The sequence below is a fragment of the Parabacteroides distasonis ATCC 8503 genome, assembly GCF_000012845.1.
In the GTDB taxonomy this organism is placed as follows: Bacteria; Bacteroidota; Bacteroidia; order Bacteroidales; family Tannerellaceae; genus Parabacteroides; species Parabacteroides distasonis.
This window is the reverse complement of record NC_009615.1, coordinates 1-57671: the sequence shown is the minus strand read 5'-3', so window position 1 is coordinate 57671 and position 57671 is coordinate 1. Positions and strand designations below refer to the sequence as shown.

The 57671-nt window shown below is 40.9% G+C and carries 55 protein-coding genes (1 of these 55 running past the window's edge); 15 read left to right on the top strand and 40 right to left on the bottom strand.

Annotated features, from left to right (window positions below; all coding sequences use genetic code 11):
- The 3 genes from BDI_RS00275 to BDI_RS00260 all read left to right on the top strand — a co-directional run.
- Positions 1 to 371: the 3' portion of a sialate O-acetylesterase gene (locus tag BDI_RS00275; protein WP_005855197.1), read on the top strand. It extends 1051 nt beyond the left edge of the window; only the last 371 of its 1422 coding nucleotides appear in the window; its start codon lies off the left edge, out of view; it ends in the stop codon at positions 369 to 371.
- Positions 372 to 722: 351 nt separating this feature from the next.
- Entirely contained in the window at positions 723 to 1568 is an 846-nt protein-coding gene (locus BDI_RS00270) for a helix-turn-helix domain-containing protein (RefSeq protein WP_005865576.1), read from the top strand.
- Between the two features lie 444 nt (positions 1569 to 2012).
- The gene (locus BDI_RS00260) at positions 2013 to 3323 is read left to right on the top strand and encodes an NAD(P)/FAD-dependent oxidoreductase (RefSeq protein WP_008780983.1); all 1311 of its coding nucleotides are present in this window, start codon (positions 2013 to 2015) and stop codon (positions 3321 to 3323) included.
- Here the strand turns inward: BDI_RS00260 and BDI_RS00255 are convergent.
- From BDI_RS00255 to BDI_RS00245, 3 genes are all read right to left on the bottom strand, one after another.
- Complete coding sequence (locus BDI_RS00255; RefSeq protein WP_011965872.1) at positions 3318 to 5423, bottom strand: outer membrane beta-barrel family protein; 2106 nt, start codon at positions 5421 to 5423, stop codon at positions 3318 to 3320. The two genes, BDI_RS00260 and BDI_RS00255, sit on opposite strands and share 6 nt — an antisense overlap.
- An 81-nt stretch (positions 5424 to 5504) precedes the next feature.
- Positions 5505 to 5720 (bottom strand): PG1828 family lipoprotein, encoded by a 216-nt coding sequence (locus tag BDI_RS00250; RefSeq protein ID WP_005855187.1) that lies wholly within the window; start codon positions 5718 to 5720, stop codon positions 5505 to 5507.
- 165 nt (positions 5721 to 5885) lie between these two features.
- Complete coding sequence (locus BDI_RS00245; RefSeq protein ID WP_009276793.1) at positions 5886 to 7550, bottom strand: AMP-binding protein; 1665 nt, start codon at positions 7548 to 7550, stop codon at positions 5886 to 5888.
- Positions 7551 to 7632: 82 nt separating this feature from the next.
- Between BDI_RS00245 and BDI_RS00240 the strand changes: the two genes are divergently transcribed.
- The 5 genes from BDI_RS00240 to BDI_RS00220 all read left to right on the top strand — a co-directional run bounded on the left by BDI_RS00240 (position 7633) and on the right by BDI_RS00220 (position 14081).
- Positions 7633 to 9348 carry a family 20 glycosylhydrolase gene (locus BDI_RS00240; RefSeq protein WP_008780981.1) on the top strand — a complete coding sequence of 572 codons (1716 nt, stop codon included), beginning with the start codon at positions 7633 to 7635 and terminating at the stop codon, positions 9346 to 9348.
- An 85-nt stretch (positions 9349 to 9433) separates the two neighbouring features.
- Positions 9434 to 10501, top strand: a complete 1068-nt coding sequence (locus BDI_RS00235; RefSeq protein WP_005855182.1) for a 6-bladed beta-propeller — start codon at positions 9434 to 9436, stop codon at positions 10499 to 10501.
- A 331-nt stretch (positions 10502 to 10832) separates the two neighbouring features.
- Positions 10833 to 12167, top strand: coding sequence for a tRNA (N(6)-L-threonylcarbamoyladenosine(37)-C(2))-methylthiotransferase MtaB (gene mtaB / locus BDI_RS00230; RefSeq protein WP_011965870.1), 1335 nt, complete (start codon positions 10833 to 10835; stop codon positions 12165 to 12167).
- A 1-nt stretch (position 12168) separates the two neighbouring features.
- A complete protein-coding gene (locus BDI_RS00225; protein ID WP_008780979.1) occupies positions 12169 to 13059 on the top strand; it encodes a lysophospholipid acyltransferase family protein in 891 nt (296 codons plus the stop codon).
- Positions 13056 to 14081 carry a glycosyltransferase family 2 protein gene (locus BDI_RS00220; protein WP_011965869.1) on the top strand — a complete coding sequence of 342 codons (1026 nt, stop codon included), beginning with the start codon at positions 13056 to 13058 and terminating at the stop codon, positions 14079 to 14081. The genes BDI_RS00225 and BDI_RS00220 overlap by 4 nt, the downstream gene beginning before the upstream one ends.
- 520 nt (positions 14082 to 14601) lie before the next feature.
- On the opposite strand, the gene BDI_RS00215 is transcribed toward BDI_RS00220, so the two are convergent.
- From BDI_RS00215 to BDI_RS00110, 22 genes are all read right to left on the bottom strand, one after another.
- The gene (locus tag BDI_RS00215) at positions 14602 to 14913 is read right to left on the bottom strand and encodes a WbuC family cupin fold metalloprotein (protein ID WP_011965868.1); all 312 of its coding nucleotides are present in this window, start codon (positions 14911 to 14913) and stop codon (positions 14602 to 14604) included.
- Positions 14910 to 15137, bottom strand: coding sequence for a hypothetical protein (locus BDI_RS00210; RefSeq protein WP_005855172.1), 228 nt, complete (start codon positions 15135 to 15137; stop codon positions 14910 to 14912). Before BDI_RS00210 ends, BDI_RS00215 begins: the two co-directional genes overlap by 4 nt.
- Positions 15138 to 15145: 8 nt before the next feature.
- Positions 15146 to 16306, bottom strand: coding sequence for a non-hydrolyzing UDP-N-acetylglucosamine 2-epimerase (gene wecB / locus BDI_RS00205; RefSeq protein ID WP_005855170.1), 1161 nt, complete (start codon positions 16304 to 16306; stop codon positions 15146 to 15148).
- Between the two features lie 11 nt (positions 16307 to 16317).
- Complete coding sequence (locus BDI_RS00200; RefSeq protein WP_005855168.1) at positions 16318 to 17016, bottom strand: WecB/TagA/CpsF family glycosyltransferase; 699 nt, start codon at positions 17014 to 17016, stop codon at positions 16318 to 16320.
- A 14-nt stretch (positions 17017 to 17030) separates the two neighbouring features.
- Positions 17031 to 18224, bottom strand: a complete 1194-nt coding sequence (locus BDI_RS00195; RefSeq protein ID WP_011965867.1) for a hypothetical protein — start codon at positions 18222 to 18224, stop codon at positions 17031 to 17033.
- Positions 18225 to 18233: 9 nt separating this feature from the next.
- A complete protein-coding gene (locus BDI_RS00190; RefSeq protein WP_005855164.1) occupies positions 18234 to 18722 on the bottom strand; it encodes a serine O-acetyltransferase in 489 nt (162 codons plus the stop codon).
- A gap of 177 nt (positions 18723 to 18899) precedes the next feature.
- Positions 18900 to 19997, bottom strand: coding sequence for a glycosyltransferase family 4 protein (locus BDI_RS00185; protein ID WP_011965866.1), 1098 nt, complete (start codon positions 19995 to 19997; stop codon positions 18900 to 18902).
- Positions 19973 to 20809 (bottom strand): polysaccharide deacetylase family protein, encoded by an 837-nt coding sequence (locus BDI_RS00180; protein ID WP_005855159.1) that lies wholly within the window; start codon positions 20807 to 20809, stop codon positions 19973 to 19975. Before BDI_RS00180 ends, BDI_RS00185 begins: the two co-directional genes overlap by 25 nt.
- An 11-nt stretch (positions 20810 to 20820) precedes the next feature.
- Entirely contained in the window at positions 20821 to 21789 is a 969-nt protein-coding gene (locus BDI_RS00175; protein ID WP_005855157.1) for a GNAT family N-acetyltransferase, read from the bottom strand.
- Between the two features lie 5 nt (positions 21790 to 21794).
- Positions 21795 to 22427 carry a hypothetical protein gene (locus tag BDI_RS00170; RefSeq protein ID WP_005855155.1) on the bottom strand — a complete coding sequence of 211 codons (633 nt, stop codon included), beginning with the start codon at positions 22425 to 22427 and terminating at the stop codon, positions 21795 to 21797.
- A 10-nt stretch (positions 22428 to 22437) separates the two neighbouring features.
- Positions 22438 to 23382: a hypothetical protein gene (locus tag BDI_RS00165; RefSeq protein ID WP_227742525.1), complete on the bottom strand. Its 945-nt coding sequence runs from the start codon at positions 23380 to 23382 to the stop codon at positions 22438 to 22440.
- A gap of 329 nt (positions 23383 to 23711) precedes the next feature.
- On the bottom strand, positions 23712 to 24872 hold the full coding sequence (locus tag BDI_RS00160; RefSeq protein ID WP_005855151.1) for a glycosyltransferase: 1161 nt from the start codon (positions 24870 to 24872) through the stop codon (positions 23712 to 23714).
- Positions 24869 to 25963, bottom strand: a complete 1095-nt coding sequence (locus BDI_RS00155; RefSeq protein WP_005855148.1) for a glycosyltransferase family 4 protein — start codon at positions 25961 to 25963, stop codon at positions 24869 to 24871. The genes BDI_RS00160 and BDI_RS00155 overlap by 4 nt, the downstream gene beginning before the upstream one ends.
- Positions 25960 to 26679: an acyltransferase gene (locus BDI_RS21365; protein WP_005855146.1), complete on the bottom strand. Its 720-nt coding sequence runs from the start codon at positions 26677 to 26679 to the stop codon at positions 25960 to 25962. Before BDI_RS21365 ends, BDI_RS00155 begins: the two co-directional genes overlap by 4 nt.
- Position 26680: 1 nt before the next feature.
- A complete protein-coding gene (locus BDI_RS00145) occupies positions 26681 to 28111 on the bottom strand; it encodes a lipopolysaccharide biosynthesis protein (protein WP_011965864.1) in 1431 nt (476 codons plus the stop codon).
- Positions 28104 to 28703: an acyltransferase gene (locus BDI_RS00140; protein WP_005855142.1), complete on the bottom strand. Its 600-nt coding sequence runs from the start codon at positions 28701 to 28703 to the stop codon at positions 28104 to 28106. The genes BDI_RS00145 and BDI_RS00140 overlap by 8 nt, the downstream gene beginning before the upstream one ends.
- A 165-nt stretch (positions 28704 to 28868) precedes the next feature.
- The gene (locus tag BDI_RS00135; RefSeq protein ID WP_005855140.1) at positions 28869 to 29987 is read right to left on the bottom strand and encodes a hypothetical protein; all 1119 of its coding nucleotides are present in this window, start codon (positions 29985 to 29987) and stop codon (positions 28869 to 28871) included.
- A gap of 31 nt (positions 29988 to 30018) precedes the next feature.
- Positions 30019 to 30933, bottom strand: a complete 915-nt coding sequence (locus tag BDI_RS00130) for a glucosamine inositolphosphorylceramide transferase family protein (RefSeq protein ID WP_005855138.1) — start codon at positions 30931 to 30933, stop codon at positions 30019 to 30021.
- A gap of 18 nt (positions 30934 to 30951) precedes the next feature.
- A complete protein-coding gene (locus BDI_RS00125; protein ID WP_011965863.1) occupies positions 30952 to 32220 on the bottom strand; it encodes a nucleotide sugar dehydrogenase in 1269 nt (422 codons plus the stop codon).
- Between the two features lie 2 nt (positions 32221 to 32222).
- Positions 32223 to 33197 (bottom strand): SDR family oxidoreductase, encoded by a 975-nt coding sequence (locus BDI_RS00120; protein WP_005855134.1) that lies wholly within the window; start codon positions 33195 to 33197, stop codon positions 32223 to 32225.
- 16 nt (positions 33198 to 33213) lie between these two features.
- Complete coding sequence (wecC, locus tag BDI_RS00115; protein ID WP_011965862.1) at positions 33214 to 34419, bottom strand: UDP-N-acetyl-D-mannosamine dehydrogenase; 1206 nt, start codon at positions 34417 to 34419, stop codon at positions 33214 to 33216.
- 27 nt (positions 34420 to 34446) lie between these two features.
- On the bottom strand, positions 34447 to 35001 hold the full coding sequence (locus BDI_RS00110; protein WP_011965861.1) for a hypothetical protein: 555 nt from the start codon (positions 34999 to 35001) through the stop codon (positions 34447 to 34449).
- Between the two features lie 154 nt (positions 35002 to 35155).
- Between BDI_RS00110 and BDI_RS00105 the strand changes: the two genes are divergently transcribed.
- From BDI_RS00105 to BDI_RS00095, 4 genes are all read left to right on the top strand, one after another.
- The gene (locus BDI_RS00105) at positions 35156 to 35383 is read left to right on the top strand and encodes a DUF4248 domain-containing protein (RefSeq protein WP_005855128.1); all 228 of its coding nucleotides are present in this window, start codon (positions 35156 to 35158) and stop codon (positions 35381 to 35383) included.
- Between the two features lie 212 nt (positions 35384 to 35595).
- On the top strand, positions 35596 to 36069 hold the full coding sequence (locus BDI_RS00100) for an HU family DNA-binding protein (RefSeq protein WP_005855124.1): 474 nt from the start codon (positions 35596 to 35598) through the stop codon (positions 36067 to 36069).
- Between the two features lie 43 nt (positions 36070 to 36112).
- Complete coding sequence (locus BDI_RS20825; protein WP_151896172.1) at positions 36113 to 36223, top strand: smalltalk protein; 111 nt, start codon at positions 36113 to 36115, stop codon at positions 36221 to 36223.
- A gap of 12 nt (positions 36224 to 36235) precedes the next feature.
- A complete protein-coding gene (locus tag BDI_RS00095) occupies positions 36236 to 36751 on the top strand; it encodes an N-acetylmuramoyl-L-alanine amidase (protein ID WP_011965859.1) in 516 nt (171 codons plus the stop codon).
- Here the strand turns inward: BDI_RS00095 and BDI_RS00090 are convergent, their stop codons facing one another.
- From BDI_RS00090 to BDI_RS00055, 8 genes are all read right to left on the bottom strand, one after another.
- A complete protein-coding gene (locus BDI_RS00090) occupies positions 36752 to 37477 on the bottom strand; it encodes a tyrosine-protein phosphatase (protein WP_011965858.1) in 726 nt (241 codons plus the stop codon).
- Between the two features lie 5 nt (positions 37478 to 37482).
- On the bottom strand, positions 37483 to 39867 hold the full coding sequence (locus BDI_RS00085; protein WP_011965857.1) for a GumC family protein: 2385 nt from the start codon (positions 39865 to 39867) through the stop codon (positions 37483 to 37485).
- Positions 39868 to 39900: 33 nt separating this feature from the next.
- Positions 39901 to 40719 carry a polysaccharide biosynthesis/export family protein gene (locus BDI_RS00080; RefSeq protein WP_005855116.1) on the bottom strand — a complete coding sequence of 273 codons (819 nt, stop codon included), beginning with the start codon at positions 40717 to 40719 and terminating at the stop codon, positions 39901 to 39903.
- Between the two features lie 24 nt (positions 40720 to 40743).
- Positions 40744 to 41871: an MraY family glycosyltransferase gene (locus BDI_RS00075; RefSeq protein ID WP_005855113.1), complete on the bottom strand. Its 1128-nt coding sequence runs from the start codon at positions 41869 to 41871 to the stop codon at positions 40744 to 40746.
- Positions 41868 to 42407: a UpxY family transcription antiterminator gene (locus BDI_RS00070; protein WP_005855111.1), complete on the bottom strand. Its 540-nt coding sequence runs from the start codon at positions 42405 to 42407 to the stop codon at positions 41868 to 41870. Before BDI_RS00070 ends, BDI_RS00075 begins: the two co-directional genes overlap by 4 nt.
- A gap of 495 nt (positions 42408 to 42902) precedes the next feature.
- Positions 42903 to 44126, bottom strand: coding sequence for a tyrosine-type recombinase/integrase (locus BDI_RS00065; RefSeq protein WP_005855107.1), 1224 nt, complete (start codon positions 44124 to 44126; stop codon positions 42903 to 42905).
- Between the two features lie 203 nt (positions 44127 to 44329).
- Positions 44330 to 44839 carry a helix-turn-helix domain-containing protein gene (locus BDI_RS00060; RefSeq protein WP_005855105.1) on the bottom strand — a complete coding sequence of 170 codons (510 nt, stop codon included), beginning with the start codon at positions 44837 to 44839 and terminating at the stop codon, positions 44330 to 44332.
- Between the two features lie 76 nt (positions 44840 to 44915).
- On the bottom strand, positions 44916 to 45272 hold the full coding sequence (locus tag BDI_RS00055) for a two-component regulator propeller domain-containing protein (protein ID WP_226766808.1): 357 nt from the start codon (positions 45270 to 45272) through the stop codon (positions 44916 to 44918).
- A 328-nt stretch (positions 45273 to 45600) separates the two neighbouring features.
- On the opposite strand from BDI_RS00055, the gene BDI_RS00050 reads away from it, so the two are divergent.
- Entirely contained in the window at positions 45601 to 46011 is a 411-nt protein-coding gene (locus BDI_RS00050; protein WP_011965854.1) for a glycoside hydrolase family 20 zincin-like fold domain-containing protein, read from the top strand.
- A gap of 104 nt (positions 46012 to 46115) precedes the next feature.
- The gene (locus tag BDI_RS00045; RefSeq protein ID WP_022192094.1) at positions 46116 to 46352 is read left to right on the top strand and encodes a hypothetical protein; all 237 of its coding nucleotides are present in this window, start codon (positions 46116 to 46118) and stop codon (positions 46350 to 46352) included.
- 35 nt (positions 46353 to 46387) lie between these two features.
- Here the strand turns inward: BDI_RS00045 and BDI_RS00040 are convergent, their stop codons facing one another.
- The 4 genes from BDI_RS00040 to folB form a co-directional block, all read right to left on the bottom strand.
- Positions 46388 to 47032: a MarC family protein gene (locus BDI_RS00040; RefSeq protein ID WP_005855096.1), complete on the bottom strand. Its 645-nt coding sequence runs from the start codon at positions 47030 to 47032 to the stop codon at positions 46388 to 46390.
- 94 nt (positions 47033 to 47126) lie between these two features.
- Complete coding sequence (locus tag BDI_RS00035; protein WP_005855094.1) at positions 47127 to 48374, bottom strand: PNGase F N-terminal domain-containing protein; 1248 nt, start codon at positions 48372 to 48374, stop codon at positions 47127 to 47129.
- Between the two features lie 5 nt (positions 48375 to 48379).
- A complete protein-coding gene (locus tag BDI_RS00030; protein WP_011965852.1) occupies positions 48380 to 49816 on the bottom strand; it encodes a monomeric [FeFe] hydrogenase in 1437 nt (478 codons plus the stop codon).
- A gap of 77 nt (positions 49817 to 49893) precedes the next feature.
- Complete coding sequence (gene folB / locus BDI_RS00025; RefSeq protein ID WP_005855090.1) at positions 49894 to 50262, bottom strand: dihydroneopterin aldolase; 369 nt, start codon at positions 50260 to 50262, stop codon at positions 49894 to 49896.
- Positions 50263 to 50353: 91 nt separating this feature from the next.
- On the opposite strand from folB, the gene BDI_RS00020 reads away from it, so the two are divergent.
- On the top strand, positions 50354 to 50725 hold the full coding sequence (locus BDI_RS00020; protein WP_005855088.1) for a bactofilin family protein: 372 nt from the start codon (positions 50354 to 50356) through the stop codon (positions 50723 to 50725).
- Positions 50726 to 50764: 39 nt separating this feature from the next.
- Here the strand turns inward: BDI_RS00020 and BDI_RS00015 are convergent, their stop codons facing one another.
- The 3 genes from BDI_RS00015 to dnaA all read right to left on the bottom strand — a co-directional run bounded on the left by BDI_RS00015 (position 50765) and on the right by dnaA (position 57671).
- Positions 50765 to 53452 (bottom strand): 4-alpha-glucanotransferase, encoded by a 2688-nt coding sequence (locus tag BDI_RS00015; protein WP_011965851.1) that lies wholly within the window; start codon positions 53450 to 53452, stop codon positions 50765 to 50767.
- A 23-nt stretch (positions 53453 to 53475) separates the two neighbouring features.
- The gene (locus tag BDI_RS00010) at positions 53476 to 56016 is read right to left on the bottom strand and encodes an adenosylcobalamin-dependent ribonucleoside-diphosphate reductase (protein ID WP_005855085.1); all 2541 of its coding nucleotides are present in this window, start codon (positions 56014 to 56016) and stop codon (positions 53476 to 53478) included.
- A gap of 257 nt (positions 56017 to 56273) precedes the next feature.
- Positions 56274 to 57671: a chromosomal replication initiator protein DnaA gene (gene dnaA, locus BDI_RS00005; RefSeq protein WP_008774487.1), complete on the bottom strand. Its 1398-nt coding sequence runs from the start codon at positions 57669 to 57671 to the stop codon at positions 56274 to 56276.

Sequence of the window (57671 nt, the reverse complement as noted above, 5' to 3'; positions counted from 1 at the left end):
AAAAACAAAAGATCGGTGAGCGTCTTTGTTATATGGCTCTAAACAAAACCTATGGTTATACAACCATCGCTTGTGAGGGCCCCCAATACGATCATATGGAAGTAGATAAAGATAAAATCATTCTTTTTTTCAAGAATGCGGAAGATGGCTTCAATCGAGATAACGGGATCATAGGCTTCGAGATAGCCGGAAAAGACATGCGTTTCCACAAGGCTAACGCAACTATAGACGCTAACAAAAAAACCGTTATTATCTCAGCTCCAGACGTAAAAGCCCCAATAGCCGTTCGTTATGGCTTCCGGAATTTCCAAATTGGCAACTTGCAAAACGTACAAGGATTACCGGTGCTTCCATTCCGCACGGATAAATAAAACGACTAAGAAAATAAAATACAATACGTTATAATATTCAAGCTTGTTCACACGTAATGTCTTATTTTCATCTGTAAGACGTATTTAGTTTTTATTTCATTCTATTGTGATAATAGAAATTACCCTCCTAAAGTATTAGTGAACTTAATTCTTCCCATAAAAAAATGGGAGATCTTATTTTACAAGGAATCAGAGACCTCCTCTGATTCCTATTTATTTTTCATTCATATCATAATGTATACAAAAAATGATAGTTTGTATACAGACCATACTAATACATTGCGCTTTTTTTGCATCTAGATTTACTGAAGGGGGAAATATTTGTATAACAAACTAAATAACAATAATTTTATGAACAAGCTTATTAACAGAATTTCTCCGGAAACATCTGAAAACCGAATCTTACACGCTGGCTTTAGTATCATATTGATGTCAGAGGAAATAACACAAACCCTATCTGGTTTATCCAGCGATATGATTATTTTTATCTTAAGCGGATCCATAACTATATATTCCACTAAAGAAGAAAAGAAAACAATCGGTGAACAGTATATGATCTTTCTAAGATCATTTGAAAATTACACATATGATATCACACTAGGTTCAAAAATCATCATTTTCTTTTTTGACAGTTTAACGATGAATGAGTTACCGTATTACCAACATCCGTACGGAATATTACCTCAACCTATCTCTAAGTGGATAGAACTGAAAATAGTGGAACCTTTATACGGTTTTCTAGAACTTGTCGGACAATATCTTGAAAATAATTTCCTGAACTACCCTTTGTATGAATTAAAGAGAACGGAATTATTCTACTTACTGAAAAAGCTTTATAGAAAAGAGGAATTAGACTACTTTTTCTATTTATCAAGTACGCATTCAGCAGAGTTTGAGAGACTCATCGCCGAGAATTATATAAAAGCTAAAACAGTAACAGATCTAGCTCAAATGATAGGTTACGGAGTAAATTCCTTTCGGATGAAGTTTAAAAAAGTTTTCGGTATTCCAGCCTACGAATGGCTGATGCAAGAGAAATCCAAACGACTATTGGTCGCCATAGCTAACAGCGAGGATGATTTTAAGAATATAATAGATGAATTCGATTTCTCCTCGCATTCGCATTTCTACAAATTTTGCAAGGCACGCTTTGGATATAGTCCCACGGAGCTAAGGAAAAAACTTAAATCGTTGTAAAAAACACCCCCTATCAGAATATACATTTAAATTGTCAAGTTGTATAACTCCTAATAAGTTATGCTCATTTATCTTTGCCTCATTGATTTTAGACACCTATCCGTATGGATGATCTAATAAAAGATAGTGTATAATGACCACCATATTTTTTTATGTTTTACTATTCCAAATTAAAGACTGGGATAAAATTTGTGAAGAAGAGGGTAAAATGACATCGCCGATAATTTGCTATATTTTGCTAGGGGTTATCTTATTCATAATCTTGATGCGTATACTTTCCATATTGCAGTTTTTGCGATTGAAGCGGAAGGTAAAGAAACGTATTTCCCCGAAACACGATAAACCTTCCTGTAAATAAAGCCTCAACCCGCTTACATACATTAATAATTAAAGGAAGAACCAATTCGCTTCTTTCTATGTTTATATAGGAAAAGCGTTTAGATCATGGGCTTCAACATTCCTTACACAGACAAAAAGCGGGTCGTAATTATCGGGGGCGGATTTGGAGGGTTAAAACTAGCTGAGAAATTAAAAAAGAGCAAGTTTCAAGTAGTCTTAATCGACAAGAACAACTATCACCAGTTTCCTCCCCTGCTTTATCAAGTAGCGTCCTCCGGCTTAGAATATAATGAAATATCCTTTCCATATCGAAAGATATTCCAGAAGAGAAAGAACTTTTACTTCCGGTTGGCAGAGGTCTATGGCGTCAATCCGAAAGGGCATACCATTCAAACCTCCATCGGCGAATTGGAATATGATTATCTTGTAATCGCCGCTGGAACTATCACCAACTTCTTTGGAAACAAAACGATCGAGGAACAGTCTCTACCCATGAAAACGGTAGAAGAGGCGTTAGCTTTACGAGACACCTTATTAATTAATTTAGAGAAAGCGACTACTTGTACGGACCCGGACGAGAAGCAAGCTTTGCTAAATATAGTTGTTGTAGGTGGAGGGGCTACAGGTGTAGAAGTATCCGGCGCCTTATCCGAGATGAAACGGTTTGTTTTGCCGAAAGACTATCCGGATCTAGGAAACTTTCATATGAATATCTATCTGATAGAAGGGTCCTCTAAATTACTAGGGGCCATGTCTCCGGAAGCCTCCTCCAACGCTAAACGCTTCCTTGAGGATATGGGCGTTAACATCATTCTTCAGAAGCGTGTCGTGGACTATAAGGATGGGAACGTTTTCTTAGATGACGGACAAACCATACCCACTAGAACCTTACTTTGGGTAAGTGGTGTGAAAGCGGTGCATTTCGATCATATCGAAGGAGAACTCTTGACCCGGGGGGAACGGATTATCGTCAATGAATGTAATCAAGTAAAAGGCTTATCCAATATATTCGCCATAGGAGATGTCTGCTGGATGGCAGAACCGGATTACCCGAACGGACATCCGCAAGTCGCTCAGGTAGCGATTCAGCAAGGTGAGTTATTAGCCGAAAATCTACAACGGATCGAGGCTCTAAAAAAACCGAGACCTTTCCATTATAAGAATTTAGGAACTTTAGCTACTGTCGGCAGGAATAAAGCGGTTGCCGATTTAAATAAGGTGAAATTACATGGATTTACGGCATGGTTGGTTTGGATGCTCGTACATTTACGTTCCATCTTAGGAATCAAGAATAAGCTAATTGTACTGATCGACTGGATCTGGAATTATTTCACGTACGACCGTTCCATGCGTTTCATCTTGTTCATCCAAAAGCACAAACAAGATGGAACACAGGGCACGGAACCTACTTTATAAACTATAAGTCAACGTAAGCCAAGCTACCCGGGCATCACGATTGCGCTTTTGCGTCATTTCTAAGTTCGGGGCATCAATAATCGTTGTTTCTTCCAAACTATCGAATATATTGTTGATACTTAAGTTCGCGCATAATTTACGATTGAGGAAATATTGAGAGAGACCGGCATTTACGCTATAACGGCCTTTGATCTTACCTTGAGGCGTAAGCTGGTCGGAAACGTAGAAGCCGTCTACCTGAAAATCCGTAGTCGGCGTAATACTTACGTTTACATTCCCCTTCACATCCCAGCAAACCAAGGATTTCTTCTCGCCATAGCCTACCGTACGCCCATCGATCTCGTCCCGATAGATATCCCCGGAGAAACCGACCGTCAAGATACGTACCGGATTCCAGCTACCGGACAAGTCGGCTCCGACTGCTTGGCTATGTCCGATATTCTCTTTCTTCCAAACCGTCTCATCATTTACTTGGCCAGCGATCTCCATGATACGATTCGTACGATTCCGATAATAAATAGCCGGAGTCAAACGAAAACGGGGAGCCGAAAACTGATATCCTAGCTCTACGTTATGTATAAACTCATCCTTCAAGTCCGGATTCCCCTGTATGATATGGGTAGGATCACTGTTATTCAAGAAAGAGCACAAATAGCTGCCATTCGGACGAATCGCCCGTTGCTGATAACTCAAGCTTAAGCGATTGCTCTTATTCACCTCATAAGTAAAACGGGAACGAGGATACAAATGAAAACGGGAACTCTTGTTCTCTTTGCCTTTTATCCCCTGCCAATAAGGGTCGTTGATCCAAGAAGGGCTAAACTCATTCATCTTAAAATGACTAAATTCCGCCTGTATCCCTATCTCCGCGTTAAAAGCGCCCCAATTCTTAACCACGTCCGCATAGATCAAATTCAGATAACGGTTGAAATCGTAATTATACGATTTCGCCGGACTTAACTCAAAACTACCGTCCACCTTATCAAAAGCAGCCGTCAGATAATCCTCGTTTCGCGCACGACCTATATAACCAAGCTTGAAATCCCAACCATCGATCTCCTGCCCATATCCAAATCCCCAGAAATAATTATGTTTCGTATGGTCGATAGATTGGTTATCCTCCGAGACGATATTCCCGTTTTGAGGATTCTCATTCTTGAAATCATTATCCTCATCATACGAGAAATTATTATAGTTGAATACGGTATAAAAACCTTGATTCTCCGAAATCTCATGGTTCCAATACGCTTCGGCGGCATAAGCTTCCTGGCGCTGGTCGTTATACCGATTACGGATCACGTACTTCATTTGCTTCCCTTTCGGGTTGAATACCCGGTTGTTAATGCGTCCATACCGGCTATAATCCATCAAATGATACAGGCCATGCACGGTGATCCGGTCTTTCGCGGAAAGATCATAGTCTACTTTCATATCCGCCACATGTACGTCCGGACGAGCCGTGGCATTATTATTCATCTCCGTCCGGTTTTTAGCGGTCGCGGTCGATTTGCTGAAAGATCGTTCCCGGTATTCCCTCCTATAATTGTATTTCGCGTTGATATGGAATTTTCCGGGATGCAAATTCAATACCGCTCCCGCGTTATATCGCTCATTCCATCCCGCCCCAAGCGTAACATATAGAGGGGAATCTCCCGTTCCATACATACGAGGCACCAGATTGAGTATGCCCGCATCACCATCCGGCACCGCATTAATCGGAGGAAACGCACCTAATGAGATCTGGTTAAAGAACAGGGCGGGAAGTTGGATCAGCACGTCACCGCTATATTCTTCCAGCAAACCGTAAGGAACTCCATCGACAAGCATCCCGACATTACCGGAGCCCCTGTATGTAACGGCTCCTTCCATATCGGTTATGACAGAAGGCAATTGGCGAAAAGCATCCGCCGCCGTATTGGTAACGCTACTCAAGTTATTATCTACCCGCAAGATTTTCATCCCGCCCCTCTCGCTCAACCCGGCGAAACGGGTACCCTGAATCTCTATATTCCGGATCGTAAGCGTCGTATCGGCAGGAGTCTGCGAGAATACCGGCATAGCCAATAGAGCGGCCAATGGAAGAAGTAAAATTTGTCTCATATCATTATCTATGGTTTATAAACAAAAAAAGTCTGTATGTTCAACGCATACAGACTGTCCTCAAAACTCGTTTACTGATTATTATTCAGCAGGAGCAGCTTCTACGGCAACAGAGTCAGTAACCTCGACAGCTACAGAATCAGTAGCAGCAGCATCCTCTTCTACTACAGGAGCTTCCTCAACTACAGTAGCCTCTTCTGTTTCAGCAACAGATTCGGTAGATTCAGCAGATTTGTTGCCACAAGATGCGAATGATACAGCTGCGATAACAGCAGCAAATGCAACTAACTTTTTCATTTTGTTCTTAATTTAAACGGTCTATAATATCTTGTTGTTGTAAAACGATGCAAATGTATGTATTAATCATATATGTTGTACAACATAAGACGTTTTTTTTTGAATTATTTTCTACCGCTTTTACAATATGCTGAATATTAGCTGCGTTTGCTTTCTATTTATTTATCAATAATTACTGTATAGGTAACGCTTAATGCTTTTCTTCGGTGTTTTCTCGAATTCTGTCGGATACAATTGTATCTCCGAGATCGTTTCGTAAGGAGCCAGGAGCTTGTTCAACTCTATCCTATTTTGTTCCATGATAACTGGAAGATCCGTATGCGAGATACCCGTACTATCCACCGTATCGTAATCCGGATACACCATCCCGATCAATTTCCCGTTTTTCTCCACGACCAAACTCTCCATCACGAATGGCAAATTGTTCAATTTGGATTCAATCTCTTCCGGATAAATATTTTGTCCGCTAGCGCCCAAGATCATCGTCTTGCTACGTCCACGTATAAAAATACGGTTGTCATGATCGATCGTACCCAAATCACCCGTCCTTAGCCAGCCATCTTCCGTGAAGACATTTTGGGTTGCCTCATCATTCTTATAATAGCCTTTCATTACGTTCTCGCCCGATACTTGAATCTCGCCTACCTTATTATAAGGGTCTTCCGAATCGATACGGACTTTCATGATCCCTTTCAAGATCTGTCCGCAAGAACCGGGCACATACTCATTATTATGGTCATAACTGATCAACGGGCCACATTCCGTCATACCATAACCGATCGTGAACGGGAATTTGATCTTATACAAGAAATCCGTTACTTCTTGATTCATGGCGGCGCCCCCCACGATCACTTCACGGAAACGTCCTCCCAAGGCATCCACCAAATGTTTGCGGATCTGCGCATAGATACGTGAATCCAACAGTGGGATATTCAAGGCCAACTTCAAGGTTCGCTTATTCAACTGAGGAAGGATCATCTTCTTATAGATCTTCTCCAAAATCAGGGGAACCATCAAGATCAAGTTCGGCTTCACCTCTTCGAATGCCTTTAATAAGATTTTAGGAGACGGCACCTTACCTAATAAATAGACATGCACACCGAATGCCATGGGTACCAATAAATTGAAAGCGCAACTATAGGCATGGGCCAGAGGCAGGAAACATAACTCACGTTCACCCCGGAACAATAGATCCAGTGTCCGGGCATACGTCACGTTTCCGGCTAAATTATTCCCCGTCAACATAACCCCTTTGCTAAATCCGGTCGTACCCGATGTATAGTTGATCTCTACCACCTTGTCATTATCCAGCTCAGCGTATTTGATATCCTCTTGGGTGAAGCCATCCGGATATTTCTCGGTCATCTTCTCATCCAGCGATTTCATCAACTTCTGGATATTCTCTCCATCCCGTTGATGCAAGCAACGATAATCGGAAAGAGAGAATACACCGCGAACCTCTTCTATCTTATCTTCCTCCAAAGAATCCCAAATCCGGTCGCTAACAAACAAAAAGACAGATTCCGAGTGGTTAATAATATGATGTACATCATTCGGATTAAAGTCCTGAAGAATAGGCACGATAATCGCCCCATAAGTAACAACCGCCATATAAGCGATGCACCAACGGGAGCTGTCTTTACCGATCAACGCGATCTTGTCTCCACGACGGACTTGGCACTCATGGAATAAAAGATGAATACGTGCGATCTCCGTCGCCACATCACCGAAAGTAAAGGTCTTACCTTTCCCGTAATCCGTTAATGCCGGCAAGGCCCAGTTTTCCTTGAAACTCTCCTCGTAAATCTTAATGAAATTCTCTTTGATCATAGCACACTTTTGTGAAATTCGCGTAAAAGTAAAAACAAATCCTTACTTTTGCCATGATATAACCTATAAATTTAAAATAAGAATGAAAAGAATCACTCTCGCATGGGCATTGACCCTCTGTAGTTTTATTACATTTATCGCCTGTTCATCCCCAGATGTTGGAGAAAGAAGCGTAAGCATTATCCCCGCTCCGGCCCAAATGACAGTAGGCGAAGGTACATTCACGATCCATCCCGGCATCGAGATCGGTTATGCGGACGAATCCTTAAAGGGTATGGGCGAGTTGCTATCCAACGAGATAGAAAAGCTATCCGGCATCAAGCTGGCTTCCGCCTCAGACAAAGAATCGAATTGCATCATCTTCCTCGAGTTGACAGATCCGAAAGAGTTCGCCGACCTGCCAAAAGCTTATGGATTGAGTCCGAAAGATAGTGTCCCCGTAGATGAGTCTTACTCCCTCTCCATCCAAAAGAGAAACATCTACATCAAGGCCACTACCCTAGAAGGTATCTATCGAGGTATCACTACCTTGAAACAAATCGTGGGTGGTAATCTACAACCCGGAGGCGAGAAGATTTATCTACCGCTACTGGAAGTGAAGGACTCACCTCGTTTCGCTTGGCGTGGGCTTTCTTTCGATGTATCTCGTTGCTTCTTCGATCCCGAGGAAGTGAAACAAGTGATCGATATGATCGCCTTATATAAGATGAACGTACTGCATATGCATCTTTCCGATAACCAAGGCTGGCGTATCGAGATCAAGAAATATCCCGAGCTAGCGGAAATAGGAGGTCAACTTCCCAACAACGGGAGAAAAGGAGGCTATTATACGCAAGAGGAATTCAAGGATCTCGTTAATTACGCAAAAGAACGCTTCATCACGATCATCCCGGAAGTAGATATCCCGGGGCATACAGCTGCCATATTCGCCGCTTATCCGGACTTTAAGAACGCTGTCAAATTCAAGACCAATGTTAACATCCCGGGACAGGCCTTCAATGCCCTCGACGTAGATGATCCGAAAGCGATGCAATTTACGGAGGATGTTATCGCGGAGCTAGCCGCTTTAGCACCCGGAAACTACATTCATATCGGAGGTGACGAGGCGATCGGCTTACCCCATGATAAGTTCGTCCGTTTTATAAATAAGACACGGGAAATCGTATTGAAGAATGGAAAGAAAATGGTCGGCTGGCAAGAAACCGCCCGTGCGGATATCTCGGAAGGCGATGTCATCCAGCACTGGATTTATCTGAAGCAAAAAAACGAGGACTCTTCTAAGAAAAAAGATAATATACCTGCCGAATATAAAGAGATCATGGCCTTATTCGCCGAATTCATGAAAGAGGCACCAAAAGATCCGGGTCTTGGTATATCCAAAAAAGCGAAAGTGATTCTCTCGCCGAGCGGTTACGTTTATCTGGACCATAAATATCTGGAACCAAGTGCGGACTCCACCCAAAACGCGGAGCAAGAACGTTTAGGTATGGCCGCCTACGAGAAACAAACGATCCAAGAAATGTACGACTGGGACCCGATGACCTTCAACCCGACTGTAGAGAATCCTCAAAAAGATGTAGCGGGTATAGAAGCCGCTATCTGGTGCGAGACGATCACCAATTTCAGAGATCTGCAATTCCTGTTAATGCCTCGTTTGGCAGGTGTCGCCGAAAAAGGTTGGTCCAAAGTAGAGAACACACATTGGGACGAATATAAAGTAAGACTTGGTGCGCAAGCCCCCTTATGGGAAAAGGCCGATTGGAACTATTTTAAATCATCCTTAGTGGATTGGAAATAACAGTACAAAATCTTCATAATATTACGAATATTTCGAAACAAATTAAATATCTTTGTCCTATCAACTTTAGGACAAAGATATTTTTATGAATAAATGGCTTATTATATTTGCGATATTACTAACCGCTTGTACCGGCACAAGCGAGAAATCAGAGGAATGTATAACAATTGACCTAGCAACTGTTTTTGACCATCAGCCTCAAGAAGTAGCCTTAAAGAAATGGGCGAAATCCATCCAATTCATCCCTCTGCAAACGAATGACTCAATCTTGATCAAATACATCTCCCGCATTATTAAACATGGCGATAAGCTATTGGTACAGCATGATAACAGAGCTTCCGTTTTCGACTTGGCAGGAAAATATTTATACGATATCGGCAAACAAGGAGGAGGTCCGGATGAGTTTAGTCGTATATCCGGACTAGAACCTCATGATCATCTTATTTATATAAAAGATAGCCCCACTCGGATAAAGATATACGATTGGCAAGGGAAATTCCACCAAACCATTCAAATTCCGGATAAGAACATCCGGGGATTTTATCCCCTCCCTAAGACGAACGTTATCCTAGGTCACGTACCCAACCTCTCTGGCAACGCACCCATTCGGTTCTATTTTTGCCAAGATATAGTCATATCGGATAGCATACCTTACTATAAATCTTATACAGAACCTCCTTTCGTCATGACATTTACCTATGAGTTCCGTCCTTTCGACGGAAATAAGATTGCCGCATTTAAGGAGTTGTTCTGCGATACGATATTTAAAGTTTCCAACGACATGAAGCTAACTCCTTATGCCGTCCTCGATCTAGGTAAATACCGAACACCCGAGGAACTCCGTTATAATATCACGATAGACGATATAAAAAACGACCTGTTCAGGACAAAGACAATCCCTGTCATACCCGGGCAAATCGGAGACCGGCTCTATATGCATAACTTCTCTGATAAAGATACCTATACATTATATTATGATATAGCGGAGAAGCAATTAGCCTATGTACAATTCATATACCCGGAAAACTCATTTGAACTTCCCGAAGAAGCCTATTTCACTCCCAAATACATCTCAAACGACAACCGTTACCTAATCGACTGGGAGCAACCCGAGAATGATAACAATCCGGTATTAATCTTAGTGGAACCCTAGTTGCCGTATTTCCTCTATCGGCACAATAAACAAAACAAGGCCGCAGCAAGGACTATTCGATAACAAGTCTTCATAAATAATGTTGCTTGACTGTATCTATTCCTTAGTTCACGGCATGGTTTTTACAGACCACGTCATGGTTTATACAGGCCATGACGTGAATCGCACAAACCACGCCGTGGTTTGTAGAATATATCCAATAGCAAAAAAGAATAGATAAGCTTCCGGAAAACTATTTATGCAATAGTAATGAGTTTTTAAGTCCATCTCAATCCGAACTCTTTACTAATCCGGGCTTAATTAGTACCTTTGCACTCTAACTAAATCGAAAATGATAGATCAGACCGTATTTAACAATAAAAAGGCCGCTTATTATACGCTGGGTTGCAAACTAAATTTTGCGGAGACCTCTACCATTGGAAAGCTATTAGCCGAACAAGGGGTACGCAAGGTGCGCCCCGGTGAAAAAGCGGATATATGCGTGGTGAATACTTGCTCCGTAACGGAACTAGCCGACAAGAAATGCCGGCAAGCGATTCGCCGGATCGGTAAACAACACCCCGGTGCCTTTATCGTGGTGACCGGTTGCTACGCACAGTTGAAGCCGGAGGAAGTCTCCCATATAGAAGGCGTTGACTTGGTTCTTGGCGCCGAACAGAAATTAGAGATCCTTCAATATCTGGAGAACCTAGAGAAGAAAGAAAATGGTGGAGCGGTTATCGCCTCACAAAGCAAGGATATACGTTCCTTCTCCCCTTCCTGCTCGGCGGACGACCGTACCCGTCATTTCTTGAAAGTACAAGACGGATGCGATTATTATTGCTCTTATTGCACCATACCCTTCGCCCGCGGAAGAAGCCGGAACGGGACGATCGCCAGCATGGTGGAACAGGCGCAGGAAGTCGCACGTAAAGGAGGCAAGGAGATCGTATTGACAGGCGTGAATATCGGGGACTTCGGCAAAAGTACCGACGAGACCTTTATCGACTTAATCCGGGCTTTGGATGAGGTAGATGGAATCGTACGCTATCGTATCTCTTCCATCGAGCCGAATCTGATTACCGACGAGGCAATAGACTTCGTGGCTCACAGCAAACGTTTCGCTCCTCATTTCCATATCCCTTTACAAAGCGGCAGCGATGCTGTCTTGCAATTAATGCGCCGCCGTTACGACACCGCTCTTTTCCGTCATAAGATCGAAAAGATCAAGGAAGTAATGCCGCATGCTTTTATCGGTGTAGACGTAATTGTTGGAACCCGTGGCGAGACAGACGAGTACTTCGAGGAGGCACGCCAATTCATAGGCAGTTTGGATATAAGCCAACTTCACGTGTTCAGCTATTCGGAACGCCCCGGAACCCAAGCGTTGAAGATCGATCACGTGGTAGATCCGAAGACCAAGCATGCACGCAGCCAACAACTCTTGGATATCTCGGATCGGAAACTACATGCCTTTTATGAGGCCCATATCGGACAGGAAGTGAATGTCTTATTCGAGCATACCAAGAAAGACGGCAAGATGCACGGTTTCACCGAGAACTATATAAAGGTAGAAATCCCTTATGATGCCACCTTGGTCAATGAGACCCGCAAAGTCGTACTAGGCGGCTGGAATGAGGATCGCACCGCATTAATAGTCAACAATCAATCATCAACCGTCAACTGAGATGTGGAATAAAATACAATATGCCTTTCTTTATAGCTGGGTAAAAGTACACGCCTTACTTCCCATGCGGGCTTTATACGTGTTATCAGACATCCTATATGTCCTTATCTATAAGATAGCCGGATACCGGGTAAAAGTAGTGCGCCGTAATATAACCGCCTCTTTCCCGGATAAATCCAAGGCTGAGTGGCGTCAGTTGGAACGCCGGTTCTACCATCATTTCGCCGATTATATCGTGGAAACGATTAAATTGGCCCATATCTCTCTGGATGAGATACAACAGCGAGCCTATCTGAAGAACCCGGAATTGGTTGACCAACTTATGGAGAAAGGCCATACTTGCTTCATCCTCACGATGGGGCATTATGGCAACTGGGAATGGTTCTCCGGATCGACCACCCGTTTCGAGGACTCACGCATCTATCAGATATACCGTCCGTTAAACAACAAGGCCTTTGATAAGCTATTCGCCGATCTCAGGACACAGTTCGGTTCTTTCGGCATCAAGAAAAACGATACGATACGGGATATCATCAAGTTAAAACAAGACAAAACCAAATCAGTCGTCATCTTCTTGGCGGACCAGACACCCAGCAAGGCCAACCTGCATTATTGGACCGAGTTCCTTCATCAAGATACAGCCATATTAACCGGTCCGGAGCGTATCGCACGGAAACTGAACCTGCCTGTGATCTTCCTCGATACCCAAAAGGTAAAAAGAGGATATTACACCGTAGACATGAAGCTGATTACGGAGAATCCAAAAGAGACTCCGGAGAATTACATCACCGAGCGATACGCACGACTTTTAGAGAAAATGATCTTGCGTGATCCGGCTTACTGGCTATGGACCCATAAACGTTGGAAACATAAACACGAGCAACAAGGATGAAAAAAGTAGCGATTGTCATCTTAAACTGGAACGGAAGAAAGCTAATGGAGGAATTCCTTCCTTCCGTCGTATCCAACTCTCCGGAATGGGCGGAGGTTATCGTAGCAGATAACGGTTCTACCGATGACTCGATCGAGATGTTGAAAGCAAAATTCCCGACCGTCGGCATTATCTCCTTCAACCAGAATTATGGTTTTGCCGAAGGATATAATCAAGCGCTCAAAAGGCTCGACCATGAATATTGCGTTTTATTAAACAGCGACGTAGAAGTTACTCCCAATTGGTTAGATGCCCCGATTGCCACTCTCGACTCTGATCCGTCAATCGCTTGTGTCCAACCCAAAATACGGGCTCAACGAAATAAAGAATACTTCGAGTACGCAGGTGCGGCCGGAGGATACATTGATAAATACGGCTATCCATTTTGTCGGGGGAGAATCTTGCATATCGTGGAAAAGGACGAGGGGCAATACGACACTCCCGCCTATATCTTATGGGCGACAGGAGCCTGCTTATTCGTTCGTACGGCTACGTATAAGGAAGTTGGGGGATTAGATGCCGGATTCTTCGCACATCAAGAAGAAGTCGATATGTGTTGGCGTTTACGTTCCCGGGGATATCGGTTGGTATGCGTCCCACAATCCATCGTTTACCACGTCGGTGGAGCCACCTTGAACGCGGAAAGTCCCCGCAAGACCTTCCTCAATTTCCGGAATAGTTTGCTGATGCTTTATAAGAACTCCCGGGAAGCTGATTTAAAGCATGTGATGCGCATTCGCTTTTGGCTGGACTATATCGCCGCCGCTAAGTTTCTGATGGAAGGTCATATCCAAAATGCGAAAGCGGTTTATGAGGCACGGAAAGCCTATCACCAGCTGAAGCCGGAATATGCGCCCAAGCGTAAAGAGAATCTGGAGAAAAGTACACTGAGCACCATCCCGGAACTTATGCGGGACAGTTTAATTCTGGCATTTTATCTAAAAGGGAAGAGGACATTCAAAGCGATAAAGGATAGACGATAAAGAAACCGGCCTTCTTACTCCCCCTAAGGAGAAAAGAAGACCGGAGACCTTGGAGATAAGATAGAGGATACATATAAAAACCGAATAATCATATATTAGTTATTAATAATCATATTATTTACGCCAAAATATAAAACTAACAACAATTTCATCCATGGTAGAGCCTACCAATGGATTCCTAATTCATGCTGGCCAAAATGAATACGTTTAGTCATAGCCACATAATAATTCATAAAATAACGCTCATATCCCCCCCCTTACCTTCAATTGATCGATCTGGACGGGTCATTACCCCCCACCGCTATAGCCGGATAATATTTTCCTTCTTTCAAAGGACTCACCTTCAAAGAAAAAAAGTAGTCTTTCTGATAAAAGCCGACACGGCTGGATTCTTCTGCATCCTTCCCGCCTTTCCCGAGTAGTTCTATTTGAATAGAAATTCTTCTGTTGAAAGAGGGTCATATCTTCCATTTTTAGATTCAAAGATCACAGAACCAGGCTCAAGGCATTCACAAGTATGTCACATCCCTTTAGGAACACAAATTCCGGGAATAGGGCTTCCATATTCAAGGAGATATGATGCTATTTCATTCCCTTGATTATCAAAATAAACTTCACGAACTTTTCCTCTAAGGATAATCACCACTTCAGACGTATCTCTGTGTCGATGTATAGGAATTTTTGTATCAATTTCCAATACATTTAGCATCCTTTGAGAATCATCGTTTTCGGAATCCCGCAAATCAAAATGTATTCTGTGACGTACTGAATCTTTAGCTTTATCCCAAATGGTATTGAATAATTCATTGGCTAGTAACATATTATTTTTCAAATTTTCATTGTTTGATCTAGTTTGTCGATACATACCTTTTTTTGAAAATGTACCTTATAATAGGTTTGCCCATTCATCCCCAATTGCAATCTTTCTTCTTCCGTCTTACGATACATTGCAATTACATTTTCTGCCAATGTCTTAAAATCGCCAGATTCAGCAGTCAACCCACAATCAACCTCTTTAAGAATCTTATTTTCAATATTTTTCAGTGTCAGCTTCATAATTCAGCTTATATCCTATATAGCAATGCATTTACAATACGTCCGCAAGCCAATCCGTCACCGTACGGATTTACAGCTTTGCTCATTTTTTCATAAGCAGCTTTATCATCAATCAAAGATGACACTTCGTTTACAATCTTATTATAGTCCGTACCTACCAATTTCACTGTTCCGGCATTTAACGCTTCCGGTCGCTCCGTAGTATCGCGCATCACCAATACCGGTTTTCCCAATCCTGGAGCTTCCTCTTGAATGCCGCCGCTATCCGTCAACACAATACTACTCTTCTCCATCAGATACACAAAACTTAAATACTCCAATGGCTCAATGAAGAACATATTCTTCAAACCGGAGAGATCCTCCCCGAACACCTCATGAATCGGCTTGCGCACATTAGGGTTCAAGTGCATGGGATAAACAAAATCCACATTCGGATGTTTAATTGTCAAGTCTTTAATAGCTGTACACATATTGATAAACCCGTCACCAAAATTCTCACGGCGATGCCCCGTGATCAGCACCAATTTTTTGCCATTATCCAAGCGGTTCACATCATAACCTGCTTTGCTCAATACACTTTCTAATTCATTATCTAGTTCCTTATTGTTTTTGATTTTATCCACTACCCAATAGAGCGCATCAATCACCGTGTTGCCGGTTACAATGATATTTCGGTCATTAATGCTCTCTTTAATCAGATTATTGCGACTTAACGGAGTGGGAGAAAAATGATAGGTCGCCAAACGTCCTGTTAACAACCGATTCATCTCCTCCGGCCACGGGCTATAAATATTGTGTGTACGCAAACCTGCCTCCACATGCCCTACTGGTATCTGTTGATAAAAGGCCGCCAACGCAGCGGCAGTAGAGGTTGTCGTATCGCCATGTACCAATACTATATCCGGCTTTATCTCTTTCAATACCTCACGCATACCGGTCAGCACACGAGCTGTTACATCATACAGATCCTGTCCCCGTTTCATGATATTTAAATCATAATCTGGTTTGATGTCGAATATTTCCAACACTTGATCCAGCATTTCCCGATGCTGTCCAGTTACGCACACCACAGTTTCTATACGTTCTTTCTGCTTCTGAAGCTCCATCACTAACGGAGCCATCTTAATGGCCTCTGGACGGGTACCAAAAACCAACAATACTTTCCTCATATATTCTCTGTTTATAATTTTTTTATCAATAACCACCATGCGTATCTTATCAAATGAATCTGTCGTTTGAGGCGCTTCGGTTCTTTTATTAGACGATAGGCAAACTCTAGATTATGCTCCACCCACCATTTCGGGGCGCGCTGGACATGTCCGGTATAGACATCAAAACTGCCGCCTAACCCTTGGAATATTGCCCGATGTTGCCGCTGAATTTCCTCCATCAGCAATTCCTGCTTAGGTGAGCCCATTGCCACAAACACCACATCTGGCTTCTTCTCCACTATATCATCTATCAATTGTCGTTTCTCCTCATCCGTCTTGATATAGCCGTTACGGTAACCTACAATTTGGATATCCTCATATTCAAAACGTAGTTTCTCTACGGTCTCATTTATGATTTGCTGCTTTCCACCAACTAGATAGAATGTTTTTTCCCTGTAAAAGCGAGTAATAATTTTTAGCCATAGTTCGCATCCGGGAATCTTACAGGCACCTTTATAACCTTTCTGCTTTAAAGCCATTTGCGCACCGGCTCCATCACAATACCCAATATTTCGATTGATGATGACACGTGTTTGTTCCGTGGCATGCAATATCTTTTCAGCATTGATCGCTATCAACATGCCTTTATGCGTATCCACATAATGCAATAGTTGCTGTTCGGAATCGAAAGGGAATATTTCGACCCCGTTCAATGAAACTTTATCCATAAAATCAAAAAATGTTATTCGGAAAGCAAATAATGGATCATAGCATTAAACATAAATGCGTTACTCCATCGCATATATGATATTTTAGAACTGATTCCAGATTTCAATTGATAATAGAAATACCCTTTTTTGTCCTGCATATTCAGTATAGTCCATTGCATCACCCTTTCTGCCAAATCACGGTGATTGCCAAATTCGTGCAATCTCGAAAGTGTTACGAACAACTGTCCAGGACAATGAATGTCAATGGGAAACATGCGATTATCGTAATACTTAGGCGTTCCATCCTGTTCAAAAAAGTGCTGGATATAATAGTTAAATCCTTTCTCTATATATCGTTTGAAACTCTCGTCACCTGTCATTTCCTGATAAGCGATAAGTGCATCCAGATTATACCCTGTATGAAAACTATCCACCCAATTCTGTACGGGCAACATTCCATATACCCAAGCACCGTCGTTTCGTTGCCCTGAACAGCAAGCCCGTATAGTTTGTACGGCTAATTTTCGATATTCCTCTTTTGAGGTATAATGATAGCAAAAACTCAGCAACCGAGCCCCCAGCAGTGAAGCGTTGAATACTGTATCATTTCCTTGCAGCGGACTATACGAAAACAAGAATCCTTCCTTATAAGATGTCCGATGCAAATCTTTGATTATAAAGTCCGCTGCAGAAAGTGCCACCTCCAAATATTTCGTATGTTTTGTTATTTCGTATGCCTCCATCAGAGCTGTGGCACAAAAATTTGTTGCCACAATCGTAGGAGTGTATTTCGGAAAAAGGAAAAGCCTTCTTGCCTGCCAATCGAAGTTATATCCCCAGCAAGATCCGCTATATCCTTTTGACTGCAAGGCAATCAGCAAATTAGCCAATTCTGTAATTTTTTGACGACACTCTTGCTTTGACCCAAGCTCCTTTTCTCTCTCTGGATGTTTTTCTATAACTTTATATAGGTTACAATATCCTGAAAGAAAGAGCCCAATGCCTTTGGCATTGTATTCTTTCGGCACAAGTGCCAATTTACGCAAATTTATCGGGCACCGCTTAAAGCCTTGTATCACCACTAATCTGCATACTGCTGACTTTTTCAGCAATGGCAATGCTTGAAATACTTTGGAGTTTAGTCCGTCATATGGATCCCACCCTTTGAAATCCTCTCGTTCACAATATTTTTTTAGCTTATAAAAAGCATCGGCTATATCATTCATTGATGTTATTCATTTTGTCAAAAATGGCATATGACCTTCTTTATACTTTGGATTTGTTTCAATCGCATAATCAAGATTTTTTCTCCAGCCAATAATCTTTGCCGGACATCCTGCAACGATAGCACCTTGGGGAACACTTCTGTTAACAAATGAATTCCCTGCGATTATTACATCATCTTCTATTACAACAGGACCGGCAATAATAACATTAGGACCCACCCAAACATTATTCTTTAGATGAGGAACTTCTTTGTATGGGAACTGCCGTACAGTAGAAAATCGTAATCCTAATACACAATTTTCTCCAATTTCTGTTCCCGGTATTAGGACCGTGCTAATCCCTTTACACACACAATATGTCCCTTTCCCTATTTTTGAATCAGCAGTTATTTTTGAATTGAAAATGAGAAAAATCAATAGTTGTACGATTTTAGGCAAAACAGGAATATGTTGTTCAAATAGCCAACGTTCGACCCTGTAGAGTAATATAATGTTCATATGAAAATGTGTTATTGTTTTTACTTCCAACATCAAACGAGCACCTTCTTTGATAAAAATATATTGTGGATAATTGTGTCAAATATGATAATATCACCAATAATGAAGTGCGCTCCCTAAAAAAGTTAGACACAAAACTTTCGGGCAGATTATCTACGCTCCACCCCCTGTTACAAATTAATGCTCTCTATGCTCTTGATTCTTAAAATATTCATAGTTTAATGTATTTTCAAATTTTCGGGCAACAACAGATGCAATAAAATGGGTTCTTGCATATTCGGAATTATAGAGTGATACACTCTTCATTTTAGCAGAACTCTCAATGTATGGTTTCATCGCTTCTGCAAAAACTACTGGGTCTAAAGAACTTGATATATATCCCATCTTTCCATTTTCAAAGAAATCTATTAGACCACCCACTTTTCTGGTAAAGATAGGAAGTCCGAAAATCATTGCTTCCAAAACTACAGTTGGCATACCTTCCGTATAACTTAGAAACAAATACATATCAGCATTAATGTATTCCTTTTTAAAATCTTCACCACATAACCTTCCTGTAAAGCGGACATCCTTTATTTTCTTATTCTCAACATATTGTTTCAACTTGGGAAGTTCTGAGCCATCACCAACAAAAGTCAATGTTAGATCTTTGTATTGTGACTTCAGTATTGAAAATGTATCGACTGTTTCATATACACCCTTGGCCTTTTCTATTCGCCCACTATACATAATATTTTTAGCCTTCCCTTGTCTCATCGAAAGATCAAAACCTGAAATAAAATAATCTGGTACTTTTGTTGAAGTTAGATGTATATCAGATTTTACCCCTCTTCGTATTAATTCATTCTTAAATTCTTGGGATAACACAAAAATACACAAGGCTTTATTCAAATTGGTACTTATCCATTTCCAGTCTGCATTTTTAGCATATTCGAAATTGAAACCATGAATAAATACAGATGTTTTCTTCCTAAAAAATCGACAAATATTTAAATATATAAAATCTCGCTTTAAGGCTTTATCTCCAAGCGATGGGTTAAGGAGTATAATATTCGGGCGAAAGGTTAGCAGACGAAATATAAATTTAAAAATATCCCAAGGCAACCAATACTTACCGCTTCCGCTTTTTCCTCCACGCCGACCGACAACATTGTATTTAACATTTTCGGTCCAAAATGTACGTAATCCGATATAATGATTAGCAACACCACCTCCCAAAAACTTGAGACTCGGAGTGTTTATCAATAGCTTCATTTTTTTAGAATATCTTGCCATATTCCCAATATTTTAGATAAATTTTCATAATACCCTCCATATGTATTCATTGCCATGCGAGGTATTCTGTAAAGGTTGGTATGATTTATTTGTATGGGGATATATTCTGTTGTAAAAGCCATTTTATACCCCGCTTTTTTTACCGCTTCGATTTCTCGATTGGAAAAGTTTCCATTCGGATAACTGAATGCTTCGATTTTATGATGGAGTAGATTTTCTAAATAAGCTTTGGAGCTGTTCAACTCATACGATAGTATCTCATCATCACAGTTAGTTAATATGGGATGTGACATTGTGTGAGACTGTATGGATACTAACGGATGAGATGCAATTTTAACCAATTCTTGCTCAGTTAGAACGGAACGCTCAAGTGAGTATTTCTTTTTTAAGGATTCCAATGATGAAACGAATTTTTTATAACTCATCAATTTCATTTTATTCCTTAACTCAATTCCATCTGCAAGCGCATATTCCCACCAAAAATTACCGGAAAGCAGAGGATCGATAGAAACGAATATCGTGATTGGTGCTTGATATTTGTCGATAATCGGAATAAGATTCAAATTCGATTGCCACCCATCGTCAAACGAAAGGTAAGCAACTTTCCCCTCTTGCCTAATTTTACCCGACAAAATAGCATAACACTCTTGGAGAGTTATAAAACGGTAACTTTTCTTTTTACACCACTCCAAGATGGATGTGAACGTTTTTGGAGCTGGGTCGTGAAAATATATCGATAAAAAATCGGGTTCTTTCCTGCCGAATTTACCTATTTGATAAAGCGCATATCCGACTATTTCTCGTTTGTTCATTTTTCTCTCTGTTAGTATTGATGAGCTTTTCGTATGAAGAAATTGTAAACACAAAATGCTAGGGAATAGATTCTTTTTTTACTCCAAATCCACTCTCCATTATATTGTACTGGGTATCCTCCTGCACTATTTTTAAAGACGTATACAGAATCTGTCTCATTGTTACTTGGCGGAATCCTTGAAAAATCAAAGACCTTGATTCCTTGTTCTTTTAGATGATCAAAAATCCGCTCCATCATAAAATGGGTTGCTGAATATTTTCTTGATTCGAAGGAATTGGCAGCAAACACATCGGCAGCCATTCCGTTTTTTATGTACACAATTCTGGCGCAAAGAGGAATATCATCTTTTAAAGTATAGAATAATTTGAAATTGTCGTCTTTTAGAATCTGCATCAGTTGATTGGGAACAAGATCATATCCCAGTCCTTTCATCTCTTTGAGTTCTCCAAACATGCGACTTATTTCCTGTGCATTTTCTAATGTCGGTTGGTCAATAGCCTTAAACACGAGATTTTCTGATAAACTTTTCTTCAAATTTCTGCGCCAGTTTCGATCTGTATCACGGTCTTCCTGAGTCTGAATGAATATAGTCAAAGGACATACACGATTTCCTAATGGGCGTATAAAACCCGCCCTGCGCATTGATATTTCATAATTACACGAATATTCGCTTACACTATTGTAAGTAATCATATTGCATGATGCTTCCTCTATCACATTTTTCCAAAAATGTTGAATCTGCTTATTCGTAATCGCTGTTTGCTTTATTTCACCTTGAATATCCAATATTTTTCCAACCAATGGTTTCTTTATAATTCTCCCCCAGCAACATATATTTGGAGCTGATTTATCATCCACAAAATGAATGAAGTGAGAGCCACTTTCATCTTTATAATTCTCCCATGCCAAAGTTTGTTCAAAAGGAATATATTCAAACTTCTCAACGATTTGAAAAAAAGTATCTTTGTCTATTATCATTGTTATTATTTATTGGAATATTTACTGAGATATATTTTGGAGCCTATTTTAAACACATAAAATATTTGATCTATATCAAAACGGCATTTTCTTTGATTAACCATAGAGGGCTTATTGTAAGAAAAGACTATTGTATAAGCTTTTTCTATCTTGTTGTGTTTTAATTCATTTAGACGCCATTTGATCATATAATTATGATAACCGTTCCCTCTAAAATACGAATGTGTGTAAGCATCAAATAATAATGCGGCCTTGTCGTTTTTAAACAATATGGTATCTTCATTATATGCAATAATTCCGAATGAAATCCATGCACTACAGGCTAAAACCCCATTAACAAACACCCCGTATCCTTTCGTGTTTTTTGTCTTGAATCTTTTTTGTAACGTATCTTTTTTTTCTTCTGTTAGATAAGTGATCCATAGCTCGTTATCATAATCTTCCATTTTAAGTTCACGAACCTCTATACCTTTCTCTGAAAGTGAATAGTCAATCTTTTCAACTGTTCGAGACATCAAGTAACATTTTTCCCATTTGATCTTAAAAACGGCATATATGATGCTTTTAAAGACACGCTGCATCATACCCCAAAACCCATATAACCGTATTTTCTCTTTTATAGAAGATGTTATATTCATAAGTATATTGCTATTTTAGGTATGCCCAAAGATGTTCTTTTATATGCTCGTATTCTTTTGTATTGATGATGGGTAATATGACTATCAATAATGATGTCAATTTTAGATGAGTAACATAATCAGCAGAATAGGCGAAATGGGTAAATAAGAACGAAAATAGAATCATATATCTTAAAGTGATGGAAAATGGGTCTTGTTCTGTTTTGTCATGATACAGAATGACTTTTATAAGCCATAAAGACATAAGCACAGCAAATATCATCCCCCCAGAGAAAACATCACGTGTAAAACCGACGATACCATATATTACATTTCTTTCTTTTGTAGCCTCCTCGTCTTTATAGGAACCAAATCCGGAACCAACAAAAAAATATTTGGCATCGTTTAATGCTGATTTTACTATATTTTTAGTCGTCCCTGACCGACCGGTAGAACTTCCATTGTGTTCACTATTCTCGTAAAACATAGCATACTCTATCATACCTGACAGAATTTCCATTCTATCACCACTTGTTTTTATCCGATCATTTAATTTAAACTGTGTTGAAGTTGCCCCTATTATGTATATAGGAAATAATATGACAGTTCCAATGACTATATATCTTACCTTTTTTCGAAGTTCCATCAAGCGATCGCGACGAATATAGATACGCGTAAAAAAAACAGACAGTACAAGTGTAACAGGAGCAATGAAATAGATTGTGCGCTTACCGCTTGAATATCCCACCAATATTGCAGAGGCTATACACAGCAATATCTCATAAATATATTTTCTTGAAAGTTTATTGTTTGAATACAGCAGAATCACCATACATATTGACAGTACAAGCACCAAGAATGTTGTGGCTGTTGATCCACCTAAACTGGACATATAACCGACGTATCCCTCAATTCGTTCTCCTATGATAAATATCTGAATAATAGAAGCAACTCCTTGCAAGATAACAAGTCCCATTAGAAATTTCAATAAGCGGAGGTACTGATAAATTTCAAAATGAGTACTTCTGTAAATATCATACAAGAAGAAAAAATACAAGACAAACCTGATGCTCTTAAAATAAGCAATTGATGAAGCGGTATATATTGAACATATAAACCCTACTGACAACACAAATAGCAATTTATAACAAAGAGGGTTTAAGATATTTTTATAAGACAATAGTGTTATTCCTATAATGAGTATCTCCAATATAGGTTGAGCAGGAATTGGGGTATATCGTTCCCAAAATCCTTGCGTAAAAACAAGAAAGAGTATTGCATACAAAAAATAAAGCTTTACTCGATTTACTGGCATAGTTTATTGCAAAATTTATAAAGATGGTGTACTTGTGCTTTCCATGTAAATTTTTCTTTTACATAATCGATACACACTTGATTTTTGATGAAAGCATTTGTATTGTCGCGTTGCTCTATGATATGGATAATAGCATTAGCAATCTCCTCAACAACGTGCTCATTATTCATATCATAATAGTATACCATATCGCTGTTTTTATCCAGAATATCTGTAAAACATTCCATGTCAGGTGCAAGCACCGGTTTCCCCATTGCCAGATACTCCATAAGTTTTATAGGACTTGACACCCTCCATGCCATAAAATTGGGAAAGGGAAGAACTGGTAAATCACAACGTGCCACCATTGCTGGCATATCAGATAAAGGTTTGGCATCACATAACTTACACCAATGTCCGATTCCTTTTTTCGAAATATAGGTTTTCAAATCTTTGTCCACTATTTTCCCTATTTGGACCAACTCAATTGAATAGCCCTTTTGAGCTATGATTTCGCACGCTTTGATCAAATCCATATTCCCTCGGGAGTGAGATATGCCGCCATGATAAAAGATTCTGAAAGCTTTGGTATCTCTTGTATAATCATATCTATCAGCATCAAATAAATCTATATTGACACCCGAACTCCAATTAACTGTAGGAATCTCACCATTATTACCCGATAAAGACACTTTTTCAAGGAATGGAGTTATAAAACTTAATCCGTCAAAGGATTTACATGCGTGTTTTATCTGACGTTGATATTGAACCATATCCTTTTCAAAAGTTTCAGGTACAGTGGGTAGTGTCCGTACATCCAATACAAACTTATTATTTTTCCCTAATAACTTATTTAGAAAAATTGCTGGTTTCAGGTATTTTACCAAGTCCTGATTACACATCAAGACATTTGAGTCTGAACCCACAACAAGTTGAAGGGTCTTGAATATTATCAATAGACGAAATTCGAGAAATTTGAGGAATTTATTTTTTATTCGGCCTAAGTAAACAATATTCTTGTCAAAGCTATAATACTCTTTTTTCTCCGAAAAAGAACAATAGTAATATAATTCGCCATCAAAATCTAATACATTTTTTATACATTCTGTTCTTGAAGAATAATTAGTAACTCTGTCAAGTTGCTTTGCTTCAAACCAATGGATTGCATTCATAACACTTCAATTATTTTTTTCATGTTTTTGTTTAAATCATGATTTTCCAACGCATATTGGTAAGATTTTTCACCCAATTCCGATATTATTTCAGGGTGTTCAATCAACTTATGAATGGTTGCTACCAAATTTGTCATGTTGGGAGTTAGGAAACCAATTCCTTGACTAGTGAGAATATCGCTGGGATTAGAATTCATACTGACAACGACAACTTTACGCATCCATGCTTGAACAAATGTATTTGAGAAGCCCTCATATTCACTTGTGTTCACTAAAATATGTGCTTCATTCATCAAATCAAAAACCTGTTCTTGATCAAGACTTCCCAGATAATTTAAATAATCTATATGATTCAGATCCTGTAAAAGATTATTGTATTTAGAAGTGGATCTTCCACACATATACATTTCGATTCTATCCGAATGACCTTTTAAATCCTTTGCTAATTGAACAAACAATTCCGGATGTTTCAACTCTTTAAAATTTGCAACCCAGATAATCTTTATCTTATTGTATTTTTTTTGCAAACATGATTCATCAACAGATGGTGTCATTTGGTTTACTAAAATTGATTCTTTCCCATAACGCTTACTTAACATTTGTTGTTGAAAAACGTTCTGAGCGATAATCACATCTGCACCTACCAAACCTTTATTTATGTAATAGGTTTCGATTTGACTGAATAATGGATATAATGGCTTTCCCAATAATTTTCGTGTTACCGAGCTATCAGATGCTAAAGCGTGAGCATGCTTAACTTTATGGTTTTTTGCATACGAGGTAGCTATACCTATCCATGAGGAACCGATTCTCGTATATATCGTATCCGGTTTGATCGCATTTAATTCTCTTAGTATCTGTTTTTCATATAGGAACCACCCTTTTCCACAGAATTTATAATTCTTCATCTTGCATAAGGGATGCAGCACGATGTTCTCCTTATTTTTTATATCTGTTCCCTTATCTTCAAAGATATAATGAATCTCCCAGTTCTGCTGCTTGCAAGCATTAATCAAATAGAGTATCTGTATTTCTGCCCCTCCGCTTGATTGCTCATAATGAGCAGGATATAATATAGCTATTTTTTTCATTCTATCCCGGCAGCCTTTAAGAATTCTTCAAAACCATCATAAATTCTCTTATGATGTTCAACCCAATAATCAAAGCTATCTCTTAACTGACGTTTATAAGGTAAATGGGGGTACAAATGCATATTCTCTTTATCTACGAACAATGGAAATTCTTCCCAAAATTCATCCAATCGCGGTTTCCGATGAAATCTTTCCTCTATACTTTTTGCATAAGCCAATGCTTCACTTATACATTTCGTACTTCTTTTTTTGTAATAATCCTCCACAGTTCCAACTACACGTGCTGGTACACCAACAGCAACACTATTAGCCGGAATATCATGAGTCACAACAGAGCCAAAACCAATAATACAGTTATCACCGATTGTTACCCCTTTGAAAACAGTACAATTTCTCGCAAAATATACATTATTTCCAATCTTTACTTTTCCTGATTGGGGAATGAATTCATGCCATTTGTTGAGTAAAACATAAAATCCCGCATCATGAGTAAGCAAGGTAAAATTCCTATCAATACGGACATAATCTCCGATTTCAACAAGAGATGGTCTTGTAATGTCTATATTTACAGTTTTAATACAAGGGGTCATCCAAATGTTTTCTCCAATCTTAACACCCTGTTTCCTTAGATAATTTATATATCTTTTCTTAGAAGTTTTTGACAGGTGCAATTCCCAATTCCTTATTCGAGATCGTATAACTCTTTTTATATTCATCTTATTTGCACAGCTTTTTCAAATATGTTATATAAATTGTTTTCAGGTTGATATATGTATGGTCTTTTGTTAGTTCGCATAGCGAACATAAAACCACTAAGAAAAACACAGCACTGAACATATCGCCCCAGTAACCCATTTTGAAGAATGACAAAATCACCTTGCTAACAAAAAATGCCGCTAATGGCTTCCACACAATCGAATACCATATTCGATACTGTTTCTTTGTAGAAAAACCTATCCTCTTTCCACAACACGCAGTGTAAGTGTAGGCTGAAATGAAAGCAGCTACCACTTGCCCAACTACAATCATTTCCAAAGAGTAGGTCATGGTTACAAGCAGTGCTATTATTCTTAATACCGTGTCAAGCAAGGACAAATTCCTATATAACGCCGAATCTCCTTGAATTTTAATGATATTCGCATTAACTACTTTTTGAGGGAACGTTAGTGTGATTAGTATAAAAATTGAGAACAGAGGTGCTGCAGGTATCCATTTTTCTCCCAATAATGCATAAAAGGCAAAATCAGATACAGCCATTAGTAAAAACACCATTGCCGATACGATAAAGGTAAACTTACTGAATACCGATAAGTATAAATCATATCTTTTATTCGGATTCTTTTCGTTTGCGATTATCGGATAACTTGCAGTCATTATTATACTTCGAATAGCTTCGCTTGGAACTGTTTGCATTTTATGTGCCTGATTATAAAACCCCAACGAAGACGAGGAAAATGATTTACCAATAATGACGCTATAAATATTTTCTCCTATTCGATTTATAATATACGACAAAAGAAGATTGGAACTATAAGCAAACATTTCTTTGAATCGTTTTTTGTAAAAACAGAAATAAGGTTTCCATTTTCCAATGATAAGCAACAATATAATATTGAATATTGCAATAACAACAGGTTGCAATGCCAAAGCCCAATATCCAAATCCTATAATCGCTAACGTATAAACCACTACGAATGACAATAGCGAACAAATGATATTGATTTGCGACAATTGTTTGAATTTTAATTGCTTTACAAGTTGAACAAATCCAGTTAATGTAATGGCTTTTAATATAAATCCTATGGCAAGAACCCTAGCTATGTTTGTCAATTCATTGCGTCCGAAAAAAATAGCAATATATGGTGCGGCAATGTTCATTACTGCAAACATAAATAAGGCAACTGCAAGATTATACGATGCAATTGTTCCAAAATCTTTTTTATCGCAATCTGATTTGCGAATAAGTCCGTCATTGAATCCTGCATCACTAAGGCTCATGACGATTGTTGTGAATATGGCAAGCATAGCCACCAAACCATAGTCATCGGGAGACAATATCCTTGCAATAAGGATATTGCTGACAAAACTTATAATTTGCGTACCGAATTTATCAACCGCAGACCAAATGTAATGCTTTGTATTACCCATTCCTTTGCTTGACAACTTTTGCCGGTACACCCGCCATTACTGAATAAGGTGGAACATCTTTATTTACAACTGCACCTGCTGCAATAACAGAACCTTTCCCAATTGTAATACCATCAAGAATGGAAACATTTGTTGCTATCCACACATCATCTTCAATGATAATCCCTTTGGATGTGCTACCTTGAGATTTAATTGTATCATCAAGATTCGAAAATACATGATTCATTCCTACTATTACAACATTCGGAGCTATGGACACATTTGAACCTATTGTTACTTGTGCCAATATGTTAGTATTTCGATTTACAGTCGTATTATTTCCGATTGATATAGAACACTCCATGGATCTAATTAATACATTTTCATGAATAAAAACATTGTTCCCGATATTTACATTTCCTCGTATATCAGAATTATCCATTATATGGCAAGCTTTCCCTATTGACAGTGTTTTAAACCCATAAATGTGAACGTTTTTTCCTTTGTAAATATATTTGCTTGAGCCAAAAACAAAAAGAGAATATAATTGGCTTCTCCAATTCCTACAAAGTTGATTTACTTTATTGAAAACTCTTAGTGAATTGTAATTCATTGTATTAATTTTTGCAAACTATATTATAATCAAATAAGAATTAAAGCCATCGGAAATTTCCCCTGGCATCTGAATCAGTCTTTGACAATATAAATCTATCTTAAATTAACGTGTTATTTTTATTATAATGCGATGGTTGACATCAGATAGTGCTTAGCTACCTATTTAATGAAAAAATTGCTTGAAAACAACCATCCAAAATGGTTTTTGGTCGTGCTTGCTAAACACCATAAACCGATCTGTTTTCTTAACATCTTTAAGCCAATTACTCAGGCTGATCTGTCTATGTTTGACATTTTTAAAATCTTGAAATTCCGGCATCACAAGTACCTCTCTCATTGAATCATAACATAATTCACTTTCTATGTTTTCACCGCAATTATAAAGATACCATATATATGGAAGATTCATACCGGAAGCTGTAACACATATCGAGTTCCCATCATTGCGGAAATTTATTTCCATAAAGTAATCAGTACCATTCTTATCCCGAATAAATTCAACACTAAAAAGTCCTGAATAACCTGTGCTTCGTATAAACTCAAAACAAGAAGATTTATCGTAGGTAAACTCTTTAATTGGGAAATATCGCAAAAATCCCGTGTTGCCGTTCATAGGTTGACGAAGTATTATTGATACTCCCGGAATAATTATTTTATCCCCTTCCTTAATAGAACAGCCAATAAGCTGAAATTCAATATCTTTTGAGATATACTCCTGAATTATTATTTTATCGCATCTGCAATGATTTAAATATTTTCTTAACGCACTTTCGTCCTCACAAATAACAATATCCGATTTTGAGCCGTTTTTGCTTACAAGAGGTTTACTGATACATGGGTAAGTAATCGATTCAAATTCAGGATTTGCCGTCGAAATGATAATTGATTTTGGAATATTTAGTCCGCTTTTTACAGCAAGTTGTGCCATTGCACCTTTGTCCATGAAGTGAGTTATCATTCCTTCATCCTTTGAGCCCGGGAGTACAAAATCTTTGGAAAGATTATTGTGGTTCATATCGAGATAACTGGAAATGCAATCATTACAGGCTATAACAATAGCTTTTTCTGCTGTCGTGTGAAGAGAATACATAGCCGATGAAATTTCATTTATATTTGTCACTACTATCTTCTTCTGAATATATTTACTATAACCTACAAATGGTTTAGGATCGTATGGAGATAAAACAATTAACAACGACTTTATACCTTTTTCACCTAAGCTTCTAAGTATTGATAAAGTATTGTGATGATTGCCACCTATAACTACTACTTCTCTATTCATATTATATCGTTTAAATCTGTAGTTGTTTGAACTATTTATGAGATGTAATCTTCATCAGTCTACAAATTAAAGCATAAAGCGAAGAAAACAGTGGAGTTATCGCATATTCTCTTGATTTTTTATCAAAAGCTATTATATTTTGACCTTTATATTCGATATGCGAAAAGTGATGTCCTCCGTGTTTGAATTTATATTTAGGAAAGAAATTAGTCGCAACAAGCGTTTCTTCATATTTATCAATAGATAAATGTGTTACATTAAATATCGACAAATTATTCCCGTAGGATACCGAGCAATCTTGAGCAGGACGGAACAGATTGTTATTATGCGAAAAAACGGAGCCTCCGTTACGAGCAAATTTAGGATTATTCGAGATTGGAGATTGCGGATGTTTTATCCACTTATCGCTTAATAAATCATTGCAGTAATATAATTCATGATAAAAAGAGTTTTCAGTTTTATGTGTAGTAAACAAATAGTAGATGTCGCCCTTGCAAATAATAGATGAGTCTACATATTTTCCATTATCAAAGATAATTTTGTTTAATTTCCATTTATATGGGAAGTCAACACACTCATATAACCTCAACTCATTTGATTCATTACTTTCCGGAAGCATATAAATTTTATCATTTATCTTAAATACATAAGGGAATGACAAATGAAATGGTTCCTTCAATACTACAACCGGTTGAGACCAGTTTTTTAAATCCGATGTCCAAGTACAGACAATATAACCTTTCCCGTTTTTATACTTTTCTTCGTAGAAGAGATATATAGCGTTGTTATACTCAAATAAAAAAGGGTCTGCTTTTATCTGAGTACTTGATCTATAGGAAAAAGCCGGACATTTAAAACTGCCTATAATTTTTGTTTTGTTCCAATCAACAAACTCTTTACTTTCAGTTATTGCAACATAGCTATTCCACAAAGTAAATCTCTTCATTAATGCATTTAATTTAAATTACAATCGACCATTCACTATTTGTTTGTCAAGGAATCCTTTGACATCATAAATTATATGATTGTCGTTAAGCATTGACAATATATCTAACTCCGTAAATTCCTTGTGAGCAACGGCAAGAATTGCAGTGTCATACTTTTTCATTGGAAGTTGATTCGTTACTTTTATTCCATATTCGTGTTCTACGATTGCCGGATTTGCCCATGGATCATAAATTGTTATATTAACATTATACTCTCGTAGAGCATTATAAATATCAATAACCTTTGTGTTGCGCACATCAGGACAGTTTTCCTTGAATGTAAAACCTAATATCAAGATGTTTGCCCCCAACACCTGAATACCTTTTTTCAACATAAGTTTCACTACTTCGTTGGCTACATATTCTCCCATGCCATCATTCATACGTCGACCGGCAAGAATGATTTCAGGGTTGTATCCGTGACGCTGCGCACACCGAGCGAGATAATAAGGATCGACACCTATGCAATGTCCGCCTACAAGTCCCGGCTTGAATGGAAGAAAATTCCACTTTGTGGAAGCTGCCTCAAGCACATCCTGCGTGTCAATTCCCATCTTAGTGAAAATTTTGGAAAGTTCGTTGACAAAAGCGATGTTTATATCACGCTGCGAGTTTTCGATAACTTTAGCGGCTTCTGCCACCTTGATAGTTGAAGCAAGGTGGGTACCAGCTGTAATGACGGACGCATAAACTTCATTCACTTTCTTACCGATTTCAACTGTGGAACCAGAAGTAACTTTCTTGATTTTTTCAACTGTATGAAGTTTATCTCCCGGATTTATACGTTCAGGGCTATAGCCTGCAAAGAAATCTTCATTATACTTCAATCCGGACACTTTTTCCACAACTGGAATACACTCATCTTCTGTAACACCGGGATAAACAGTAGACTCATAGACTACAATATCTCCTTTGGAAATCACCTTTCCAACAGTGGTACTTGCACCATAAAGTGGAGTTAAATCCGGATTGTTGTTCTCATCCACAGGAGTTGGAACTGCTACGATGTAGAAATTACAGTCGCGAATTTGTTCAATATCTGTTGTACATTTAAACCCATGATTGTTAATGGCATCCTGAAGTAGGTCATCAGCAACTTCAAGTGTTGCATCATGCCCCTTCATCAAAGCATTCACACGAGCTTGATTCATATCAAATCCCACAGTAGGATATTTAGTTGAAAAAAGTCGGGCAAGCGGTAAGCCTACATATCCTAATCCGACTACACAAATCTTAATACTTTTCATTTTTATATCAAATTATTCCAATACCATTTCACAGCTTCTTTCAACCCCTCGCGCATACTGTATTGCGGATTATAGCCCAATAACGATTTGGCTTTGTCAATACAAGCCAGAGAATGGGGTATATCTCCTAAACGGTTAGGACCATGAATCACTTCCACTTGAATAATCTCAGAATCAAACTCGCTCAAAAATTCTTTCAGATAGCCTACAAGTTGGTTCAATGTGGTGCGTTCACCGTAGGCTGTGTTATATATCTGATTTACAGCATTCTTATTATTGGTGGTCATAGCCAGCATATTCATCTGAACCACATTGTCTATATAAGTGAAATCGCGGCTGTATTCACCATCACCATTAATAACCGGACTTTCATGAGCCATCAGTTTCTTCACAAACAATGGAATCACAGCGGCGTATGCGCCAAACGGATCCTGACGACGCCCGAACACATTGAAATAGCGCAGTCCGATGCATTCCATACCGTATGTTTTGGCAAACACATCGGCATAGAGTTCGTTCACATACTTGGTAATGGCATAAGGAGATAGTGGCTTTCCTATCACATCCTCGACCTTCGGTAGTGACTTGCTGTCGCCATAAGTAGACGAACTTGCAGCATATATAAATCGTTTCACACCTGCATCTCGGGCGGTTACCAGCATATTCAAGAATCCGGATATATTGGTGTCGTTCGTAGTAATCGGATCTTTGATAGAACGAGGTACGCTTCCCAATGCGGCTTCGTGCATAACGTAATCCACACCCTCCACTGCTTTGCGACAATCTGCCAAAACCCGGATATCACCGACTATCAATTTAAACTTTTCAGAATAGCGTTCTAAAAGCGGGAACACATTCTCTGGCTTACCGGTGGCAAAATTGTCTAAACATACCACTTCATAGTTGTGAGCCAACAAATGCTCACAAAGATTAGAACCAATAAACCCGGCTCCTCCAGTAACCAAAATCTTATTCATATTTTAATTCTCCATCTTATTTCTTAAACACTCCACAAAAATCCAATGTCACCTTATCGCCCCTCCATTCCAGTTCTCTAAATGGAATGTGTGCCGTCAAAAACACCACGATATCTGCTTTGTCATAAGCCTCTTTATAATCAGTCAATTTAAAGACATTGTGTTTTTTTATATTCGGTTCCACAACCAAAATATCGGCATTATTGCAACTCTGCATCACTTTCGTAGTGATGTATTTTGCCGGGCTTTCACGCAAATCGTCGATATTGGGTTTGAAAGCAAGTCCCATCATAGCGACACAAGGTTTGCGATGATGTTTCAATTCAAACTCCAACATGGCATTCTTCACTTTCTCGGCACACCAGAAACTCTTGTAGTTGTTAATTTCACGGGCATCACTAATCAACTTACTTTCCGCAGGGAAATCAGCAGTGATAAAGTATGGATCCACCGCAATGCAATGTCCCCCAACACCGCAACCGGGTTGCAGGATATTCACACGCGGATGCTTGTTGGCAAGATTGACAAGCTCCCAAACATTGATGCCCGCCTTGTCGCAGATAAGCGAAAGCTCATTGGCAAAAGCAATTTGTACATCGCGACTAGAGTTCTCCGTCAGTTTGCACATTTCTGCCGTGCGACAGTTCGTTTTGTGAAGCGTACCTTGTACAAATTGGGAATAGAACTCAAAGGCCTTATCGGTAGATTCAGGATTTAAACCGCCTATGACACGGTCATTATGTACCAATTCATAAATCACATTACCGGGTAATACGCGCTCCGGACAATAGGCAATATAAATCTTACCTTCCAGTTCCGGACGTTCATTAAAGATGATGCGTGCCATGGCCTCTGTGGTTCCTACGGGTGAAGTGGATTCTATTACATAAAGATCCCCTTCTTTCAGCAACGGCAATACCGCATGAGTAGCAGCTTCCACGTAACTCACATCAGGTTCATGGTTTCCCTTGAAAGGGGTAGGAACTACCATAAAATAAGCATCACTTACTTCTGGTGTAACCGAAGCCTTCAACATGCCAGTTTTCACTACTTCCTGTAACATTTTCTCCATACCAGGTTCAATGATGTGTAGATGTCCCGCATTAGTCATTTCCACTACATGGGGATTGATATCAACTCCCGTTATCTGAATGCCGTGCTTGGCAGCGATAATGGCTGTGGGCAAACCAATATAACCCAAGCCCATAAAACATGCTTTCATTCCCTATTGTTAAAAATTGTAATTATATTATATACGATCCTGTAAAGATCGGCCAGATACATTCACGCCGATTTCCCTACCGATGCTCTGGTTGACTTTCTTTCTATACTCTACTCCTACAAGGATAGGGCTCACGCTTATCACATTACCATTCTCGGGAGAGGAGCTTATGATCAGTTCGATGATGCAGGAGGCTTCCTCGCCAAGCTTTGGGGGCTCTATCTTGATTTGTTGAAGGATGCCGGCGAATGTTTGTCCGCACCGTTTCTCCCTTTTCAGTATCTCGTTCAATCGAGTGATACGCTCAAACAGCGTCGTGCCGGACGAGCCGCGTAAGTGCTTGATGAATGGGCGTAATCGGGTGTAGAAGTCTCTCTTCTCTGAATTTTCCTTGGTGACTTCCAGCTCATGCAGCAACATGGGGAGCACGACGTGATCCATCACATGATCCATATTCATGCAGTTTCTCATACGTCCGACATAATACTTTAATCTCTCCACATTGGGGATATATCGGTATAGAGACCATTCTTCATCGCTCAATTGTATATTGGTAAATGTCTTTTTTTCCTCAACTCTCATTTCTTTATTTATTTCCCGGATTTCCGAATAGGCACGGAATCATAACCGAATGCTTTTATTTATTCATGGTTTAATGTCTTCGCTCCGGTAGCTTCGCAATATCATTCGAATGAGAAAGCAATCTAAAGTATTCATTAAAAAAACTTTTTATTATATGAACGAACCGAATTTCCGCATCCGCCCCTACTCCAAAAGGGAGTTGGCGAAGCTCTATTTTCCTGATACAAATAACGAGGAATCTGCCATCGCAAACCTCCGTAACCTGATGAAGCATAACCCCGACCTGATCACCGAGTTGAAAAAAGCGTACTATAAGCCTCACAACAAAACGTTTACGCCTAAACAGACAGGCATCATCGTACAGTATCTCGGTGAACCGTAAGCGGGAACTGAAGCCGTTAGTTATTCACTAGGTATAGCCGCTAGTTATTCACTTGACAAGCCATTAGTTATTCACTTCGGAAACGCCTTAAACGAAACAACCGGAATGAAACCGAAAGCATCGGAAAGTGAGGTTTTCGACTTCCTTACTTTTGTATCAGTCAATGACATTGATAAAAATAACAGAGTATTCACTATTAAAATTTTAACATTATGGCACAGCCTTTTTATGCTAGAAAAATCGATTTGAACATTGGCCCTCGTAAGGGAGAAACTGTTTACAGTGCTCAAGCTTATTATTATGGTACAATCACTACCAAGCAGGTGGCTACCCAGATCGCACAAGAGTCGGCCTTGACACCGGCCGACGTGATCGGGGTCATCGAACGTCTCGCTTATTTCTGCCAAACCCACATGGCGCTTGGTTACAAGATCAAGCTGGACGGATTGGGCATCTTCTACAACGAGTTGCTCACCGAGAAAAGCGTAAGCACACCCAAGGAGGTGACAGCCAAGCTGGTGAAAAGTATCCGACCAGCGTTTAACGCCGAGTATACGATCCTTAACGGGACGTTCCGTTATGCGCTCCTGCCCGAGAAAACCAATTTGGTGAGAATCGACTTTAAGGGTGGGGTACCTATCGTAACTCCCGAGGAAGGGGACTCCGAAAGTCCCGACGAGATCTGATCTCCAAGAACTATACATTATTCACCCTCAAATTTGAACAGACATGAGCAATTCAAGTAAAATCGATTGGAAGAAAATAGTCCAAGCTATCGTACAGGCTATTATCGCAGCCTTAACGGCATTAGGTGTATCTTCCTGTGTTTCTCACTTCTAAATTCTAGTGACAATGACGCAAGAAACATTTCCCATGATTGTCGGCGGAGAAGAGACGCTCAACGAGCGTACCCTGCTGACGCAAGTGGAAAGCGGATTGATGATGAATGGGGCGGACTCTGTCCGCTTCATCGTCATACATTGCTCCGCTACCCAAAGTGACCGTGACTATACGGTGGAACAGCTTCACCGTGACCATAAGGTACGGGGATTCCGTACCATCGGCTATCATTTCTATATCCGCAGGAGTGGAATCGTGACACAGCATCGCCGACTGCTGGAAGTAGGTGCCCATGTCCGTGGACTCAATCGTTGCAGCATAGGTATTTGTTATGAAGGCGGATTGGATGAAAGCGGCAAAACCGCCGATACCCGTACCCCGGAACAGAAGGAGCGATTGAGGGAACTCCTGTGGAAACTCCACACGCTCTTTCCTCATGCGTTTATCGTGGGGCATCGTGACTTGCCCGGCGTAAAGAAAGCTTGTCCCTGCTTCTCGTGCGATGAATATCGTTACTTGTTCCATTAACTATCCCGGGAAATGTGTCGCTATGATGCCTTGCAACATTCGAGAGACATTTCCCGATATTCTTTTCTTCATAACACTTTCTTTCCAAAGCGTAAGGCTATGAATATCAGTTCCACAGAGTTGATAATAGCCGTTTTTCAGTAGCCACTCCGCCTTACCTCGAACCTCCGGACCATATGCACCGATCAAGGAAAGGAGATTCAATTGGAACCTCACGTTCATACCTTTCAATCGCCAATAATCTTTCTCATTCATATAGGTATATCGTTCGGGATGCGCCAGTACAGGTATATAGCCTTTTGCCTTGATCCGAAGCAGAATATTATTTAATCCCATCGGAGGATTAAAATAGGAAGTCTCCACTAGCAAATGTTTTTGAGCCTTGCCAATCGGCAACAAGTCTTCCGAGGCCAGTCGCTCCTCAAATAAGTTATCCAACATGTATTCCGCGGCTAAATGGAGAGCTATACCTCCGGAATAATATTGAAGAAGAAGCTGGAAACGTTCTCTCAATTTCTCGCTCGTGTTGGGAATGTCTTCCATGACATGGGGAGTAAGCCAAATAGATTTAACTCCTAGTTTCTCCAAACAATCCAACGTATCCAAAGATTCACCCAACGTCCGTATACCATCATCCACCCCGGGTAATATATGTGAATGGTAATCAGTAAATCCCTCCAAAATACCGCTTCCCACAAGACTGGTCTGCTTTTTGAAAAACCACATCCTATTTATTCCTCTTTCGTATATCCGGCGTAGCCGTAATGGTAGCCATATTTGTAGCCATAACGGTTACCTCCTCCGTCTGTTCCATTTAAGATCAAAGACATGTTGCCGTATTTACGTTCCGTATGGAACTTCTCGACATCCACTAACAGGTTTCGGTCAAGTAATCCCGCACGGATGATAAACAAGGTCAAGTCTGAGTACTTATTGATAATGGAAGCATCGGCCACGATCTCGACCGGCGGACAATCGATAAAGATATAATCATACTCCATACGGAGCTGTTCCAGCAATGTGGCAAAACGTTCCGAGAATAAAAGTTCCGTAGGGTTTGGGGGGATCGTACCTACGGGAATCACATCCAAACCGGCGATAGTTTCTCCCTTTACGATAATAGAGCTATAATCCGGAACCTGTCCGCTTAGGTAATCGGATATGCCACACTTTGGAGAATGGATATAATCGCTAAGGGATGCTCGACGAAGGTCCATATCTATCGCCAGAACTTTTTTACTTTTTACGGCGAGACTCGTGGAGAGATTCATCGTTATAAAGGTCTTACCGCTACCGGGATTCAAGGAAGATACCATGATAACCTTTGAGTGAGCGTCTTTTCCCATCATGAACTCTAAATTGGTACGTACTACCCGGAATGCCTCATTGATTACGTTGCGGCTTTTTTCCTTGACTACGATTATGGCCTTTTCCTCTTTCTTACGCCGGAAAAAGCCTTTTTTCGCCCGATATGACAAAGGTATCTCTCCAACGAATGGAATGGTCAATCGCTCTATATCTTTTCGCCCGCGAATAGTCGTATTCATATTCTCCAACATAAACAGGATCACGACCGGTATTAACAAGCCGAGCGCAAAAGCTACCAATAAGATATTCTTCTTAACCGGGGCTATAGGAAGCATATTTCCCGTCGGCGGGGTGATCAACCGTGTATTATATGCCGTAAAAGCTTGGGACAACTCATTCTCCTCACGTTTCTGCAACAGGAATAAATACAATGACTCTTTTACCTTTTGCTGACGTTCCACTGATAACAGGTATTTCGCTTGCGAGGGATTAGCGGCGATACGGGCCGTGGTTTGCTTCTCGCTTTGTCGCAAAGTACTAATTTGCGTATTAAGCGTGACTACCAGATTATCAATGGACGAGATGATAGCCGTACGCATGGCCTGCAAGGAATGATCCAGATCCATCACCAACGGATTTCGCTCGCTACTGTTCGCCACTAAATTGTTACGTTGCAACTGCGTCGTATTGTATTCTGATATCTGATGTTCTATATTGGTGCTTTCCAAACCGGAGTTAGCCGGTAGCAACTGGTTCTTGCTGGAAGCGTTCGTCAAGTAGTTCCGGATATAACGGGCCATGGATAACTGAGTGTTCAAAGTAAGGATGCGGGAATTGGTCTCGCTGGATTGCGCCAGATACAAACTGGAGGCCGCTTGCACATCCGGCAGCAGATTCTCGCTTTTATAAGTAGAGATATTCTCATCCACGCTCCCCAACTCCCCCTCAATCACACCCAAACGATCATTGATAAACATGGAGGTACTGATGGCGATCTGGTTCTTGTCTTTTACCCAATTCTCATTATAGACGGATATCAAGGTATTCAATATGTCTTCCGCACGCCGCACACTGACATCCTTAATCGAGAGGTTGATCACCGTTGATTTCTCGTCGCTTAACGCTACGCTCAAATTACCGGAATAGGCGGATAACGTGCCATACAGACCGGATCGCGAGACATAAATCGGCTGAGCGAACGCTCCTTGAAAATAAGGGGTCGGATCTATCGTCAGTTTACCCACCGGAGTCGTAACCAACTCCCGTAACTTACAGGTCATGACCGAGGTCTCTTCAAGCTCCTCACCCTCCCGAATGAAATCGGATAGTTCCACGTTCTCCTCATCCAGCAAACGTAAGGTAAAAGACACGGATTCATTATCTTGCAAATCCGCAAATGAAACAGAGACCGGAAGATCCTGTCCATAAAGGACTTTGCGATAAAAAGCCCCATCCGTATGATAGGCAACATCCAAACGCAATCGATTCACGACATCCAGCATAATCGCAGGAGATTGCAAGGATATCAACTCATTGTTCACATTGGTGTTCGCCTGAAAAAGCCCCAGATCGGAAAAAGAGCCTCCCACCTCGCCGGAAAGAGATTGCCCCTTCGACTCGTCCTTGATCAACAAAGCCGCCGACCGCATATAAACCGGAGGAGTAACCAATACATAAAGAATAGCGACACTTAGCGTTATCCCCAAAGAGATGACAAACCAATACCACTTGGAGAGACAGAGGTAAAACAAGTCCTGAATCCGCATGAAGTCCTCCGGTTGACCCGTTCTAACGTTATTTTGAGCCATAATTTTTTAATGAATGAATTGAATGATCAATTATTATTTGAATACAAGTACGCTAATCGTTGTCAACAAGGAAGCCAGCGATATCCAAAAGGAGGTGGAACGAACATTGTTTCCGTTGACAGTGGACTGACGTGCCCGCACGGTATTCGGCTCCACATAAATCACGTCATTCTGCTGGAGGTTATAGGCGGGAGACGCATACATCTGGCTGGCGGAGCAAAGGTCTATGCCGTAAACTCGTTGCGCTCCATTTTCCTCACGTAGTACCATTACCTTATCCCGTTTGCCATAAATCGTCAAATCGCCCGCCATACTGATAGCGTCTAACAAGGTCATTTGATCCCGGTCGATATTGAAACGCCCCGGGTTGTTCACCTCACCCAGAACCGATATTGTAAGGTTCATAAATTCAACGGTCACCACCGGATCTTTTACGTAATTCCCTGTAATCAACGCATCCTTGATAAAGGCCGCTATCTCAGACCGGCTTTTCCCCGCCACATGGATTTTTCCCAATACAGGAAAATCAATCTCACCCCGATCGTCTACCGTATAGCCGGACAAGCCACGACTTGATCCACTACCTTGCGATACCTGTCCGACCTGCTGCGACAGGATCGGCAAATTAAATAGGTTGGTCAGTTGGGGATCTCGGCTATTCACCAGAATAGAGATCTGATCGCCCGGTCGTATCTTGACCGTCAATGGAGACACGACCTTCTGCTCACTCTCTCCGGGGTGAAGATCTTGAAAATAATTCGTTTGGTGCGTAGTGGAACAGGCGCTTAAAAGAAATAACAACCCTACCAATTGTATGAAAAACACATGTGAATAACGAGAACTCTTATTCATGATATAAAATTAATTGATTTGATTTCATTGATGCCACTCTTTTTCCTGATAAAGGATGATGCACCGGTTGATGATAAGATGTATCAATGCCCACAACAACATATTTAGTACCAATAACCAAGTAAGATTTAAAACCGGGGACAGCAGGATATTCATCCCTATGAAAAAGAAGGAGATTAACAGGACCGTCACCAATACCGTACGGACACGCATACCAGTCCGCAACAACTTATGATGGATGTGATTCTTATCCGGTAAGAAGGGATTCCTGCCTTTACGTAATCGATGCAACACCACACGGAAGACATCAAGAAGAGGAACCAGGAGCGTCGAGAATGCTATAACCATATAAGGGTTTGTCCGGACCTCCCCATCTGAATGTACGACACTTAGTTGTATTACCAAGAAGCTGAGGATATAACCGATCGTCAAGCTTCCTGTATCCCCCATGAAAAGTTTGTGCCCACGCTGAGCGTTGCCAAAAACGTTATAGAACCAGAAAGGTATCAATATACCTAATGTAGCTAACGCCAACAATGCATAAAAATAAGATCCGTTAGATATACAGATAGCCGCCAATACGGTAAGCGCGATACAACTCAAGCCGGAAGCCAAGCCGTCTATACCGTCAATCAGGTTAATAGCGTTGGTTATATAAACGACTATCAAAACCGTCAAAGGAATACCCACCCACGAAGGAAGCATATAAATTCCGAACAAACCGCCTAACGAGTTAATCCATGCCCCCGGCAACACCAATAGGATCGCCGTAAAAACCTGAACAACAAATTTGTAACGATAACCGACACCCACCAGATCATCTGCCACACCAATGAGATAAAGTAGCATACAACCACTGACCCAAAACAGTAACTCCAACAAACTTCGATCGGTTAGCAAACGAGCTATCGGAATCCCAACGCAATGGAACAGACCGATTATCAAACAGAGCGACACGAGTATCGCCGGGAAGAAAGAGATACCTCCCAAGCGGGGAACAGGTATGGAATGCACCTTACGCTCGTCGGGCTGATCGAACAATCGTTTCTTATAGGAGATCAACAAGATATTGGGGATAAGTATCAATCCCTGTAAAATGGATATCAAAAAACCACCCGATAAAAAAAGACCGGTCTCTATTATCGTTCTCATATTTTTTGAATAAAGCTTTGTGGGATATAGGAGGTCGCTACGGCACAGACCCCCTGAATGGCGACAACCAAACGGCTGTTTTTCTTGATCCGGCAGATATATCCTTCCGCCCCCTTGAATTTCCCGTCAATCACTCTCACACGTTCTCCCCGACAAAACTTGGTACTGTCAGCCCCCAAATATTCCATTCCTTTCTCGCCGGATGACGTGACCAACATGAAAATATTCATCTCCCGGTCCGGAATGATAAGTGGCACCTTTTTCAATTCCTTATCTCTTGTATACAGTATCACCTTGTCCGTGAATTGTCGCTGTATCTCCATCGCACGCAACGTCGTAGAATGAAAGAACAGGATTGAACTGATAATTGGTTTACGTATGATCTTTCTTACTCCATTCCGCATGACCACCGCATCCTCACAAGGGAAATAGCAATCGATATCATCCTTCTTGAGGGATTCCTCGATCTCAAAAACTTTGTTATAAAATACTTTTAGCGCAAACCAATGGTTGCCGTCAAGTGTTATTGTTTTCAATGAATTATACCGTTTTTATTCATGTACAAAGAGGATATACCTTCCATTCCTGTATTTCCTTATTTTTTGATTAAAGGATATACAGCAATCAAGGTTAATCCGGCTATTTTTATATAAAATTCCGAAATGAGGACCATTCCTGACTACAGTGAATGGGAAACCCTAACCCTATATTTCTACCGTTTCTTGGTAAGAAACAGTACAAATAGTTATTTATCTTATTATCAAATACATAAAATATATAAAAACTACTTTTTTACTCGGTTTACTCAATTTGATACTCGAAAAAAGATAAGGTTGTTGTCGAAAAAAGTATACACTCTCATTTTCCAGACCAGACAAAGAATAATAGAGAAGAAAACAATTAACGTATTTATATATGCTATTTGTTAACGAGTTACATCAACAGAGGATACAATTTATATCCAAAAATCCCCCCTTTATTTTTTTGTTTTGCAGATTATAATTACATTTGCGACGTATTTCTAAGATTTCTTACCAAGAGACAGTAGAATTTAGGTCTTTTAAAATTCCATTATTCGCATTGTCTATCAACGAGTTATCCAAAGAGTCCAAATAAATAAGAGTTGTCTTCTCGGAGGTATGTCCCATTCCTGCGCTGATAACCGCAACAGGGATATTATGATTGCGTGCAGCGGTAGCCCAACTATGGCGGGGAGTGTATGAAGATAGAGGCAATGTCTCACCGATTAACTTCCCCAATCGCTTTAATTTCTGATTATGGTAATTCAATCCCGTTTGGTATTGCAAGTAAGCCCGATCCGGATTTTCATCGGTAATGATTGGAAATACATAGGGAGTTTTCGAAGAGTCCGATAGATATCGTCTCAAGATCGCCTCTATACAAGGTTCAATTCGCAACGTCAGGTTTTGACCGGTCTTATGGCGACAGTAAGTAATTACCCCTTTACCTATATTTTCTTTTTTCAAATAAGCCATATCCACAAACGCCATCCCTCGAGTACTATAGCTGAATACAAACAAATCCCGAGAGAGAGCCAAAGCCGATGAATAAGACAGGTCAAGTCTCTGCAACTTCAAAATGGTCTTTTCACTAACGGCACGTTTCGATGTCTTGGCGATCCCGGTATATACCTCATGAAAAGGAAAAGCTTGCTCCACAAGTTGCTCTTGTACAGCTTTATTATAAGCGGCACGCAAGATTCTCATATAAAATGAGCTACTATTCTTACTCACTCTCCTTCCCCATAGCCATTTCTCATATTTGCAAGCCGTATCGGAGTCTAATGCGGTGAGAGGTATATCACAATTCTCTAAAAAAGAGGAGAAGCTGTTCAATGTTCGTAAATAATTACGGGAAGTACTGAATTGACCGCTATCATGAAGGAGTCCAATCTCTTTTCTCAAATAGTCCAACATTCCGGTTTCAGTTTTTGGAGATCGAAATCTCCTGATCACATCGGATAAGGTGTATTCATCCCCTACAGCATCTAATTCCCGAATGATTTTCCGGATCGCAACTAAGTCCGCATTTATTCGTTTCTGATAAGAAAAAATAGTTTTTTCATTGTCAGGCGTAACAACCAACTCTCGTTTCTCCCCATTCCACCAATGAGGAAATATCCGCATATCGGTAGTTATTTGCCTATTCTCCTGTCTGTGACAAAGTTGGTAGCAGACAACACCCGCTTTGCCTCTCACCGTCGATGGACGAAACTTTACTTTTATTGTAGCCATACTTTTTTAAGCCAATTTTACACTAGCCAACCCGAAATGTCAATAGGTAGACAATAATAATTATCATAGAAAATCTATCATAATGTCCTCATTCAGGAGCTATTTAAAACATATGACTCACCCAAAAAGTTGTTTATAGGAGATATCTATCAGATTCTGCTAAAAAGATTGAATTTATGAAAAGAATAGTCTGCAACTAACACTTAATTATTTCGACGATATTCGGTTGGAGTGACCCCATAGCTTTGTTTAAAAGCCGTACTAAAATAACGAGCGCTGGAAAAACCGACACGGTCCGCTACTTCCTGAATACTCATATCCTTATGAGATGAAAGCAACCGAGAAGCCTCGACCATACGAAACCGAATCACATAATCACCAACCGAGACATCCGACAAATGACTGAACTTGCTATAAAGCGTCGTTCTACTCATCGCCATCGCAGAGGCGATAAAAGGCACATTCAAATCCGGATTACTCAAGTTCTCCCGAAGCAACGTATTCAATTTACACATGAATTGTTCGTCCGCATTGCTTGTCGCATCCTCTTTTGGAGAGAATAGACAACCGGACTCACGATAACGCACACGAAGTAGGTCTCGTTGTCTTAATATATTCCGCAGAATCACCAACAAGGAATCTATATCAAACGGCTTCGCCAAATAGATATCCGCCCCTGATTTATACCCCTCCCAAGGGAAACATAATCCCACGGAATGGAAATAGCCTGTTCCCCGGATATACCATCAGGATGAATCGGTAACCCATCTAAAGCCAAATTAATCATGCTCACAGAAAAATCCTCTTCCTCATGAATGTCATAGCCGGGCCGTATCCTAACCAGCCCTTCCACTCCAGAAATATAAATATTACCGGAAGAAGACTCAAAAGCAGGTTCCGGAAAGTACCACGATCGAAATATGCCAATCCGCAACAGGTTCCTACCCAAATATTTCCCTCCGCATCTTCCTCCAAAAAAACTATATCATTATAAGGAAGAGAATGCGGATTCTCCCTCTCCTCCTGATAAACGGTAATCTTTTCCCTATCGAAACGATTCAACCCAAATCGGGTACCAATCCACATAACCCCTCTTTCATCTACCAGCACACATTTTACGGAAGACTGCGATAATCCGTTTTCCAAAGAGATTTGTTTAAAATAATACCTAGGAGCTGCATAAAGAGACTCTGTTAAACACACTAAAAACAGCAATAGATATAATTGTAAAAACTTCCAAAATACTCGCATAGTTGTATATCACCCATTGTTCGGCAAAAACACTAAATCGTCCGAAATATAAGGCTTGCAGAGTATAAAAAAACGTTTTTTGAATTTTCACGGACGATTTTGGACTCAAGAAAATATCCTTAAAGCATAGATTTGCAGCAAGTGAAAAATTAAACAAAAAAGCATATCATTAAAAATTATTCTTATGTTACGTACAACGGGTATATATTTTATTATTTTGGTTATGATACTTGTAAAATGTTTCCTTCCGGACGAAAAACCGGAGATCATTCCTTTCCCCTTGCAAAGTGTATCAGACAAAGGTGATTTCACATTCAACAAGGCAACCCTCATCAGTGTAGAAAATGAAAAACAGGCTATGATCGCTCGGGAGTTGACCGATCTGTTCACGCTTTCCGCCGGATTCACCCCGGAAATAAAAATACAAGACAAACGAGCCAATATCATATTCCGCACAGACAAAGAACTAGCGGCCGAACATTATAAACTGAATATAGCCCCCTCTTGTATTCTAATAAAAGCATCCGGACAAAAAGGTTTCTTTTACGCAACGCAAACCTTACGTTTTCTGCTTCCTCCAGCAATAAACAGCCCAACTCAGGTAGAGATATTCAATGGAACGTACCGGGAATGACCATACTAGATGGCCCCCGATACAGCAATCGGACCGTGGCAATACACACACCTTTCACTCTCATCTCGAAGGATAATCTCAAAGAATTAATCGATCACCTAGCCATGTTAAAAATAAACAGACTTCATTTCACACAAGAAGTTCATGATACGACACCTGAAGGACAGCAAAAAATGAAGGATATGAACCTGTATGCTAAATCCAAGAAGATCACGATCTCAAACGGAACAACACACACCCATGATATCATATCGTATCTCCCGTTCCAAGCAGAGCTACTTATCTGGAAAGCAAATATCTCCGATTGCGATGAGGATAAAAAAGGTTATTCCAATATTTAGCGCCCATCGCAGAAAGAAGCTGGTCTGGTAATTTGTTAGCCCATCGCCTCACGCAAGATATCGATCAAGATAGGCTTCAATCCGCTTACGAAACATTCCACGGCGATCACCATCAGTATCAATCCCATCAAACGCATCATCACGTTATTTCCAGTCTCTCCCAATATCCGTACCAAACGGGTAGAAGCTTGTAAGATCAAGAACGTGATAAAATAAACCAATGCGATAATACCAATCAACGTACCCTTTAAGCTGAGTGTCGAGGCGTCATCCATAAGCATGATTGCGTTGGCGATCGCTCCCGGACCGCACAACATCGGGATTGCCAGAGGAGTAATGGATATATCATCCGCATAGGTTTTCACCTCTTCCTCTTTCAACTTCGCGTTCGAGTAGCGTGCTTGAAGCATATCAAACCCAATCTTGAAGATAATAAAGCCGCCAGCTATGCGAAAGCCGTTCGAGGAGATACCAAAGAACTTAAACAGGAACTGACCGGAGAAAGTAAAAACCATCAAGGTGATGAACGACACGATCGTGGCCCTTCGGACAATCGCTTTCCGCTCATGGTCATTCATACCATTGGTCATGGTCAAGAAAACCGGCATCGTACCGAGTGGATTGGTCAACGTAAAAAACGAAGTGAAACATAATAGGGCGAAAGGTAACAAGTCTTCCATATCAATAATTTTTTAATTGGCTAATGTGCCAATATGCCAATTAGTTGAAGAGAGCATGATTGGCACATTGGTACATAACATATTATCACATTATTTACTCATCCCAGACCAAATAGGCTGAGACCAACCAATGATTCAGCTTATTCCCATCCACTTCTGCCGCTTCCGGAATACTCACCGTCAGCGTATGATGGCCGGGTTGGATATCCTTCAGCTCCACCTCTTCCGGTATCACGTCCGATCCGGGACACCAATTAGAGCGGGAAAGATCCGAAGACGCCAAGGGTTCCTCTACTTCTTTCTCCGAATAACCCTTCTCGGTGATATAGGCAGCCAGACGCTTTCTCAACCAAACCCCGGTAGCCGGATTAAAACGACGGAAAGAAGCGCAGTCCGTACGCCAAGGAACAAAATCCAAGACAGGAACTCCATCAACAGATACAATATTCTGTTTCTCCACGAACTCATCACCACCGGAATGACCGCCATGTCCCGTAACGATATATTTCAGACGGACATCACGTGCGCCTTGAGGAATATCAAAATCCAATGACACGTCCTTCCGGGCGAATATATCCGGATATTCCTGCCCGATATAATAAACCGTATTCATCAACGGCTCTACATGTTTCTTCGGCAAAGCGTCGCAAGTCAGATCGGACTCGTCCACATCGATCGTCATGCTAGCGACGTATCCTTCCGGTGTCCATGTATCGATAAAGATCCCAACATAAGCGCCACCTTCCAGAAGAGGATACAAATCGGTTATGTCTTGCTCCCAGCTTACGCTATCCTCCCAATGGTCGACATACACAGGTTTACGATGTTTCGTCAAGCTATCCTCGGGACTACTGTAATGCCCTACTCCGAACGGAGTCATGAAACGCATCAATTCCACGGTAGGTTGATAATCCGTCCCGGGGATGATACCGATCATCTTCTCCAGTTTCACGCTATCCACCGCAGGAAACTCCTTCTCCCCTTTAGCGATATTCAACAAATTAATGCCCGAGGCATTTGGCAATACAAAACAAGAGCCGGATTTATCCCAGCGATCTCCATTCGAAGCTACCGTAACCCGGAGTTTGACGGAAACGTTTCGCTTATATTCCGGCAATGTTACCTTCTTCAAGATAATACGGCCATTCACCAAATGATAGATACTGTCCGGTCCCGGAGCGTTAAAAGCGGCGGGATATACATCCGGAGCGAAACGTACGTGGGTATCATTAAATACCTGTACGGAATAATCTCCCATTGACGGTAATTCTTTATGTCCGCAAGAAGCGGTACATAGAAAAACTCCCGTCAAGGAGACAAATAAAACCAATTTTTTAATCATTTTGTCTAGAATTTAGTAAGCTCCTTAATAAGCTGCTTTTGTCCGGCAGTCTTATCGGCGTGCGTACAAGGACCGGTCACACAACCGCCCTCGCAAGCCATCACTTCTATAAACTGCGCGGGAGCCTTTCCGGTTTTAGCATAAGCACGTAATAATGCCACATTTTTCTTTGTCAGGTTGGCTACCTGCACGGCATTTACGTTCTCGTCCTTCAAATAAACCTTAACGGCGTTGATCACACCACCACTTTGGGCGAAGCCATGCGCCTCACGGACAGCGTTAAATAATACAGAGAAAGGCTGGGCCTCCTCGATCTTGATACCCAATCCCTCCAATACGGAACCTACTTCCTCAAACGTAAGTGTAAAATCCACGCACGGATCTAGTTTCACCTCTTTTCGTTTCGCCACGCACGGGCCAACAAACACGATCTTCGCATCCGGATATTTTTCCTTCACGATACGGGCCGTATAATACATCGGAGATCCAGTAGAAGAGATGTATTTCTTTAAATCCGGGATATGTTTCTCGGCCAATTGCACGTAAGACGGACAGCAACTAGTGGTCATGAACGGTTGTCCTTCTTTCAATTTCTCGATCAATTCTTCCGCCTCATGACGGGTGGTTTCCATAGCGCCTTGCGCCACCTCAACCACTTCCTCGAATCCCAAGGACTTGATAGCGCCATACACTTTTTCCTTCGGAGCGCTAAACTGAGCTAAGATAGACGGAGCGACAATCGCTACCATCTGTTCCTTATTCCGCAAGCGTTGCAAGATATCGAATACTTGCGAGATCTCGAAGATAGCACCGAACGGACAAGCATTCACACATTTACCGCAATATATACATTTAGACTCGTCGATATGCTCCACCCCATACTTGTCCTTGCTGATCGCCTTAACCGGACAAACTTCCTCGCAAGGGATCGGGATATAAACGATGGCATGGTACGGACAGCTTTGGTGGCATTTACCACAGCTGATACAAGTTTCATGATCAATCTCGGCCTGACCGTTTTTCTTGAATCGGATAGCGTCCTTCGGGCAGTTCATATAACAACTACGAGCCACGCAACCCCGGCAAAGATTCGTGATCTCATAATTCACGGAGACACAAGAGGAACACGCCTCATCCACTACACACATGATATTTTCCTTCTTATTCTCCGAGCGGAACAAGGCACGCTTCGCATACTCTGAAAGCGGTGTCAACTCATCTTCCTCGTCCTGCATATCAAAACCAAGCAAAGGCAAGGTCTTGTATTTCCAGACGGCACGTTCCTTATGTACACAGCAACGGCCCCTCACTTTCGATTTTCGGGGACTCAACTCGATCGGTAAGCGATCTATTTCTTCTAGAAGACGGTTTTCTTTCCAGAGCTTTACTAACTTCGCCAGCAATCCGTGACGAACAATCATTACGTTGTTGGTAAATGCCATAATGTTATCGTATTTGTGCTTTTAGTATATCGTATATCGCATCACTTCTTTACAAACGCGAAGGTAAATAAAAGTTTCTAAACAGAAAGAAAGCTTTCTTTAAGAATTATCGAAGCACTATGAATATCTCCGCCAAACGGAGGATTTAATTTAGACAAGACAAGTTCCACCTCCGTGATCTGTGGAAATCTCTCTTTCAAAGCCTTCAAGATACGCCCCGCCGCGTGCTCAAGAAGTCTCGAGGGGATAGCCATTTCTGCTTTCACGGTTTCATATACTGTGGCGTAATTGATCGTATCGCTTAAATCGTCGCTCCATACCGCATTCTCCAACGGCGCTGTCAGTATCAAATCTACGATAAAAGTATTCCCAACCCGGGTCTCTTGGGGTGCCACGCCATGATAGGCATAGAATGTCATCCTTCGTAATTCAATCTTTGTTGTCATAATCTTTTAATTTATCTGTAAATGTATAGAAAGTAAACCTTCCTGCAAAAAAATAGTCTTATATTTGTCAACCAAGTAACAACACATTATGATGGGAATAAAACAAAAAGATGAAAATTCCGCAGGCGGATTACACAACGCCTTGGCTGCGGGGACAACGATAAAGGGTAATATTATCACAGAGACAGACTTTCGCTTGGATGGAAAAGTAGAAGGGGACATCAGTTGCAACGGCAAGATCGTTATCGGCCCCAAAGGTAGCGTAACAGGCAATATCGTATCCGAGAATGCTGAGATTCTCGGTGAGGTAGATGGCTCCGTAAAAGTAAGCGCAAAGCTTATTCTAAAATCAACAGCAATTATCAAGGGAGATATATATACCCAATCCCTAGAGATCGAACCAAACGCACGGTTCAACGGAGCCTGCTCGATGTGTTCCGAGAAAAAGAAAGCGGACAAATAGACTGAGGGCCGCACTTTTCGATACGGCCCTTAGTCTTTCTTATTTTCGTCCAGCCTCTTTTATCAACGAGACGATCTTATTATTCAGGTTATCAGCCTGCAAAAGCTGTTCCAACGTAATATGCATCCGGTAGCGCCAATAATGCGTTGAATTCGCAGGAACGTTAATACGCTCGGATTCTATATCCTTCCGCTTGATAGAATCATCCATAGCAAACCAATCCTGCAACGGAATAATCGTCAGCATGGAACGAGTCTTCAAATGATTAGAAATAATCTGGGCAACGATTTCAGCCGTACATTCATCCGGGGCCTCACCGATCCGTTGCAATACATGGTTGTAATAACGCTGTGTCTTCTCCGGATCTTCTTTCCACCAATTACGAAGAGGAGTCATATCATGTGTAGAAGTCGTACAAACCGAATGATAAGGCAGATTGAACATATCGGAAAATTCCCGCTGTGGGCTCTTCGGCATACGCTCAATCTCCAAGCTTAGTATTTGCAACTTATTCATAACCTCGGGAACAGAGGCGGGGATCATACCGAGATCCTCTCCACAAACCAACATCTCCGTGGACGCAACCAACGGTGTCAAACGCTTAAACGCTTGCGCCTTCCAAAAATCATTATGGCGATGATAGAAGAAATGCCAGTATAACTGATCGAACGCATAACGGTCGGAACCACTCAATTCCCGATAGATATAGGATTGATTCGCCGAGATCCGGGGATGAAACTTATCGGTCTCTCTTGGATCACGAAGAAATAATACCTCATTCGCAATCGTAAACAGGCCATTCTTGATCCGTAGGGAAACTGGATCCGCCTTATCCGCAAACAACGCCTCAATCTTCCTTTGCGTATCACAGAACGGTTTTAACACATAATGCCGGGAGGAGGATTGTGCCAAATAAGCACCTATCACCTCTTCTGTATTTTCCTCAAACAATTCCGATAAAAATTGTCGATTGATATGTGGGGTCGTGAAACGAGATTCGTTAAAATTCAATCCATACTGCTCGATCTCTTCTCTCGAGAACGGCAACGCTGGATTGAAATGACCACAAAGCCCTTGCACATATTCACAAGGAACCTCCCATATTCGGAAAAATCCCAAGATGTGATCTATACGGAAACAATCGAAATAATCACTTAACTTAGCGAAGCGTTTTTTCCACCAAGAGAAATTATCTTTCTCCATCGCATCCCAGTTATAAGTCGGGAACAGCCAGTTCTGACCGTTCATGGAAAAGTCATCGGGGGGAGCACCCGCTTGACCATTCATATTAAAATATTTCGGTTCCGTCCAAGCCTCTACACTAGTGCGGCTCACGCCAATGGGTAAATCACCTTTCAATACAACTCCATTCTTACGGGCATAATCCGATACCGACTTGAACTGGTTGTGCAATACATATTGCAAGAAATAAGAGAACGAGATCTCCGGCCATGCGTCACTATCTTCCCGGCATAGGGCGCGAACACGTGTCTTATTGTAAGTAGAATTACCTTGCCATTGAGAGAAATCCGATGTCCCATAACTTTCCCGCAAGAAACAATAAGTAGCGTAAGGCATCAACCATGACTCATTTTGCGCCAAGAACTCTTTAAACTCCGGCGTATCTAATACGGCCTTACCCTCCCCTGCGAAATATTCTTGACAATAACCCAATTTATATTTCAGTACTTCCTCGTAATCAACCGTATCTTTTGCGTTTAATTCTTTTTGCTTCCCTGCATAAAAAGCTGCTCTCTCCGGATCTTTCAAGGTCCCCAAAGCCGATAAATCCACATACATGGGATGAAGGGCATAAATAGAAATAGCGCTATACGGATAGGAATCCACCCAAGTATGGGTCATTGTCGTATCATTCATAGGTAATACTTGAATGATACGTTGGTGCGTCTTTCTAGCCCAATCCACCAACATGTGTAAATCTCCCAAATCACCTACTCCAAAGCTCTTTTCCGAGCGCAAGGAAAAGACGGGGATAACCGAGCCGGCACAACGCCATAACGGTAAGCTATCCCGGAAGTAAAGACCAGATATAACAACGGTCTCACCCTGTTTCTGGGGAACAAGACTTAGAATACGATTCTCATCACTCTCCCAATACAAAGGTTGACGGGAATCATTATCCCAAACCAAAAATTTATATTCTAAAGGATACCGTATCTCCGCAGCGTCTAAATCAATATGCCATTCCGGGAAAGTATCGCAACTCAGCAATAAAGCCTTGTCCGGATGCCAGTTACCTAAGCATTCTTGATTTCCAGTAATGGCTACACACTGATTCTTTTCCACCCGGGGAGCGGATATCTTTATCACCAATTTTCTTCCACTTCTAACGACCCTCTCATGTGTATTGCAGGGATGAGCGAATAAACTTTTGGTGAAAGCCGAAGAATAAAAGGCTAGATTATCCGGACGGATTTGCCAATAATCATAAAGGATGTAAGAATCAGATTGTCCATCCAATACAATCCGGTGATTCTTCTCCCACTCCTCAAAGATCTGCTTATCATTAACACTTAAGAAATATCTATATTCTATATCTTTTATATCGGGTGGAAGATCCAGTTCCAGTTTCCAGTTTCCATCCCCAGAGTAATTCATCTCCTTAGCCAAAGCAGGTTCCCAAGAGCCTAATTCCGGTATGGAGCCCACTACACATAACTTCTGTCCCCAAACGGTATGGAAGTTTATATTAAAAGAGACTTTCATGGTATATAGATTTAGTCAATTATTTAACCGCATTTAGAGGCTCCGCAATTCGTGCAGATCAAACAACCTTCTTGATAAATCAAGGTCTCCAACCCACAGTTCGGACATTTCTGCCCTTTCGCTTCCATGCCGTTCGGTAAATATTTCTTCAAGGCCCGTTCCACGCCATTCTTCCAAGTATTGATAGACTCGCTATTCAACTCCATACCCTGTACCAGTTTTATAACCTGATCGATAGGCATTCCGTAACGGAGCACACCGGAAATCAATTTAGCATAGTTCCAATATTCCGGATTAAACTTGCCATCCAAGCCTTCGATTGTCATTTTATAACCGCGTTTATTCTTGAACTGGAAGTCGTAATGCTTATTACCATCCTCATCATAGCTCTTGATGATCGTACCTTTAGAAACGTTTTTAGGTAACATGATACCCTCGTCATCATCGGCCAAACCGGTAAAGATCTCATACGGACGGCCATTCAACAAGCCGACGAAAGCGATCCATTTCTCACGGTTATTCTGGAATTTTACCACATCCGCATCCAATTCACGAGGACGGGTAGATACGATAACCGGTGGTTGCATGCAGTTGCAATCCTCTTTTTTCTTCTTTTTATCTGTCGCAATCAAGACACCGGAACGAGAACCATCTCGATAAACAGTACATCCTTTACATCCGCATCTCCATGCCTCAACATACAAAGAATCTACCAACTCCTCACTTACATCGTTCGGCAAATTGATCGTTACGCTGATAGAATGGTCCACCCATTTCTGAATGCGTCCTTGCATACGGACTTTTTGTAACCAATCGACATCATTGGAAGTCGCTTTATAATAAGGAGACTTAGCAACTAGCTCCTCCACTTCTTCTTGTGTATATTTCTTACTTGCCGAATAACCATTCGCTTGCATCCACGTTACAAACTTATGATGGAATACGATATACTCCTCGAAAGCGTCGCCTGTCTCATCCACGAAATCCACACGAGCCTCGGAATCGTTCGGGTTTACTTTGCGGCGGCGCTTATATACCGGCAAGAATACCGGCTCTATACCGGAAGTGGTTTGTGTCATCAAGCTAGTCGTTCCTGTCGGAGCGATTGTTAAGCAAGCGATATTACGACGGCCGTATTTCAACATATCCTCATATAAAGCAGGATCAGCCTCACGCAAACGGTTGATGAACGGATTTTTTTCCTCACGCTTCGCATCGAATATCTCAAAGGCACCACGTTCTTTCGCCAACATTACGGATGAACGATAAGCGGCCAAAGCTAATGTCTTTTGTATAAGTTCCGCACAATCGGTTGCTTCTTCTGTTCCATAACGCAAACCTAAAGCGGCAATCATATCGCCTTCCGCCGTAATGCCCACACCTGTACGGCGTCCTTGCAAAGTCTTTCGTTGGATCTTTTCCCACAAATGACGCTCTGTTTGTCTTACCTCCATGGATTCCGGATCCGAGTCGATCTTAGCCAAGATCATCTCGATCTTCTCCGACTCCAAATCAATAATATCATCCATAATCCGCTGGGCCAAACCTACATGCTTCTTGAACAAATCATAATCGAAATAAGCGTCCGGAGTGAACGGATTTACCACATATGAATATAAATTGATCGCTAACAAACGGCAACTATCATACGGACAAAGAGGTATCTCGCCACAAGGATTCGTGGAAACCGTACGGAACCCCAGATCCGCATAGCAGTCTGGTACAGACTCACGTAAGATCGTGTCCCAGAATAGCACACCCGGTTCAGCGGATTTCCAAGCGTTATGAATAATTTTTTTCCATAAGCCAGAAGCATCGATATCCTTCACATAAACGGGAGAATCCGAATCAATTGGATATTGTTGCTTATAGGTACCGCCATTAACCGCGGCATTCATGAAATCATCATCAATCTTCACAGATACATTTGCACCTGTAACCTTACCTTCCGTCATCTTAGCGTCGATAAACGCCTCCGAGTCCGGATGTTTAATAGAAACGCTCAGCATCAAAGCTCCACGACGGCCATCTTGGGCCACCTCACGGGTGGAATTCGAATAACGTTCCATAAACGGAACCAACCCGGTAGAAGTCAACGCAGAATTCTTAACCGGAGAACCTTTCGGGCGAATATGCGAAAGATCATGGCCTACACCACCACGGCGCTTCATTAATTGTACCTGTTCTTCGTCAATACGAATAATCGCACCATACGAATCCGCTTGCCCGTCCAATCCGATAACAAAACAATTAGAGAGTGAGGCAATTTGATAATCATTGCCAATTCCCGTCATCGGACTTCCTTGCGGAACGATGTAGCGGAAATGATCAAACAGGTCGAAAAGTTCTTGTTCCGACAACGGATTCGGATACTTTTTTTCCACACGGGCAATCTCACTTGCCAAGCGATGATGCATATCATTCGGAGATTCCTCATAGATATTTCCAAACGCATCCTTCAAGGCATATTTATTTACCCATACTTTAGCGGCGAGCTCGTCACCGGTAAAGTAATCCAATGAAGCCTTAAACGCTTCGTCAAAAGTGTAAGTTTTACGATCCACAATTATTATATTTATTTTGCGACTGCAAGTTTACGCATACTTTACCAGTTATCCAAATTACCCTACGTTAAAAAGAATACTTATTGAAAAGTTTTCCAAAACAAAACTTGCAACTCCACATTTTCAACTACTTAAACAAAACTAAGCATCAAATAGTTTTCCAAAAAGAAAACTTAACACTTATACGGATCTTCCAAAACAAAGAAGGACGCCTCTTTAGAGAGACGTCCTTATCCTACTATATAGGGATTCTTAATTTAGTTCTTGAGCAAGACCTCGATTTCCTCTACGGAAGACCGGAAAGACTTACTAGTCTCAATCTGGTCTTTGATCGTCTTACAAGCATGCAAGACCGTCGCATGGTCTTTCTTTCCTACGATCTTTCCAATATGGGAAAAAGAGGAGTCCGTATATTTCTTCGCCAAATACATCGTGATCTGACGGGCTTGCACGATCTCACGTTTACGGGAATTAGTCTGGATAACCGATTGCTCCAAGTTGAAATACTTGCAAACGATCTCCTGAATCATCTGTACGGAGATCTGTTTCTTCTCCAACCGAACCGCTTGGCTAACCACACGTTTCGTCAACGGCAGATCGATCTCACGATTATTGATAACCGCATTAGCCATTAAAGAGACGAGAATACCTTCCAAGTCACGGACATTCTCCGTCACATTATTAGCGATAAAGTTAAAGACCTCATCCGGAATCATGATTCCGTCATGGTTGATCTTATTCTTCAGTATCTTTTTACGTAGATCCAGATCCGGACGGCTCAACTCAGCCGTCAATCCCCATTTTAAACGGGTGATCAAGCGCTCTTCCATCCCTTGCAAATCCACAGGAGGTTTATCAGAAGTCAAGATAAGCTGCTTACCTAACTGGTGCAGGTGGTTGAAAATATGGAAGAATGTATTTTGAGTCTTATCCATACCGATCAACTCCTGTATATCATCCAACAGCAGCACATCGATATTTTGATAGAAATTCAAGAAGTCATTAGTCGTATTCTTACGGATAGCATCTGTAAACTGTACCCGGAACAAATGCGAAGATACATATAACACTTTCTTTTCCGGATGCAACTCCCGGATACGGGTTCCGATCGCATGGCATAAGTGAGTTTTACCCACTCCTGACGGACCAAAAATAAACAACGGGTTAAACGTAGTCTTTCCCGGATTCTGGGCAACAGCCTCACCCGCCGTACGAACCAGCTTATTGCTCGTACCCTCGAAATAATTATCAAAATTATACTTCGGGTTCAACTGAGGGTCCAAATCCTGCGGAGCAGTCGTCATAAATGGATTCGGAGCCTTGTTAGCGTCCTTGGGAGTAACTTTCTTTACAGCGGTGGAAGCATTCTCCGCCGGATAATCAACCGTACCACCAGTTGTCTTATCCACCATGATACGGTAGTTAAGAATGGTTCCTTGACCGATTACACGATACAATGTAACTTTCAAAACATTAACATACTTCTCTTCCAGATACTCATAGAAGAATTGACTAGGCACCTGTATGGTAAACTTCTTGTCTTCGTATGATAACGGAACGATAGGTACGAACCATGTGTCAAAAGCTGCCTTAGGCACAATATCCTTTATGACCGCAAGGCACTTATTCCACAATGTTTGATAATCAGTCTGCAT

Excerpts from the sequence above, each read along its gene's own strand:
- BDI_RS00270 (WP_005865576.1), top strand. The coding sequence starts at position 723 with ATGAACAAGCTTATTAACAGAATTTCTCCGGAAACATCTGAAAACCGA.
- BDI_RS00260 (WP_008780983.1), top strand. The coding sequence starts at position 2,013 with ATGGGCTTCAACATTCCTTACACAGACAAAAAGCGGGTCGTAATTATC.
- BDI_RS00255 (WP_011965872.1), bottom strand. The coding sequence starts at position 5,423 with ATGAGACAAATTTTACTTCTTCCATTGGCCGCTCTATTGGCTATGCCG.
- BDI_RS00250 (WP_005855187.1), bottom strand. The coding sequence starts at position 5,720 with ATGAAAAAGTTAGTTGCATTTGCTGCTGTTATCGCAGCTGTATCATTC.
- BDI_RS00245 (WP_009276793.1), bottom strand. The coding sequence starts at position 7,550 with ATGATCAAAGAGAATTTCATTAAGATTTACGAGGAGAGTTTCAAGGAA.
- BDI_RS00240 (WP_008780981.1), top strand. The coding sequence starts at position 7,633 with ATGAAAAGAATCACTCTCGCATGGGCATTGACCCTCTGTAGTTTTATT.
- BDI_RS00235 (WP_005855182.1), top strand. The coding sequence starts at position 9,434 with ATGAATAAATGGCTTATTATATTTGCGATATTACTAACCGCTTGTACC.
- mtaB (WP_011965870.1), top strand. The coding sequence starts at position 10,833 with ATGATAGATCAGACCGTATTTAACAATAAAAAGGCCGCTTATTATACG.
- BDI_RS00225 (WP_008780979.1), top strand. The coding sequence starts at position 12,169 with ATGTGGAATAAAATACAATATGCCTTTCTTTATAGCTGGGTAAAAGTA.
- BDI_RS00220 (WP_011965869.1), top strand. The coding sequence starts at position 13,056 with ATGAAAAAAGTAGCGATTGTCATCTTAAACTGGAACGGAAGAAAGCTA.
- BDI_RS00210 (WP_005855172.1), bottom strand. The coding sequence starts at position 15,137 with ATGAAGCTGACACTGAAAAATATTGAAAATAAGATTCTTAAAGAGGTT.
- wecB (WP_005855170.1), bottom strand. The coding sequence starts at position 16,306 with ATGAGGAAAGTATTGTTGGTTTTTGGTACCCGTCCAGAGGCCATTAAG.
- BDI_RS00200 (WP_005855168.1), bottom strand. The coding sequence starts at position 17,016 with ATGGATAAAGTTTCATTGAACGGGGTCGAAATATTCCCTTTCGATTCC.
- BDI_RS00195 (WP_011965867.1), bottom strand. The coding sequence starts at position 18,224 with ATGAATGATATAGCCGATGCTTTTTATAAGCTAAAAAAATATTGTGAA.
- BDI_RS00190 (WP_005855164.1), bottom strand. The coding sequence starts at position 18,722 with ATGAACATTATATTACTCTACAGGGTCGAACGTTGGCTATTTGAACAA.
- BDI_RS00185 (WP_011965866.1), bottom strand. The coding sequence starts at position 19,997 with ATGGCAAGATATTCTAAAAAAATGAAGCTATTGATAAACACTCCGAGT.
- BDI_RS00180 (WP_005855159.1), bottom strand. The coding sequence starts at position 20,809 with ATGAACAAACGAGAAATAGTCGGATATGCGCTTTATCAAATAGGTAAA.
- BDI_RS00175 (WP_005855157.1), bottom strand. The coding sequence starts at position 21,789 with ATGATAATAGACAAAGATACTTTTTTTCAAATCGTTGAGAAGTTTGAA.
- BDI_RS00170 (WP_005855155.1), bottom strand. The coding sequence starts at position 22,427 with ATGAATATAACATCTTCTATAAAAGAGAAAATACGGTTATATGGGTTT.
- BDI_RS00165 (WP_227742525.1), bottom strand. The coding sequence starts at position 23,382 with ATGGGACTTGTTATCTTGCAAGGAGTTGCTTCTATTATTCAGATATTT.
- BDI_RS00160 (WP_005855151.1), bottom strand. The coding sequence starts at position 24,872 with ATGAATGCAATCCATTGGTTTGAAGCAAAGCAACTTGACAGAGTTACT.
- BDI_RS00155 (WP_005855148.1), bottom strand. The coding sequence starts at position 25,963 with ATGAAAAAAATAGCTATATTATATCCTGCTCATTATGAGCAATCAAGC.
- BDI_RS21365 (WP_005855146.1), bottom strand. The coding sequence starts at position 26,679 with ATGAATATAAAAAGAGTTATACGATCTCGAATAAGGAATTGGGAATTG.
- BDI_RS00145 (WP_011965864.1), bottom strand. The coding sequence starts at position 28,111 with ATGGGTAATACAAAGCATTACATTTGGTCTGCGGTTGATAAATTCGGT.
- BDI_RS00140 (WP_005855142.1), bottom strand. The coding sequence starts at position 28,703 with ATGAATTACAATTCACTAAGAGTTTTCAATAAAGTAAATCAACTTTGT.
- BDI_RS00135 (WP_005855140.1), bottom strand. The coding sequence starts at position 29,987 with ATGAATAGAGAAGTAGTAGTTATAGGTGGCAATCATCACAATACTTTA.
- BDI_RS00130 (WP_005855138.1), bottom strand. The coding sequence starts at position 30,933 with ATGAAGAGATTTACTTTGTGGAATAGCTATGTTGCAATAACTGAAAGT.
- BDI_RS00125 (WP_011965863.1), bottom strand. The coding sequence starts at position 32,220 with ATGAAAAGTATTAAGATTTGTGTAGTCGGATTAGGATATGTAGGCTTA.
- BDI_RS00120 (WP_005855134.1), bottom strand. The coding sequence starts at position 33,197 with ATGAATAAGATTTTGGTTACTGGAGGAGCCGGGTTTATTGGTTCTAAT.
- wecC (WP_011965862.1), bottom strand. The coding sequence starts at position 34,419 with ATGAAAGCATGTTTTATGGGCTTGGGTTATATTGGTTTGCCCACAGCC.
- BDI_RS00110 (WP_011965861.1), bottom strand. The coding sequence starts at position 35,001 with ATGAGAGTTGAGGAAAAAAAGACATTTACCAATATACAATTGAGCGAT.
- BDI_RS00105 (WP_005855128.1), top strand. The coding sequence starts at position 35,156 with ATGAACGAACCGAATTTCCGCATCCGCCCCTACTCCAAAAGGGAGTTG.
- BDI_RS00100 (WP_005855124.1), top strand. The coding sequence starts at position 35,596 with ATGGCACAGCCTTTTTATGCTAGAAAAATCGATTTGAACATTGGCCCT.
- BDI_RS20825 (WP_151896172.1), top strand. The coding sequence starts at position 36,113 with ATGAGCAATTCAAGTAAAATCGATTGGAAGAAAATAGTCCAAGCTATC.
- BDI_RS00095 (WP_011965859.1), top strand. The coding sequence starts at position 36,236 with ATGACGCAAGAAACATTTCCCATGATTGTCGGCGGAGAAGAGACGCTC.
- BDI_RS00090 (WP_011965858.1), bottom strand. The coding sequence starts at position 37,477 with ATGTGGTTTTTCAAAAAGCAGACCAGTCTTGTGGGAAGCGGTATTTTG.
- BDI_RS00085 (WP_011965857.1), bottom strand. The coding sequence starts at position 39,867 with ATGGCTCAAAATAACGTTAGAACGGGTCAACCGGAGGACTTCATGCGG.
- BDI_RS00080 (WP_005855116.1), bottom strand. The coding sequence starts at position 40,719 with ATGAATAAGAGTTCTCGTTATTCACATGTGTTTTTCATACAATTGGTA.
- BDI_RS00075 (WP_005855113.1), bottom strand. The coding sequence starts at position 41,871 with ATGAGAACGATAATAGAGACCGGTCTTTTTTTATCGGGTGGTTTTTTG.
- BDI_RS00065 (WP_005855107.1), bottom strand. The coding sequence starts at position 44,126 with ATGGCTACAATAAAAGTAAAGTTTCGTCCATCGACGGTGAGAGGCAAA.
- BDI_RS00050 (WP_011965854.1), top strand. The coding sequence starts at position 45,601 with ATGATACTTGTAAAATGTTTCCTTCCGGACGAAAAACCGGAGATCATT.
- BDI_RS00045 (WP_022192094.1), top strand. The coding sequence starts at position 46,116 with ATGTTAAAAATAAACAGACTTCATTTCACACAAGAAGTTCATGATACG.
- BDI_RS00040 (WP_005855096.1), bottom strand. The coding sequence starts at position 47,032 with ATGGAAGACTTGTTACCTTTCGCCCTATTATGTTTCACTTCGTTTTTT.
- BDI_RS00035 (WP_005855094.1), bottom strand. The coding sequence starts at position 48,374 with ATGATTAAAAAATTGGTTTTATTTGTCTCCTTGACGGGAGTTTTTCTA.
- BDI_RS00030 (WP_011965852.1), bottom strand. The coding sequence starts at position 49,816 with ATGGCATTTACCAACAACGTAATGATTGTTCGTCACGGATTGCTGGCG.
- folB (WP_005855090.1), bottom strand. The coding sequence starts at position 50,262 with ATGACAACAAAGATTGAATTACGAAGGATGACATTCTATGCCTATCAT.
- BDI_RS00020 (WP_005855088.1), top strand. The coding sequence starts at position 50,354 with ATGGGAATAAAACAAAAAGATGAAAATTCCGCAGGCGGATTACACAAC.
- BDI_RS00015 (WP_011965851.1), bottom strand. The coding sequence starts at position 53,452 with ATGAAAGTCTCTTTTAATATAAACTTCCATACCGTTTGGGGACAGAAG.
- dnaA (WP_008774487.1), bottom strand. The coding sequence starts at position 57,671 with ATGCAGACTGATTATCAAACATTGTGGAATAAGTGCCTTGCGGTCATA.